38 protein-coding genes and 1 pseudogene (1 of these 39 only partly in view) are annotated in these 42341 nt (G+C 68.0%); 29 read left to right on the forward strand and 10 right to left on the reverse strand.

The window, feature by feature from the left end; genetic code table 11:
* Positions 1–642, forward strand: partial view of a transglutaminase family protein gene (locus BM140_RS11165; protein WP_091945627.1) — the 3' portion only. The gene continues 249 nt to the left of window position 1, outside the view; 642 of the gene's 891 nt are visible here — the last part of the coding sequence; its start codon lies beyond the left edge, outside the window; its stop codon occupies positions 640–642.
* A 24-nt stretch (positions 643–666) separates the two neighbouring features.
* Here the strand turns inward: BM140_RS11165 and BM140_RS11170 are convergent, their stop codons facing one another.
* Positions 667–1608, reverse strand: a complete 942-nt coding sequence (locus BM140_RS11170; protein ID WP_091945744.1) for an NAD(P)H-binding protein — start codon at positions 1606–1608, stop codon at positions 667–669.
* A gap of 196 nt (positions 1609–1804) precedes the next feature.
* Between BM140_RS11170 and BM140_RS11175 the strand changes: the two genes are divergently transcribed.
* From BM140_RS11175 to BM140_RS11230, 12 genes are all read left to right on the forward strand, one after another.
* A complete protein-coding gene (locus tag BM140_RS11175; RefSeq protein ID WP_091945630.1) occupies positions 1805–2053 on the forward strand; it encodes an acyl carrier protein in 249 nt (82 codons plus the stop codon).
* Positions 2054–2061: 8 nt separating this feature from the next.
* On the forward strand, positions 2062–3594 hold the full coding sequence (locus BM140_RS11180) for an AMP-binding protein (protein WP_091945633.1): 1533 nt from the start codon (positions 2062–2064) through the stop codon (positions 3592–3594).
* Complete coding sequence (locus BM140_RS11185; RefSeq protein WP_091945636.1) at positions 3587–4885, forward strand: type III PLP-dependent enzyme; 1299 nt, start codon at positions 3587–3589, stop codon at positions 4883–4885. Before BM140_RS11180 ends, BM140_RS11185 begins: the two co-directional genes overlap by 8 nt.
* 339 nt (positions 4886–5224) lie before the next feature.
* Positions 5225–5791: an FMN reductase gene (gene msuE / locus BM140_RS11190; protein WP_091945639.1), complete on the forward strand. Its 567-nt coding sequence runs from the start codon at positions 5225–5227 to the stop codon at positions 5789–5791.
* A gap of 7 nt (positions 5792–5798) precedes the next feature.
* Positions 5799–6752 (forward strand): aliphatic sulfonate ABC transporter substrate-binding protein, encoded by a 954-nt coding sequence (locus tag BM140_RS11195; protein WP_091945746.1) that lies wholly within the window; start codon positions 5799–5801, stop codon positions 6750–6752.
* Positions 6753–6760: 8 nt separating this feature from the next.
* Positions 6761–7600 carry an aliphatic sulfonate ABC transporter permease SsuC gene (gene ssuC, locus BM140_RS11200; RefSeq protein WP_091945749.1) on the forward strand — a complete coding sequence of 280 codons (840 nt, stop codon included), beginning with the start codon at positions 6761–6763 and terminating at the stop codon, positions 7598–7600.
* Positions 7601–7690: 90 nt separating this feature from the next.
* Positions 7691–8461: an ATP-binding cassette domain-containing protein gene (locus BM140_RS11205; protein WP_091945642.1), complete on the forward strand. Its 771-nt coding sequence runs from the start codon at positions 7691–7693 to the stop codon at positions 8459–8461.
* Between the two features lie 31 nt (positions 8462–8492).
* Positions 8493–9680: an FMNH2-dependent alkanesulfonate monooxygenase gene (ssuD, locus tag BM140_RS11210; protein ID WP_091945645.1), complete on the forward strand. Its 1188-nt coding sequence runs from the start codon at positions 8493–8495 to the stop codon at positions 9678–9680.
* A gap of 11 nt (positions 9681–9691) precedes the next feature.
* Complete coding sequence (locus tag BM140_RS11215; RefSeq protein WP_091945648.1) at positions 9692–10681, forward strand: sulfonate ABC transporter substrate-binding protein; 990 nt, start codon at positions 9692–9694, stop codon at positions 10679–10681.
* A gap of 147 nt (positions 10682–10828) precedes the next feature.
* Positions 10829–11779: an aliphatic sulfonate ABC transporter substrate-binding protein gene (locus BM140_RS11220; protein WP_091945651.1), complete on the forward strand. Its 951-nt coding sequence runs from the start codon at positions 10829–10831 to the stop codon at positions 11777–11779.
* Between the two features lie 49 nt (positions 11780–11828).
* The gene (locus BM140_RS11225) at positions 11829–13205 is read left to right on the forward strand and encodes an FAD/NAD(P)-binding protein (protein ID WP_091945654.1); all 1377 of its coding nucleotides are present in this window, start codon (positions 11829–11831) and stop codon (positions 13203–13205) included.
* 357 nt (positions 13206–13562) lie between these two features.
* Positions 13563–15449 carry a hypothetical protein gene (locus BM140_RS11230; RefSeq protein WP_091945658.1) on the forward strand — a complete coding sequence of 629 codons (1887 nt, stop codon included), beginning with the start codon at positions 13563–13565 and terminating at the stop codon, positions 15447–15449.
* A gap of 3 nt (positions 15450–15452) precedes the next feature.
* Here the strand turns inward: BM140_RS11230 and BM140_RS11235 are convergent, their stop codons facing one another.
* Both BM140_RS11235 and BM140_RS11240 read right to left on the reverse strand, forming a co-directional pair.
* The gene (locus tag BM140_RS11235; protein ID WP_091945661.1) at positions 15453–15773 is read right to left on the reverse strand and encodes a HigA family addiction module antitoxin; all 321 of its coding nucleotides are present in this window, start codon (positions 15771–15773) and stop codon (positions 15453–15455) included.
* A gap of 23 nt (positions 15774–15796) precedes the next feature.
* Complete coding sequence (locus tag BM140_RS11240) at positions 15797–16075, reverse strand: type II toxin-antitoxin system RelE/ParE family toxin (protein WP_091945664.1); 279 nt, start codon at positions 16073–16075, stop codon at positions 15797–15799.
* A 247-nt stretch (positions 16076–16322) separates the two neighbouring features.
* On the opposite strand from BM140_RS11240, the gene BM140_RS11245 reads away from it, so the two are divergent.
* The 4 genes from BM140_RS11245 to BM140_RS11260 all read left to right on the forward strand — a co-directional run bounded on the left by BM140_RS11245 (position 16323) and on the right by BM140_RS11260 (position 18848).
* On the forward strand, positions 16323–16616 hold the full coding sequence (locus BM140_RS11245) for a twin-arginine translocase TatA/TatE family subunit (RefSeq protein WP_091945667.1): 294 nt from the start codon (positions 16323–16325) through the stop codon (positions 16614–16616).
* Positions 16617–16719: 103 nt separating this feature from the next.
* Entirely contained in the window at positions 16720–17145 is a 426-nt protein-coding gene (tatB, locus tag BM140_RS11250) for a Sec-independent protein translocase protein TatB (protein ID WP_091945670.1), read from the forward strand.
* Complete coding sequence (gene tatC, locus BM140_RS11255; protein ID WP_091945673.1) at positions 17142–17942, forward strand: twin-arginine translocase subunit TatC; 801 nt, start codon at positions 17142–17144, stop codon at positions 17940–17942. The genes tatB and tatC overlap by 4 nt, the downstream gene beginning before the upstream one ends.
* Before the next feature lie 207 nt (positions 17943–18149).
* Complete coding sequence (locus BM140_RS11260) at positions 18150–18848, forward strand: metal ABC transporter permease (protein ID WP_091945676.1); 699 nt, start codon at positions 18150–18152, stop codon at positions 18846–18848.
* 51 nt (positions 18849–18899) lie between these two features.
* On the opposite strand, the gene BM140_RS11265 is transcribed toward BM140_RS11260, so the two are convergent.
* Entirely contained in the window at positions 18900–20078 is a 1179-nt protein-coding gene (locus BM140_RS11265; protein ID WP_091945679.1) for an MFS transporter, read from the reverse strand.
* Positions 20079–20275: 197 nt separating this feature from the next.
* Between BM140_RS11265 and BM140_RS11270 the strand changes: the two genes are divergently transcribed.
* A complete protein-coding gene (locus BM140_RS11270) occupies positions 20276–21898 on the forward strand; it encodes an ABC-F family ATP-binding cassette domain-containing protein (protein WP_091945682.1) in 1623 nt (540 codons plus the stop codon).
* A 44-nt stretch (positions 21899–21942) separates the two neighbouring features.
* Here BM140_RS11270 and BM140_RS11275 read toward each other — a convergent pair whose 3' ends face one another.
* From BM140_RS11275 to BM140_RS11285, 3 genes are all read right to left on the reverse strand, one after another.
* The gene (locus BM140_RS11275) at positions 21943–22326 is read right to left on the reverse strand and encodes a hypothetical protein (RefSeq protein ID WP_091945684.1); all 384 of its coding nucleotides are present in this window, start codon (positions 22324–22326) and stop codon (positions 21943–21945) included.
* A 288-nt stretch (positions 22327–22614) separates the two neighbouring features.
* Positions 22615–24138, reverse strand: a complete 1524-nt coding sequence (gene adh / locus BM140_RS11280) for an aldehyde dehydrogenase (protein WP_091945687.1) — start codon at positions 24136–24138, stop codon at positions 22615–22617.
* 195 nt (positions 24139–24333) lie between these two features.
* Positions 24334–26115 carry a serine hydrolase gene (locus BM140_RS11285; RefSeq protein ID WP_091945690.1) on the reverse strand — a complete coding sequence of 594 codons (1782 nt, stop codon included), beginning with the start codon at positions 26113–26115 and terminating at the stop codon, positions 24334–24336.
* Positions 26116–26314: 199 nt separating this feature from the next.
* On the opposite strand from BM140_RS11285, the gene BM140_RS11290 reads away from it, so the two are divergent.
* The 3 genes from BM140_RS11290 (at position 26315) to BM140_RS11300 (ending at position 29033) form a co-directional block, all read left to right on the forward strand.
* Positions 26315–26992 (forward strand): hypothetical protein, encoded by a 678-nt coding sequence (locus BM140_RS11290; protein WP_244535389.1) that lies wholly within the window; start codon positions 26315–26317, stop codon positions 26990–26992.
* Between the two features lie 282 nt (positions 26993–27274).
* Positions 27275–28441, forward strand: a complete 1167-nt coding sequence (locus BM140_RS11295; RefSeq protein WP_091945751.1) for a multidrug effflux MFS transporter — start codon at positions 27275–27277, stop codon at positions 28439–28441.
* Positions 28442–28520: 79 nt separating this feature from the next.
* Complete coding sequence (locus tag BM140_RS11300; RefSeq protein ID WP_091945693.1) at positions 28521–29033, forward strand: DoxX family protein; 513 nt, start codon at positions 28521–28523, stop codon at positions 29031–29033.
* Here the strand turns inward: BM140_RS11300 and BM140_RS11305 are convergent.
* Positions 28990–30489, reverse strand: coding sequence for an MFS transporter (locus BM140_RS11305; RefSeq protein ID WP_091945695.1), 1500 nt, complete (start codon positions 30487–30489; stop codon positions 28990–28992). The two genes, BM140_RS11300 and BM140_RS11305, sit on opposite strands and share 44 nt — an antisense overlap.
* Before the next feature lie 392 nt (positions 30490–30881).
* Here BM140_RS11305 and BM140_RS11310 point away from each other — a divergent pair, with 392 nt between their 5' ends.
* The 4 genes and pseudogenes from BM140_RS11310 (at position 30882) to BM140_RS25380 (ending at position 34465) form a co-directional block, all read left to right on the forward strand.
* Positions 30882–31787, forward strand: a complete 906-nt coding sequence (locus BM140_RS11310) for a DUF3313 domain-containing protein (protein WP_091945698.1) — start codon at positions 30882–30884, stop codon at positions 31785–31787.
* A 231-nt stretch (positions 31788–32018) separates the two neighbouring features.
* Positions 32019–32711, forward strand: coding sequence for a DUF1796 family putative cysteine peptidase (locus tag BM140_RS26255; RefSeq protein ID WP_244535390.1), 693 nt, complete (start codon positions 32019–32021; stop codon positions 32709–32711).
* A 2-nt stretch (positions 32712–32713) separates the two neighbouring features.
* Positions 32714–33006 (forward strand): annotated as a pseudogene (locus BM140_RS11320) (DUF3313 domain-containing protein); the annotation flags it as partial.
* Positions 33007–33589: 583 nt separating this feature from the next.
* Positions 33590–34465, forward strand: coding sequence for a hypothetical protein (locus BM140_RS25380; RefSeq protein WP_131803792.1), 876 nt, complete (start codon positions 33590–33592; stop codon positions 34463–34465).
* 477 nt (positions 34466–34942) lie between these two features.
* Here BM140_RS25380 and BM140_RS25385 read toward each other — a convergent pair whose 3' ends face one another.
* Together BM140_RS25385 and BM140_RS11325 are read right to left on the reverse strand one after the other, a co-directional pair.
* Entirely contained in the window at positions 34943–36844 is a 1902-nt protein-coding gene (locus tag BM140_RS25385) for a GT-D fold domain-containing protein (RefSeq protein WP_131803794.1), read from the reverse strand.
* A gap of 220 nt (positions 36845–37064) precedes the next feature.
* Positions 37065–38930, reverse strand: coding sequence for a cation:proton antiporter domain-containing protein (locus BM140_RS11325; RefSeq protein ID WP_091945701.1), 1866 nt, complete (start codon positions 38928–38930; stop codon positions 37065–37067).
* Between the two features lie 268 nt (positions 38931–39198).
* Here BM140_RS11325 and BM140_RS11330 point away from each other — a divergent pair, with 268 nt between their 5' ends.
* The 4 genes from BM140_RS11330 to BM140_RS11345 all read left to right on the forward strand — a co-directional run.
* Entirely contained in the window at positions 39199–40392 is a 1194-nt protein-coding gene (locus tag BM140_RS11330) for an ATPase (RefSeq protein ID WP_091945703.1), read from the forward strand.
* Between the two features lie 21 nt (positions 40393–40413).
* Positions 40414–41082 (forward strand): hypothetical protein, encoded by a 669-nt coding sequence (locus BM140_RS11335; RefSeq protein WP_091945706.1) that lies wholly within the window; start codon positions 40414–40416, stop codon positions 41080–41082.
* Between the two features lie 214 nt (positions 41083–41296).
* A complete protein-coding gene (locus BM140_RS11340) occupies positions 41297–41998 on the forward strand; it encodes a class I SAM-dependent methyltransferase (RefSeq protein ID WP_091945709.1) in 702 nt (233 codons plus the stop codon).
* A 49-nt stretch (positions 41999–42047) separates the two neighbouring features.
* The coding region (locus BM140_RS11345) for a transposase (protein WP_131803795.1) at positions 42048–42341 on the forward strand (294 nt) is incomplete at its 3' end.

Below are 42341 nucleotides of genomic sequence, written 5' to 3' on the forward strand. Positions count from 1 at the left end.
GAGCGTCCGCCGCCGCCGCCGCCGGAATCCGGCCCCGGCTGGGAGGCGGTGCGCGAGGCCGCCCTGGCGCTGCCGAGCCTCGGCCCCGACGGACCGGCCCATTTCCAGTTCCGCAGCCAGCGGGTGCCCCTCGTGCCCGCCGTCACCGACTACGCCCGCGGCAGCTTTTCGCCCGGCCGCAGCGCCTACGGGGCCGCCGTCGAGCTGATGCGGCGGATGCGCAACGACTTCAAATTCGACGCCAAGGCCACCACCGTCTCGACGCCGCTCGCCGAAGCCTTCGCGCTCAGGGCCGGCGTCTGCCAGGACTTCGCCCACGTGATGATCGCGGGGTTGCGCGGCCTCGGCCTGCCCGCTTCCTATGTCAGCGGCTACCTCCGCACGCGGCCACCGCCGGGCCGCCCGCGCCTGCGCGGGGCCGACGCCAGCCACGCCTGGGTCGCCCTGTGGTGCGGGCAGGAGCTCGGCTGGATCGGCCTCGACCCCACCAACGACTGCGTCGTGCAGGACGACCACATCGTCGTGGCCCGCGGGCGCGACTACGGCGACGTCGCCCCGATCGACGGCATCGTCTCGTCGGCCGGCGCGCAGAAGCTGACGGTGGAGGTGGATGTGATCCCGGAGGATGAAGAGGGGGTCTGAGGGGCGAAGCAAAATCCCAAAAGATCAAAACACCGCATGCTCCCCGCGCTCGGCCACGGCCTCGCCGCGCACAAGTTGCGCGTAATAATCGAACAGGGTCTGCGCGCCCGTCGAAGGGGTGGCGTCGGCGTCGTAGCGGCCCGTCGCGGGATCGAGGACCAGCATCGATTCGGTGGCGTAGTAGCGGCCGATCCGCGCGAGTTCGGCCTTGGCGGCGAGGGGCGGCACGAAGCGCCCGAGCCCGCCCAAAACAGCGATGATCGCATCCAAAAGCCCCACCGGAACGTGCCGGAAGCGCGGCGCGCGCCCGAGCAGGGCGAACAGGGCCTCGCCCTGCGCCCGCGGCGTGAGCGCGGGGCCCGGCCCACCGATCGGCAGCACCCGGTTGCGGCGGGACGAATCGTCGAGGCAGTCGGCAAGGTAGACGGCCAGATCCGCGTCGGAGATCGGCTTGCAGGCGGTCAGTTCGCCGTCGCCGAACACGAGGAACGGCTGTCCGCGCCGCACCCGCTCGACCTGCCCCGAGAGCGATTTGAAGAAGGCGGTGGGCCGGACGATGGTGTAGTCGATCCCGGACGCCATCAGCGCCGCCTCGAAAGCGAGCTTGGCGTGCTGGAAGGCGAGCAGCGGCTTCTGCACGCAGATCGCCGAGAGCAGGACGACGTGGCCGACACCCGCCGCCCGGCTCGCCTGCAACGCGTTCACGTGGGCGTCGTGGTCGATCGCCCAGGCGTCGCGGGGCACGCCGCTGCGCGAGGCGAGGCACGAGACCAGCGCGTCGAACGCCGCGCCGCGAAAGCCGTCGCGGGCGAGCGCGACCGGATCGGTCACGTCGGCGAACCGCACGTCCACCCCCGCGGGCAGCCCAGGATCGGAACCGGGCCGCACGAGGCAGACCACGTCGTGGCCGCGGGCCGCCAGCGCCCGCACGGCGGCCCGCCCGATCGTGCCGGTGCCGCCGAGCACAAGGACGCGGCGCGGCCTCGGGGCGGTGCTCAAATCGCGGGTCCGGTCGCTCGACGTCATGCGGACCACGGCACCGGTCGGCGGCCCCCAAGTCAAGCCGGAGCGCGCGCGATGGACTTGCCCCCCCGTTTGGGCGTAAGCCGCGAGCCTCATCCGCCGCGAGGTTTTGGGGAAGGCGACAGCCGTGGTTCAGTCGATGGCCGACGTGAAAGCGGCGATCTTCGCCTTCATCGCGGCCCGCAATCCGGGCCTGCCCCCTGGCTCGGTCACGGGCTCGACCTCGCTGGTGACCAGCGACGCCCTCGACTCGATCGGCATCCTCGACCTGATGATGCATCTGGGCGACCGCTTCGGCGTCGAGATCGACGAGGACAGCTTCGACCTCTCGAATTTCGAGAGCGTCGACACGCTGGCCCACTTCATCGACGACCGGCGCCCCGCCTGACCCCAACGATGGCCCCGAGCCTGCTGCATCACCTGCTCGCGCGCGCGGGCGCCGACGAGGCGGTCGCCGTCGTGGACGGCGCCGAGAACCTCACTTACGGCGCCTTCCGGGCCCGCGTCGCCGCCTTGAGCGCACGGCTGACCGCACTCGGCCTGAACCGGGGCGACCGGGTGGCGATCCTGCTGCCGAAATCGATCCGCGAATGCGTGGCCCTCTTCGCAGTCGCTGCCGCCGGCGGCGTGTTAGTGCCGATCCATCCGAGCCTTCGCCCGCGCCAGGTCCGCCACATCGTCGGTGACAGCGGCGCCCGCGCGCTCCTGACCGATCCGGGCCATGCCGACGGGCTCGACGGCGCCCTCGACGATCTTTTGGGCGTTCGCATCCTCACCGAGGAAGCGGCGGCGGTCGGCGAGCCTCCGCTCGTCCCCGGAGAGCCGGCGCCCGAAGGGTTGGCCGCGATCCTCTACACTTCGGGCTCGACCGGCCTGCCCAAGGGGGTGATGCTCTCCCACGCCAACCTGATCGCCGGCACCCGCATCGTGCGGACCTATCTCGGGATCGGCCCGCAAGACCGCATCCTCTCGGTGCTGCCGTTCTCGTTCGATTACGGGCTCAACCAACTGCTCACGAGCGTCGAGCAGGGCGCCCGCATCGTCCTCCTGACGCCGCGGCTCGGCGACGACGTAGTGCGCGCGTTGGAGACCCACCGCATCACCGGCTTGGCCGGCGTGCCGACCCTGTGGACGCTGCTGACGCGGGCCGCACCGCATCTCGCCAAGGCCGACCTCTCGGCCCTGCGCTATGTCACGAATTCCGGCGGAAGCCTCGCGGTGCCGACCATCGCGCGGCTGCGCCAGCGCCTGCCGCACACGGCGGTCGTGCTGATGTACGGCCTGACGGAAGCCTTCCGCTCGACCTACCTGCCGCCGGACGAGATCGATAAGCGCCCCGACTCGATCGGCCGCGCCATCCCGGAGACCGAGATTTTTCTGGTGACCCCGGATGGGCGGCGGGCGCGGCCGGGCGAGCCCGGCATCCTGCATCACCGCGGCCCCACCGTCTCGATGGGCTACTGGAAGCGCCCCGAGGACACCGCCCGCGTGCTGGTGCCCGATCCGTTTCCGCCCGACGGCGCGGCGCCCGCCCTCGTCTGCCGCTCCGGCGATCTCGCGGTGGAGGATGCGGACGGCTTCTTCCGCTTCATCGGCCGCGAGGACGCGATGATCAAGACGCAGGGGTTTCGGGTGAGCCCCACCGAGGTCGAGGCGGCCCTGATGGAGACCGGCGCCTTCCGCGCGGCCGCCGTGATCGGCCTGCCCGATCCCAGCCTCGGCCAGCGCATCCACGCCGTCACCGTACCCGCCGAGGAAGCGCCCGCCACGGCCGAGGTGATGCAGGCCCTGCGCAAGGCGCTCGCCCCCCACCTCGTGCCGCGCAGCATCGAGGCGGTCCCGGCGCTGCCCACCACGCCCAACGGCAAGGTCGATTACAAGCGCCTCACCGCCGAGCGCGCGGCGGCGGAGATCCGGGCCGATGGCTGAGGCCACCGCCGCGGCGCCCGATCTCGCCAGCGCGCTGATCGCCGAGAATTTTTCCCGCGATCCCGCGGGTCTCCTGCAGATCGGCGGTCTGTCGCTGACGGCGTTGGCCGAACGGCACGGCACGCCGCTCTTCGTCTACGACGCGGATCTGCTGCGCCGGGCCTACCGCGCGCTTCGGGCGGCGGTCGCGGGCTTCGCCGAGGTCGATTACTCGGTCAAGGCCAACCCCAACCCGGCGGTGATCCGCGTTTTTCACGAGGAAGGGGCCGGGGCCGAGATCGCCTCGGGCGCGGAGTTCGATGCGGCCGTGAGGGCCGGCGTCCCTCCCCAAAGAATCCTGTTCGCCGGGCCGGGCAAGTCGGCGGCCGATCTCGACCGGGTGATCGGGGGCGGCATCGGCGAAATCCACCTCGAGAACCGCGAGGAGCTGTTGCGCGTCGCCACTGCGGCCGAGCGGCACGGCACGACCGTGCGGGTGGCCCTGCGGATCAATCCGGGGGCGACGGCGCAGGGCGGCGCGATGCGGATGGGCGGCAAGCCCTCGCCGTTCGGCTTCGACGAGGAAGAGCTGTCCGAGGCGGTGGCCGCCGTGGAGGGGCAACCGCGCCTGCACCTCGTCGGGCTCCATCTCTTCGCCGGCACGCAGGGGCTGAAGGCCGAGACGCTTATCGGCCAATGGGCCTACGGACTCGCTCTCGCGGCGCAGATCGCACGACAAACCGGGCGGCCGCTGGAGACGATCGATCTGGGCGGCGGTCTCGGCATCCCGTACTTTTCCGGCGACGCGACGCTCGACCTCGACGCCTTGCGCGCCGGGCTGCCGCCGCTGGTCGAGACCGTCCGAAACGATCCGCGGCTGGCGGGCGCCCGCGTGGTGCTGGAGCCCGGCCGCTACCTCGCCGGGCCGGCGGGGATCTACCTGGCCCGCGTGCTGGCGGTGAAGCATTCGCGCGGGAGCCGCTTCGTCATCACCGACGGCGGCATGCACCACCATCTCGCGGCGAGCGGCAATCTCGGCCAGATCGTCAAGCGCGACTTCCCGGTGGTGGCGGTCCGGCAAGGGGAGGGGGCGTCGCCCTGCACCGTCTCCGGCCCGCTCTGCACGCCCCTCGACGTGCTGGCCCGCGCCGCTCCCCTGCCGGAGCTGGCCGAGGGCGATCTCGTGGCCGTACTCCAATCGGGTGCCTACGGACTCACCGCGAGCCCGACCGGCTTCCTGAGCCACCCGACGCCGGCCGAGGTATTGGTGGACGGCGACGGCGCCGTCGTGATCCGGGCGCGCGGGGCCTGAGCCGTACGAAGCCGAGCATCCCCTCGCGGGACCGGCTGGGCACCGGCCGGGGCGAAACAAGCCCGCAATACCCGTCCAGACTGTCCCGGAAGGTTACGGCGAAAAACCTTCCCCTCATCCTGTCGAGCGCAGGCGATCCTTTTCCGGCCCGGACCAACAACGCAAGATCGATCCGTTGATCCTGGGCCCCCGCGTTCATTACATTTCCCCTCAACGATAGACCCTCATCCCGCACAACGAACGGCCCTTTTCCCGCCGGACGGCGCGCTTGCGCGCCGGCTGACGGGGAAGGCGTGCCCCTCGGCGTCCGGAGATGAGCCAGCAGGACGAAAGACCCGCATGCCCACCCGGATCGTCGCCTTCTCGGGCAACACGCATCGCCCCTCGCGCACCCGCACCCTGGTCGAAGCGGTCGCCGCCGAGGTCGCGCGCTTACGCCCGGTCGAGCTGAAGCTGTTCGATCTGGTCGATGCCGGCACCGGCATCGCGGTGGCGAGCCGCTCGGCCCTGCCGCTGCCGGCGGCGCGGATCGTCGAGGCGATCGAGGGAGCGGACGCGCTGATCGTCGGCTCGCCGGTCTACAAGGGCAGCTATGCCGGCCTGTTCAAGCACCTGATCGATTTCGTCGGCCCCGATACGCTCGTGGGCAAGCCGGTGGTGCTGACGGCGACCGGCGGCGGGCCGCGCCATGCGCTGGTGGTCGAGCACGCCCTGCGCCCGCTCTTCGGTTTCTTCTCGGCTCAGACGGCGCCGACCTCGGTCTATGCCGGCGACGCCGAGATCGCCGACGGCAAGATCGCCGACGCGGTGGTGCAGGCCCGCGTCGCCCAAGCCGCCGCCGAGCTGGTGCGGCTGATCGATGCCGCCGCGCCCGGTGAGGCGCTGCTGCGCGCCGCCGCACGCTGAGGCGACGATGCTCCACCGCCGCCATCTCCTCGCCGCCGGTCTCGCGACCGCTCTGGTGCCGCGGGCGAGCCGCGCCGCCGAACCCGGCGTGCTGCGCATCGGCTACCAGAAGAACGGCATCCTGGCGGTGGCCCGGGAGCAGGCCGCCATCGAGGCGCGGCTGAAGGGGCAGGGTGCGACCGTGCGCTGGGTCGAGTTCTCGTTCGGCCCGCCGCTGCTCGAGGCGCTCAATCTCGGCGCGATCGATTTCGGCCAGACCGGCGACGCGCCGCCGATCTTCGCCCAGGCGGCCGGAGCGAACCTCGTCTACGCCGCCGCCCAGCCGAAGGGCGGTTCGGGCGCGGCGATCCTGCTGCCGAAGGGCTCGACCATCGGCTCGCTCAAGGAACTGAAGGGCAAGCGCGTCGTCTTCGCCAAGGGCTCCTCCTCGCACAACCTGATCGTCGCGGCGCTGGAGAAGGCGGGGCTCACCTACCGCGACATCACCCCCGTCCTGCTCGCGCCCGCCGACGGCGCCGCGGCGTTTGCCGGCGGCACCATCGACGCCTGGACGGTGTGGGATCCCTACTTCGCCATCGCCGAGCAGGGCGAGGGCGTGCGCGTGCTGGCCCAGGCCAGCGAGATCACGCCGACCAACAACTTCTTCCTGGCCAACAAGACCTTCGCCGAGGAACAGCCGGCCCTCCTCGACGGCGCGCTGGCCGCCCTCGGCGAGGTCGCGCTCTGGTGCGAGGCCAACCGCGGCTCGGTCGCCGCCAGCCTGTCGCGCATCACCGGCGTGCCGCTCGCCGCCACGCGCCGCACGGTCGACCGCATCCGCTACGTCATCGCCCCGATGGACGCGGCCGTGACCGCCGAGCAGCAGCGCATCGCCGACCGGTTCCACGGCCTCGGCATCATCCCCCGCCCCATCCGCGTCGCCGACATCGTCCGGCCGCCGCGCAACACCGACAACGGATGAGCCCGACCATGGCCGACTCCGCCGCCATCCGATCGCTTCCGGGCCGCGCCCGCACCCTTGAGGCCGCGCCCAAGCCCGCCCCGCGTTTCGATGCCGGGCGCCTGCTGCCCTGGCTGCTGCCGACCCTCGTCATCGTCGGCTGGCAGGCGGCGGCCTCGCTGGGCCTCGTCTCAACCCGCTTCATGCCCACGCCCCTCGACGTCGCCGCCGCGGGCTGGCGTCTCGCCCAGACCGGCGAGCTGTTCGAGAACCTGTGGGTCAGCTTTGCGCGTGCGGCCTCCGGCTTCCTGATCGGCGGCGGCATCGGCCTGTTCTTCGGGCTCGCCAACGGCCTGTCGCGGCTCTCCGAGCGGCTCACCGACACCAGCCTGCAGATGGTGCGCAACGTGCCCCACCTGTCGCTGATCCCGCTGGTGATCCTGTGGTTCGGCATCGACGAGGAGGCCAAGCTCTTTCTCGTGGCGCTCGGGGTGTTCTTCCCGATCTACGCCAACACCCTGCACGGCATCCGCTCGGTCGATCCGCAACTGATCGAGATGGGCCGGGTCTACGGCATGAACCGGCGCGAACTCTTCTGGCGCGTGGTGCTGCCCGGCGCGCTGCCCTCGATCTTCGTCGGCGTGCGCTACGCGCTGGGCATCATGTGGCTGACGCTCATCGTGGCCGAGACGATCTCGGCCAATTCCGGCCTCGGCTACATGGCGATGCAGGCCCGCGAGTTCATGCTGGTCGATGTCGTGGTGCTGGCGATCCTGATCTACGCCGCCCTCGGCAAGCTCGCCGACAGCCTGACCCGCACCCTGGAGCGCGCCTGCCTGAGCTGGAACCCGGCCTACCGGAACACCTGAGCGGCCCGACGCGCCGCCCTCTCGTCCTCCGCCTGCCCGCGAACGGCCGGCGGGAGGGACCGCCCCGAACCCGACGCCCGGATCCGAGACATGACCGCCGCCCTCCGCCTCGCCGACACGCCCGAGCACCGCGCGAACCGCGGCCTCGCCATCCATGTGCGCGGCCTGTCGAAGTCGTTCGAGAACGGCCCCTCCGTCATCCGCGGTCTCGACCTCACGATCCCCGCCGGCCAGTTCGTCGCCGTGGTCGGGCGCTCGGGCTGCGGCAAGAGCACCCTGCTGCGGCTGATCCTCGGCCTCGAAGAGCCGAGCGCCGGTCGCATCGCGCTGAACGGCAGCGAACAGACCAAACGCATCATGTTCCAGGAGCCGCGGCTGCTGCCCTGGGCGCGGGTCGCCGACAACGTCGCGGTCGGGCTCTCGCGGGATATCGGCAAGGCGGACCGCAAGGCTCGGGCGCTCGACGTGCTGCGCGAGGTCGGCTTGGCGGAAAAGGCCGGGCAATGGCCCGCCACCCTCTCGGGCGGCCAGCGCCAGCGCGTGGCGCTGGCCCGCGCGTTGGTCAGCCGCCCGGCGCTCTTGGCCCTCGACGAGCCCCTCGGAGCGCTCGACGCGCTCACCCGCATCGAGATGCAGGCGATGATCGAGCGCATCTGGGAGGCGCAAGGCTTCACGGCGATCCTCGTCACCCACGATGTCGCCGAGGCGGTGGCGATGGCCGACCGCATCCTCGTGATCGAGGAGGGCGCCATCGCCCTCGATGTCGATGTGGACGTGCCGCGCCCGCGCCGCCGCGGCGACCCGGCGCTGGCCGAGTTGGAGGGCCGCATCCTCGACCGGCTGCTGCGCAACGGCGCCTGATTCCTTTTCGTACTTTTTCGAAGCGTATCCCATGAGCCTGCCCGGCAACCCGCCCACCGACGGCAAGACCGACGTCCTGTGGTTCCTGCCCACCCACGGCGACGGCCGCTATCTCGGCGCCTCGGAAGGCGCCCGCGACGTGTCGCTGCCGTATCTGCGCCAGATCGCGCAGGCCGCCGACGAACTCGGCTATTTCGGCGTGCTGCTGCCGACCGGGCGCTCCTGCGAGGATTCCTGGGTGGTGGCCTCGGCGCTGGCACCCCTGACCCAGCGCCTGCGCTTCCTCGTCGCCGTGCGGCCGGGCCTTCAAGAACCGTCGGTCGCCGCCCGCATGGCCGCGACGCTCGACCGGATCTCCGACGGACGCCTCCTCATCAACGTCGTCACCGGCGGCGACCCGGTCGAACTGAGAGGCGACGGCGTCTTCCTCGATCATGACGCGCGCTACGAGGTCACGGACGAGTTCCTGCACATCTGGCGCGGGCTTATGGCCGGCGAGACCGTGAACTTCGAGGGCCGGCACCTGCGCAGCGAGGGCGGCCGGGTGATCTTCCGCCCCGTCCAGGCGCCGTATCCGCCGCTCTATTTCGGCGGCTCCTCGCCCGCCGGCATCGAGGTCGCGGCCGAGCATTGCGAGGTCTACCTCACCTGGGGCGAACCGCCCGCGGGCGTCGCGGAAAAGCTGGCGCGCGCCCGCGAAGCCGCGGAGAAAAAAGGAAAAAAATTCTCCTACGGCATCCGGCTCCACGTCATCGTGCGCGAGACCGAATCCGAGGCCTGGGCGGAAGCCGAAAAGCTGATCTCGCGGCTCGACGACGCCACCATCGCCCAGGCGCAGGCCACCCTGAAGCGCCAGGATTCGGAAGGCCAGAAGCGGATGATGGCGCTGCACGGCGGCGACCGGAACAAGCTCGTGGTCTCGCCCAACCTCTGGGCCGGCGTCGGCCTCGTGCGCGGCGGCGCGGGCACGGCGCTGGTCGGCTCGGCCGATCAGGTGGCCGACCGGATGAAGGAGTACATCGATCTCGGCATCGACCGCTTCATCCTCTCCGGCTACCCGCATCTGGAAGAGGCCTACCGCTTCGCCGAGCTGGTCTTCCCCAAGCTTCCCCTGCGGTCCACGACCGGCCGGGCCCCGAGCACGGCGCGCAACAACGGCCCGTTTGGCGAGGTCATCGCCAACGACATCGTGCCCACCCGCCGCATCAGCGCGCATTGAGGAGGCGAGGCATGCCCGCCCGCATTCGCGCGCACTCTCAAGCTCACTCGGCGGTGAATTCTCTCCTGCCGCGCCTCTGGCTCGCGCTCGCCGCCCTGATCTTCGTCAGCCTGACGCTCGCCGCCCATGCGGACGAGAAGGTCGTGCGGATCGGCTACCAGAAATACGGCACGCTGGTGCTGCTGAAGGGCCGCGGCAATCTCGAGCCGAAGCTCAAGGCGCTCGGCTACCGGGTGCAGTGGTCGGAGTTTCCCTCCGGCCCGCCGCTCCTGGAGGCGCTGAACGCGGGGGCGATCGATTTCGGCTCGGCGGGGGAGACCCCGCCGATCTTCGCCCAGGCCGCGTCCGACGCGCTCGCTTACGTCGCCCACGAGCCGGCCGCCCCCAAGGGCGAGGCGATCCTCGTCCCGAAGGCGAGCCCGATCCAGTCGGTCGCCGACCTACGCGGCAAGAAGGTCGCCCTCAACAAGGGTTCGAACGTCCATTACCTGCTGGTGCGGGCGCTCGAATCCGCCGGGCTGACGCTCGCCGACATCACCCCGGTCTACCTCGCGCCGGCCGATGGGCGGGCGGCGTTCGAGCGCGGCGCGGTCGATGCCTGGGTGATCTGGGACCCGTTCTTCGCGGCGGCCGAGGCCGGCGGCAACACCCGCGTGCTCGCCGACGGCACCGGCCTCGTGCCGAACCACCAGTTCTACCTGTCCTCGCGCGACTTCACGGCCAAGAACGGCGCGGCCCTCGACGCCGTCGTGGCGGCGGTCGCCGAGGTCGATGCCTGGGCCAAGGAGAACACCGACGCCGCGGCCAAGGAGCTCTCGCCCACTGTCGGCATCCCGGCGCCGATCCTCGCCGCCGCGCTCCGGCGCCAGACCTACGGCATCCGCCCCCTCGACGCCGCCGTCACCGCCGAGCAGCAGCGCATCGCCGACACCTTCCACGGGCTCGGGCTGGTGCCGAAGGCGATCGACGTCGCCGGGGCCGTGCGCAAGCCGGGGAGCTGAACGCATCTCTCCTCCCCTTGCGGGGGAGCCCGAGTCGGGGGTCGGGCAGAAGGCACCGCTCCCGCCCAATCCTGCCTGCCCCCACCCCCAACCCCTCCCCGCAAGGGGGAGGGGATGCCCGTTTGAACGCCCCCACAAGAAGCGACCATGCACCGCCGCGCCCTCCTCGCCGCCTTCGCGCTCCTCACCGCCGGCCTCGCCCCGGCCGCAGCGCAGGACCCCGCCACCCTGCGCATCGGCTACCAGCGCTCCTCCACCCTGATCGCGCTGCTGCGGGAGGACCGCACCCTGGAGGCCGCGCTCAAGCCCCTCAACGTCGAGGTGTCCTGGCACGAATTCACGAGCGGCCTGCCGATCATGGAGGCGCTCAATGTCGGGCGCATCGACGTCTCGGCCGATGTCGCCGACACCGTCCCGGTCTTCGCGCAGGGGGCGAATGCCAGGATCACCTATTTCGCGCAGGAAGCCGCCTCGCCGACGGCGCAGGCGATCCTCGTGCCGGGCGATTCGCCGCTGAGATCCGTGGCAGAATTGAAGGGCCGCAAGGTCGCCGTCACCAAGGGCGCGGGCAGCCATTACCTCTTGCTCGCCGCGCTGAAGGCCGAGGGGCTGCCGTTCAAGAGCATCACCCCCGCCTACCTGACGCCCGCCGACGGGCGCAGCGCGCTGGCCGGCGGCAGCGTCGATGCCTGGGTGGCCTGGGATCCGTTCCTGTCGGCGGCCGAGGTCCAGGCCGGCGCCCGCGTCCTCAAGGACGGAACCGGCCTCTCGGACTACAAGCGCTACTACCTCGCCTCCGACGACTATGCCGCCAAGCGCCCCGACGTGCTGGCGTTGCTGTTCGGCAAGCTCAGGGAGACGGGTGCCTGGGTGAAGGCCAACCCCGAAGCGGCGGCCGAGCGGCTCGCCGCCCAGTGGAAGATCGAGGCGCCCATCGTCCTCAAGGCCAATGCGCGCCGCAGCTACCGGGTCGAGCCGGTGACCCGTGACGCTCTCGGCGAGCAGCAGACCATCGCCGACGCCTTCCGGGCCGAGGGGCTGCTGCCCCGCGCCGTCGACACGGCGGCGCTCCCGGTCTGGGCGCCGCCGACCCGCTGAACGGCCCGAGGGAAACGGACCAACGGAATCGAGGAAGGATCGTTTCGCCATGACCCGGGCAAGCCTGCCGCCCGTCGCCGTGATCGGCGCCGGGTTCAGCGGCACGATGGCCGCGCTGCAACTGCTTTCCGCCCTGCCCCCGGAGCGGCCGGTGCTGCTGTGCGAGCGCGCCGGGATCTTCGGGCGGGGACTGGCCTACGGCACCGGCAATCCGGCGCATCTTCTCAACGTCCGCACCGCCAACATGAGCGCCTTTCCCGACCGGCCGGGCGATTTCGAGAGCTGGCTCGGCCATCTCGGGCCGGAGGACATGGAGGGCATCCGCTCCACCCCGGCGGGCACCTTCGCGTCCCGCGGCCTTTACGGGCGCTATCTCACCGAACTCCTGTCCAAGGCCGTGACCGGCTCGGCGGCGGGCCGCCTGCGGCTCCTGCCCGATGCCGTGACCGACCTGGAGCCCCATGGCGGGGCCTTCCGCCTCCGCACCGAGGGCGGCCAGAGCTTCGCGGTGGCCGGGGCCGTGCTCGCCATGGGCAACCTCGCCGCCGCCCCGGCGCGCAGCCGCCACAGCCTCGATCCGTGGGACGCGGACCATTTCGGCCGCCTGCATCCGCACGCCCCCGTCCTGATCCTCGGCACCGGGCTGACCATGCTCGACGCGGTGGCGAGCCTGCGGGCCCACGGCTTCGAGGGGGCGATCCTCGCGCTTTCCCGGCGCGGCCTCCTGCCGAACGCCCACGCCCCGGCCGCCCCCTGGCCGACGCCGAACCTCACCCCGGCCGAGTTCGCCTCGCTGCCGCGGCTCCTCGCCCGCATCCGGGCGGAGGTGGCGCGGGCGAACGCGCAAGGGATCGGCTGGCACGGCGTCATCGACGCCCTGCGCCCGCTCACCGACACGATCTGGCGCAGCCTGCCGCCGCCGGAGCGCCGCCGCTTCCTGCGCCATCTGCGCCCGTTCTGGGACGTGCACCGCCACCGCACCGCCCCGCCCGCCGCCGAGACAATCCGCGCGGAACTGGCCCGCGGCGCCCTCACGGTGCGGGCCGGGCGCCTCCTCGACGTGGCCGACGAATCCGCCCAGGCCGTGGTGACCCTGCGCCTGCGCGGGGCCGCGGCGCCGGAGCGGCTCGGCGTGCAGGCGATGATCGACGCCACCGGCTTCGGCCATCTGGGACAGAGCCGCGACCCGCTCGTGCGCCGCCTGTTGGAGCGCGGCCTCGTGCGCCCCGAACCCTTCGGCCTCGGCCTCGACGCCGGGCCGGATTACCGCGCGCGCGGCACGGGTCCGGCGCGGCCGCTCTGGCTCCTCGGCCCGCTCCTGCGCGGCGTCCTGTGGGAATGCACGGCGGTGCCCGACATCCGCAACGAGGCGGCGGAGCTGGCCGGCCTGATCGCGACGGATCTGGAGCGGGCGGTCGCGGCGTGAGAGGGTCATACGGTCCCGCATCGTCGCCGGCCTCCCGAATCGAAACGGGACCTTCGTGAGCGGGGCCGGGCCGCCTATCCGAACCGACTTCGCTGGGCCGACGGCACGCGCGGGCGGGTTTGCCGCATCGTCTCGCGACCCACCGGCTTCCGCGCCGTCGGAACGGGCCGGCGCCCTCCGCCGTCGGCGTCGGCAGGGGGTTGCTTCGACCGCCGACGGACCGATCGGACGGAGCCGCGACCGTCGAGAACCCGCCGCCGTGTCCCCGGCGCAATTGCTTCGCCTGTGGAAAACCGGCAGGGATGAAGCCTGCACTCGGCTCCCTTCCCCTCGACAGCCTTCGATCCGAATCGAACCATGACGCTCCCGACGCGCCGTCCCGTCCTCACGCGGGCGCTGCTCGCCCCGGCCTGCGCCGCGGTCCTGCTGGCCACCCCGGCCCCGGCCCCCCTCGTCGCGCCCGCTGCGGCGCAGGAGGCGGCCTCCGCCGTCCAGGATCTCGTCCTCGACAACGTCACGCTCAGCTTCGGCGAGACCGGCGTGAGCGCGCCGCGGGTGTCGGTCAGCGGCACGCGGCTGTCGAAGGAGGAGCTGCTGGCGATCTTCCAGGGCGACGCCAAGGAGAGCTGGGGCACCCGCCTGCAGCGGCTCGACGCGGGCAGCCTGACCATGCCGGAACTGCGGGTCGAGCGCCGCAGCGGCGAGAGGCGCCAGGTCGTGACCTACCGCGACGTGACGGCGCGCAACGTCCATGGCGGACGCATCAGCGAGCTGACGGCGGCCGGCGCCACCCTCTCGGTCGAAGGGGTGCCCGGGCAGCCGGCCAAGGCCAGCGGCAGCTACGGCAAGATCCGGGCGGAGGAGGTCGATCTCACCGCGCTCGCCCGCCTCTACGCCGAGGCCGGCACCGCCCGCAGCGGGTTCCAGCGGCTCTACGCCTCGCTGGCGGTGGAGAGCATCGCCTTCATCGACGAGCGCGGCACCACCGTCTCGATCGCGCGGCTCAGCGGCCGCGACCTCGCCGGGCGCCAGACCCCGGCGACGTGGTCGGGCGCCGTCGAGTCGCTGGCGGGCGCCGACCTGTCGCAGCCCGACCCGGGCAAGCGCGCCCGCGCCGCCGGGCTCATCGCGGATCTAGCCGAATCGGTCTCGGTCGGGAGCCTGGAGGCGAGCGACATCGCCGTGAAGGAGGTGAAGGGGCCCGATCCGCTCAATTTCGGCATCGGCAAGTTCGCCTATACCGGCAACGGCGCCGAGGCCGGGGTCAGCCTGTCCGACGTGTCCTTCGGCTCGGACGAGGCCAGCGGCAAGATCGCGCGACTGGCGCTCGCCGGCTTCTCCCTGGAGCCGACCATCGCCACCCTGCGCCGCCTCGCCAAATCCGCCCCGGACAAGCCCGCCGCAGCGGAGAAGCCGGGCGAGAAGGCCGCACCGGTGCCGCCGCCGGCCGATCCGGCGGCGCAGGAGGCGGAACTGCGCCGGCTGACGCCGGTCATCGGCACCCTGACCCTGTCCGATCTCACCTTCGACGTCGCCGGGAAGCCGACCGACCCGGCGGCGAAGACCGGGCCGATGCATGTCGGCCTGCGCGGCGGCACCATGACGTTCGGGCCGCCCAAGGACGGCGTTCCGACCGCGAGCCGCCTGTCCCTCACCGGGCTGACGCTTCCGGCGAGGGCGGTCGAAAGCGTGCCGGGCCTCGGCTCGCTCGGCCTCTACGGCTACCGCGACCTCGACCTCGACGTGATCGCCGACACCGCCTGGAACGAGAGCACGAAGGAGCTGTCCTTCAACGAGCTGTCGCTCACCGGCAAGGACATGGGCAAACTCCGCCTCAACGCGACGCTCGGCGGCATCGGCCCCGACGTGTTCGATCCCGATGCGGCGGTCTCGGGCTTCGCCATGCTCTCGGCCACCGCCAAGGCCCTCGACCTGACCCTGGAGAATGGCGGCCTGTTCGACCGCTTCATCACCGCCCAGGCCAAGACGCTGAGCCTCAAGCCCGACGAGCTGCGCAAGGAATACGTGACGGCGAGCGTGATCGGCGTGCCGGTCATCCTCGGCAACTCGGCCGCCGCCAAGGCGATCGGCGCGGCGATGGGCAAGTTCGTGTCGAAGCCCGGCACCCTCTCGATCAGCGCCAAGGCCAAGAACGGCGAGGGCCTCGGCATGGTCGATGTCAGCACCGCGCCGACCCCGGCCGCCGTGCTCGACAAGCTCGAGGTCAACGCCAAGGCGGAGTGAAGCTCAGGCGCGCTGCGCGACCTCCACCGTCGCGATGGCGCTGACGTCGACGGTGCGCTCGGCCTGCCACAGGTCGTGCGCCATCTGCATCCGCAGCAGCAGCGCGCCGCCGCGTCCGGTCAGCTTGCCGATCCGGACGGCCATCTCCGGCGTCAGCGCCGCCGTCCCTGCGGTCACGCGATGCAGGGCCTGACGGCTGACGCCGAGCCGGCCCGCGGCATCCTGCACCGATAGGCCGAGGGCCGGCAGGATGTCGTCGCGAAGAAGCTCGCCCGGGTGGGTCGGGGGGCGGCTCGGGTCGCGGCGGACGACGATCTCGGTCATGGCGTGAAAGGCTCCCGGCCTCGTCAGTGGTACTGCTCGAAATCGACCTGAAAGGCGTCACCGTCCTCGAACGTGAAGGTGATGCACCAGGGGCCGTTGACGTGGAGGGTGTAGCGGGTGGGGTCGACCCCCCGCAGCGCGTGGAAGTCGAAGCCGGGCTGGTTCAATTCGCCGACTTCCTTCGCGGCATCCAGCGCATCGAGGCGCACGAGGATGCGCCGATGCATTCGGGCGTCGATCCGCTTGGTCCCCGAACTCGACCAGAGTTCCGCCAGCCCCTTGCTCCTGAACGTCCGGATCATGCCTGTAACGTATCGCGTTACAGACTGCCGTCAAGATCGTCGTGTCGCGTCCGAGCCGGCATCTGCGGACTGGATCGGAAGGGAAGGCTGCGTCGCCACGCGCGCCGATCGGCCGTCAAACCGCCCTTTGTCCCGCCCGCGGCGTCCTGTGCTGCTTGTGTTCGCGTGAGCCGATCCCTAGGTTCGCCCCAATTCAAAGGTTCAGGAGAGGCGCCGCCGCCATGGGGCCGCGGTGCAGGAGGTTGCCATGGGCAGCATGAGTGTCTGGCACTGGGTCATCGTGGCGGTCGTCGTCATGCTGCTGTTCGGCCGCGGCAAGGTGTCCGAGCTGATGGGCGACGTCGCCAAGGGCATCAAGGCCTTCAAGAAGGGCATGGCCGACGACGAGACCACGCCCAACGCCGCCGTGCCGCCGCCCTCCGCCGGCGAGCCGATGCGCACCCTGCCGCCGAACCCGACTCCGGGTGCCACGACGCATGCAGCGCCCCATGCCGGGCCGCAGCAGACCCACGTGCCGGCCGGCGACCACAAGGCGCTCTGACGGACGCAACGCGACGCGACGCCGTCGAGACCGGCGTCGGGCGGGATGGCGCGGACGGCGCGACCGTCCTAATCAGGCGCGGACCCGCGGGACGGACGCTGCAATGCTGGACATGAGCTGGGGCGAGGTGATGCTGATCGGCGGCGTCGCCCTGATCGTCATCGGACCCAAGGATCTGCCGAAGGCTCTGCGCACGCTCGGGCAGATCACCACCAAGGTCCGCCGCATGGCCGGCGAGTTCCAGCACCAGTTCAACGAGGCGATCCGCGAGGCGGAACTCGACGAGGTGCGCCGCGACGTCGAAGGCGTGAAGCGCACGGTCGACGCCGCCAAGCCCGGCTTCAACCCGGTCGACACCATCCGCAACGAAATCCGCAGCGCCGTCGAGGGCCGGACGCCCACCTCGGCCGCTCCTGCCGCTCCGCCCAGGGAGACCGGTAGCTTCGACGTGCCGCGCCCGAGCGCCGAACAGCAGGCCAGTGCGGCTTCCTCCACGGCCAGCAAGACCGAGACAGGCCCGACTCCATGACCGACGAGCGTGACGAGGCCGAGATCGAGGCCTCGCGGGCGCCCCTCCTAGAGCACCTGATCGAGCTGCGCTCGCGACTGATCAAGTCGCTGATCGCCTTCATCGTGATGTTCTTCGGCTGCTTCTTCTTCTCGAAGAACATCTACAACATCCTCGTCCACCCCTATGTGTCGGTGGTCGGGGCCCCGAATGCCGAGCTGATCGCGACGCACTTTCTCGAACAGGTCTTCACCAACATCAAGCTCAGCGTCTTCGGCGCCGGCTTCCTGTCGTTTCCGGTGATCGCGACGCAGATCTACGCCTTCGTGGCGCCGGGCCTCTATCGCAACGAGCGGCAGGCGTTCCTGCCCTATCTCGTGGCGACGCCGATCTTCTTCATCCTCGGCGCGCTGGTCGTCTACTTCCTGGCGATGCCGCTGCTGATCCAGTTCTCGGTCTCGCTGCAGCAGATCGGGCAGCCGGGCGAGGCGACGATCAAGCTGTTGCCGAAGGTCGACGAGTACCTCTCGCTGATCATGACGCTGATCTTCGCTTTCGGTCTCGCCTTCCAGATGCCGGTGATCCTGACGCTGCTCGGCCAGATCGGCGTGATCGACGCCGCCTTCCTGCGGGAGAAGCGGCGCTACGCCATCGTTCTCGTGTTCGTCGCCGCCGCGATCCTGACCCCGCCGGACGTGATCTCGCAGCTCTCCCTCGCGATCCCGATGATCCTCCTTTACGAGGCCAGCGTGTTCTCGGTCGCCCGCATGGACAAGCTCCGTGCCGCGCGCCGCCGGGCGGACGGCATCGAGGACTGAAGCACGCGAAACCCGCTCGGCGAGACATCGCCGAGCGCTCCCGCGAATGCGGGGCGGCGGACATCCGCCGGGCGCGGTGACCTCGGCCACCGCTACTCAGCGTAAGCGAAAAATAAACTCGTTTGCGCATCACTGTCTCGTGCGCAAGCTGGATGCTCCGAACGTCCGACCCATAACCTCCTCCGAGGTCAATCCGGAGGAGACGACATGAGACGGACGATGTGGACGGCGCTCGCGGTCGCGGCGATGACGACCGTCGCCGGCAGCGCCTATGCGGCGCCGGAGCTGCAGCGCGTGCGCGGCACGGTCGAGAAGAGCGACGGCGGCACGCTCACGATCAAGACCAACGAGGGTGGCACGCAGAATGTGCAGATCGAGGGCGCGACCTTCGCCTGGGTGGTGAAGTCGAGCCTCGACCAGATCAAGGACGGCGTCTTCATCGGCACCGCCACCAAGGGCGACAACCCGCCGACCGCGCTGGAAGTCGTGCTGTTCCCCGAAGAGATGCGCGGCACGGCGGAAGGCCACTACGCCTGGGACGCGATCCCCGACCACACCGGCGGCGGCTCGGTGGTGAAGAGTTCGATGACCAACGGCACCGTCAAGGCCGGCGGTGCCGGCGCGGGCGGCGCCCCGAAGGTGAAGAGCTCGATGACCAACGCCACGGTCACCGGCAACACCGCGAGCGGCGCCGCGGGCGAGCGCACGCTCACCGTCACCTACGACAAGGACGGCTCGAAGACGATCGTGGTGCCGCCGAAGGCCCCGATCGTCGCCTTCGAGAAGTCCGACAAGGCGGTGTTGACCCCCGGCGGCAAGGTGTTCGTGGTCGCGGCCAAGGACGGCGACACGCTGAAGGCCAAGCTCGTGGCGGTCGGCAAGGACGGCCTCACCCCGCCCATGTGATTTTTTTGGATTTCGCGCCCGCCCCGATTCGGGCGGGCGCGGCCGAAGTTGTCAGGACCGTCCTTGAGCGAGGCTCAGGGACGGTTTTTCTTTGGCCCGCATCACGGCGGTGGCAGCCAATCCCAAACCAATCAGCGACACCACCGCCGCCAACACCGGCAACTCGCGATAGCCGGCCCCCAGCGTCAGCGCCGTGCCGCCGATCCAGGCCCCGGTGGCATTGCCGAGGTTGAACGCGCCCTGGTTCAGGGTCGAGGCGAGGTTCGGGGCGTCGCTGGCCGCCTCCACCACCCAGACCTGAAGCGGCGAGACCAGCGCGAAGGCGAGCGCGCTCCACACCACCAGCACGGCGAGCGCCGGCACCGCGTGGGGGGCGACGAAGGCCAGCACCAGCAGCACCCCGACGATGCCGGCAAAACTGCCGAGCACGGTGCTCATCAGGCTGCGGTCGGCGAGCCAGCCGCCCGCGAGGTTGCCGACGGTCAGCCCGACGCCGGCGGCGAACAGCGCCCCCGTGACGCCGCCCGGCGTCAGCCCGGTCACGCCGGTGAGGAAGGGCGCGATGTAGGTGAACACGGTGAAGAAGCTCACCGAGGAAAGCGTCGAGACCAGCATCGGCCGCAGCACCAGCCAGCGCCCGAGCGCGCGGAATTCCTTTGCGAGGCCGCCGCGCGTACCGGGCATCCCGCCAGGCAGCGCGAAGGCGATGGCCGCGCCCGCCGCGAGCCCGATCCCGACCACGGCCCAGAAGGTCGCGCGCCAGCCGAGGGCCTGTCCGAGCGCCGTGCCCAGCGGCACGCCGAGCACGTTGGCGAGCGTGAGCCCGGCGAACATCAGCGCCACGGCCTGCGTCCGCTTTTCCTTGGGCACGAGGTCGCGGGCGACGATGGCGCCGATGCCGAAGAAGGCGCCGTGGGCGAACGCCGTCGCGACCCGGGCCGCCATCAGCGGCCAATAGGCCGGCGCCAGCGCGCAGGCGAGGTTGCCCAGCGTGAACACCGCCATCAGGGCCAACAGCGCCGCCTTGCGCGGCAGCGGCGCGGTGGCCATCGCGACGATCGGCGCGCCGATTACCACGCCCATGGCGTAGCCCGAGACCAGATGCCCGGCCTGGGGGATCGTGACGGAGAAGTCGCGCGCCACCTCGGGCAGCAGCCCCATGATGACGAACTCGGTGGTGCCGATGCCGAACGAGGCGACGGCGAGCGCGAGGATAGGAAGCGGGAGCATGGGGCTCCTGTGCGGCTGCGAGGGGAGAGCGCTCTTGTGCGCTGCGGCAAGACCGGTAGATGGCCGCTTCCGCCAGCGCGTGGACCGCGAAGGGGCGGGAGGCTGGCCTGCGCATGGGGCAGGGCTGCGGCTTCCCGCCAAGGCGGCGATGCCGTAAATCCGCGGCGAGTCACTCCCCAAAATTTTCCGCGGACGCCATGATACGCCTCGACAAGATCGGCAAGCAGAACGGCCGGCAGCTCGTCTTCGTCGAAGCCTCCGCTGCGCTGCAGAAGGGCGAGAAGGCCGGGCTCGTCGGCCCCAACGGGGCCGGCAAGACCACCCTGTTCCGGATGATGACCGGGCAGGAGCCGCCGGACGAGGGTCAGGTCTCGACCGATCGCGGCATCACCATCGGCTATTTCAGCCAGGATGTCGGCGAGATGTCCGGCCGCACGGTGGTCGCCGAGACCATGGCCGGCGCCGGCCCGGTCAGCGAGATCGCGGCCGAACTCAAGGAGATCGAGGCGGGGCTGGCCGATCCCGACCGCGCCGAAGAGATGGAGGCGCTGATCGAGCGCTACGGCGAGGTCCAGGGCCGGTTCGAGGAACTCGACGGCTACGCGCTCGAAGGCCGGGCCTACGAGGTGCTGGCGGGCCTCGGTTTCAGCCAGGAGATGATGGACGGCGATGTCGGCAAGCTGTCCGGCGGCTGGAAGATGCGGGTCGCGCTCGCCCGCATCCTCTTGATGCGCCCCGACGTGATGCTGCTCGACGAGCCGTCGAACCACCTCGACCTCGAGAGCCTGATCTGGCTCGAAGATTTTTTGAAGAACTACGACGGCGCGCTGATGATGACCTCGCACGACCGCGAGTTCATGAACCGCATCGTCACCAAGATCATCGAGATCGACGGCGGCAGCCTCACGACCTATTCCGGCGATTACGGCTTCTACGAGCAGCAGCGGGCGATGGCCGACACCCAGGCCCAGGCGCAGTTCGAGCGCCAGCAGGCGATGCTGGCCAAGGAGATCAAGTTCATCGAGCGCTTCAAGGCCCGCGCGTCCCATGCCGCGCAGGTGCAGAGCCGGGTGAAGAAGCTCGACAAGATCGAGCGGGTCGAGCCCCCGAAGCGCCGTCAGACGGTCGCCTTCGAGTTCCAGCCCGCGCCCCGCTCCGGCGACGACGTCGCCATGCTCAAGGGCATCCACAAGAAGTACGGCAGCCGCATCGTCTACGAGGGGCTCGACTTCTCGATCCGGCGGCGTGAACGCTGGTGCATCATGGGCGTCAACGGCGCCGGCAAATCGACGCTGCTGAAGCTCATCACCGGCAGCACCCCGCCGGATGCCGGCACGGTGACGGTCGGGGGCAGCGTCAAGCTCGGCTACTTCGCCCAGCACGCCATGGACCTGCTCGACGGCGACGCCACCGTGTTCGGCGATCTTGAGGCGAGCTTTCCGCAGGCCGGGCAGGGTTCGCTCAGGGCGCTCGCCGGCTGCTTCGGCTTCTCGGGCGACGACGTCGAAAAGCCGTGCCGGGTGCTCTCGGGCGGCGAGAAGGCCCGCCTCGTGATGGCCAAGATGCTGTTCGACCCGCCGAACTTCCTCGTGCTCGACGAGCCGACCAACCACCTCGACATCGGCACGAAGGAGATGCTGATCGAGGCTTTGGCGCAGTTCGAGGGGACGATGCTGTTCGTCTCGCACGACCGCCACTTCCTCGCCGCCCTCTCGAACCGCGTGCTGGAGCTGACGCCCGACGGGGTGCAGCAATACGGCGGCGGGTACCTCGAATACGTGGCCCGCACCGGACAGGAAGCGCCAGGCTTGCGGGGGTAGGGGGTTCGAGGGCAGAGCGATCGAACCGCCGCGGGTTCGCCCGCTCAGCCCTGCCGCCGCTCGAAGCGGTACGGCCGGTGCCCGTCCGCGGCGGCGTGCATGTCGACCGTCCAGAGGCCGCCGTCGTCACCGTGCAGGGTGAAGAGGAACGCGTAGCCGGTCGCCGCCTCCCCGGGTCGCGCGCGAAAGTCGATCTCGTCGAGCCACCACGGCTCCTCCGCATCGCCGCAGGCCTTCCGCCGGTCCACGAATAGGTCGAGATAGGCCGAGGCCGCCGCGCGCCGGGCGTCGAGCGATCCGGCTACCGCCTCGGCGAGCGCCGCTTGGCCTCGACTCACCGCGCCGCTCTCGTCGCTCAGATACAGGCGGACGGGGCCGATCTGCGCGACCCATCCGTCCGATCCCATGCGTTCGTAGGGCAACGGCATCGTTTCACCCTCGAATCAATCCCTCCGCACCATTCCCTCCCCCTCCGCGGGGGAGGGTGGCCCCTGCGTCAGCAGGGGTCGGGAGAGGGGAACCCCGCTTCCGGAGAATTCGCCTTCGACCGCGGCCAAGCGGAACTGTCGCCCCCCTCTCCCGCCCGCTCCGCGGGCACCCTCCCCCGCGGAGGGGGGAGGGTTCTTTCCGCAGCACCCGCTCGCAAAAAGCAAAAGAACAAAAAACCCCGGCCTTGCGGCCGGGGCTGGAGGGAGGTCTCGAGAGGTTGGACGCCCTTAGAAGAAGCCGAGCTTCTTGGCCGAGTAGCTGACCAGCATGTTCTTGGTCTGCTGGTAGTGGTCGAGCATCATCTTGTGGGTCTCACGGCCGATGCCGGACTGCTTGTAGCCGCCGAAGGCCGCGTGCGCCGGGTAGGCGTGGTAGCAGTTCGTCCAGACGCGGCCGGCCTGGATGGCGCGGCCGAAGCGGTAGGCGCGGGTGCCGTCGCGGGTCCACACGCCGGCGCCGAGGCCGTAGAGCGTGTCGTTGGCGATGGAGAGCGCCTCCTCGTCGTCCTTGAAGGTGGTCACCGACAGGACGGGCCCAAAGATCTCCTCCTGGAAGATCCGCATCTTGTTGTGGCCCTTGAACACCGTCGGCTGCATGTAGAAGCCGTCGGCGAGCTCGCCGTCGCGGTTGCCGCGGGCGCCGCCGGTGAGGCACTCCGCGCCCTCCTGCTTGCCGATGTCGACGTAGCTGAGGATCTTTTCGAGCTGCTCGGAGGAAGCCTGGGCGCCGATCATGGTCGCCGGGTCCAGCGGCGAGCCCTGCGTGATCGCCTCGACGCGCTTGATGGCGCGCTCGATGAAGCGGTCGTAGATCGACTCGTGCACGAGCGCGCGGCTCGGGCAGGTGCAGACCTCGCCCTGGTTGAGGGCGAACATGGTGAAGCCTTCGAGGGCCTTGTCGAAGAAGTCGTCGTCCTCGTTGGCGACGTCGCCGAAGAAGATGTTCGGCGACTTGCCGCCCAGCTCCAGCGTGACCGGGATCAGGTTCTGCGAGGCGTACTGCATGATGAGGCGACCCGTGGTCGTCTCACCGGTGAAGGCGATCTTGGCGATGCGCGGGTTGGACGCCAGCGGCTTGCCGGCCTCCAGGCCGAAGCCGTTGACGACGTTGATGACGCCCGGCGGCAGCAGGTCGCCGATCAGCTCCATCACCACGAGGATCGAGGCCGGGGTCTGCTCGGCGGGCTTGAGCACGACGCAGTTGCCGGCGGCGAGGGCGGGGGCGAGCTTCCACACCGCCATCAGGATGGGGAAGTTCCACGGGATGATCTGGCCGACGACGCCGAGCGGCTCGTGGAAATGGTAGGCCACCGTGTCGTGGTCGATCTCGGAGATCGCGCCTTCCTGCGCCCGCACGCAGCTGGCGAAGTAGCGCCAGTGGTCGATGGCCAGCGGGATGTCGGCGGCGGTGGTCTCGCGGATCGGCTTGCCGTTGTCCCAGGTCTCGGCCAGCGCGATCAGATCGAGGTTGTCCTCCATCCGGTCGGCGATCTTGTTGAGGATGCGGGCGCGCTCGGCGGGCGAGGTGCGGCCCCAGGCGTCCTTGGCGGCGTGCGCGGCGTCCAGCGCCTTCTCGATGTCCTGCGCGTCCGAGCGGGCGACTTCGCAGATCACCTTGCCGGTGATCGGCGAGGTGTTCTCGAAGTAGCGGCCGCTGGCCGGGGCGACCCACTGGCCGCCGATGAAGTTGTCGTAGCGCGCCGAGAAGGGCGACTTCGTCTTGGCGTCGGCCAGGAATTCCGGCTTGTTCATCGCGTTTCCTCCATAGCGTTGTTGGTTGGCCGTGTTCGGCGTTCCGCGGGAGAGAAAGCCGATCGGCCCGGCGGATCAAGGTGGACTTTAGGCCAAATGGCGTTTGCAGCGCAGCAAGACACGGAAGATCTTGAGCTTTCCGTCACGAGAACGGAACCGTTCCAGACTTGCCCGGCCGCGGGCCTGACGCGAGTGTTACTCCCGATCGCCCCGTCTGGCGACCCCGGGGGACGGGGCCGACCGTCCGGCCTCCGAGCGCCCCCGCCCGGCCTCGCGCCCCGATGGCGGGCGGCTGTCGGGGATGCGGGGGCAGGGGGTGTCGAGGCCGCCGCGGTGGAGGACGAGGCCGGTGGTGCGGCCCGCGCCGTCGCCCTCGAAGGTGACCTGCGCGTCGAGGCTCTTCATGAAGAAGGAGCGTTCGTCCTCCGCGAAGAGGGCGTGGCGCGGCTCGCCGGTCGCCTGCGCCCAGAGCCGGCCGTTCTCCAGCCCGACAGTCAGGACGAGGCCGGGCGCAAGGCTGTAGCGGCCGACATGCGGGCTCAGGCGGGCCGGATCGAGCGGCACCTCCACCGGCGGACGGCGCGGCTCGGCCAGGATGCGGGCGGCCTCCGCCGGATCGAGGCGCGGGGCGATCCGGTCGCGGCCGTTCTGGTGCAGCACCAGCCCGTTCGGGCGCCCGTCGGGCTCGGTGTCGATCGTGATGCGGGCGTCCGCCACGCGGGAGAAGAAGGTGCGGTCGCTTTCCGGCAGGAAGGCATTGGCCGGCTGGCCCGTGCCCTGGACCATCAGCCGCCCGCCGTCGCGGCGGACTTCGAGGAAGAAGCGCGGGCCCAGCCGATAGGTGCCGGCGTAGCGATCGAGGATCATGTCTTCGAGTACGATCGGGTCCGGCGTCTCGATCAACCCGAACCAGAGCGCCCCCAACTCGCGGGCCATCTTCTGCGCCGGGGCGTTCTCGTTGTTGGCCAGCACGATCACCGCCAGCCGCTCGCCGGGATAGTAGTCGGTCATGGCGAGGAAGCCCGAGACGGCGCCGCCATGCGACCAGAGCGTGCGCCCATGCGCGGTGCCGACATACCAGCCGAAGCCGTAGCCGCGCCCGCCGTCGTCGAACATCTTTTGGCGTGACGCCTCGGAGATCACCTTCCCCGAAAAAAGCGCTTCGTCCCAGGCCAGCAGGTCGTCGACGGTGGAATAGAGCCCGCCCGCCGCATAGGCGACCGAGGAGGCCATCGGCGCCGCGTTGCGCCACTGGCCTTGCCCGAAGCGGTAGCCCGCGGCGCGCCGCGGCAGGAGCGCGGTGGCGTCGTCGTAGCCGGTGTCCTTGAGGCCGAGCGGCGAGAAAACGTGCTCGGCGAGGTAGCGGGCATAAGGCTGGCCAGAAGCGAACTCGATGGCCAGCCCCAGCAGCAAGTAATTGGTGTTGCTGTATTCCACCCGCTCGCCGGGGGGAAACAGCAGCGCCTCACCGCTGACGAGTTCCACCAGCGCCCTGGCCGGTCGCTCGATCCGCGAGATCGCGGGCAGGTAATCGGGCAGGGCGGTGTAGTTGATGATGCCCGAGGTGTGGTTGAGGAGGTGGCGCACCCGCACGGCCTCCCACGCCTTCGGCGCCTCCGGGTAGAAGCGCGAAACGGGATCGTCGAGCGAGAGTTTGCCCGCCTCCACGAGTTGCAGGATCGCGGCGGCCGTGAACTGCTTGGTCAGCGAGCCGATGCGGAAATGCGTGTCGAGGGTGTTCTTCGCGTTCCACTCGCGGTTGGCCAGCCCATAGGCCTGCCGGAACACCGGCTTTCCGTCCTTGGCGACGAGGATCGTGCCGCTCATCAGCCCGGACTCGCGGTAGGGCTCGATCAGGGCCGCCGCGCGCTTGGCATAGTCCTTGGCATAATCCTTGGCGTCATCGGCCGGGGCCGCCCGCGCCGGGGCCAGCAGGATCGCGAAAACGAGAACGGAGACGAGGGGGCCGGCGTGCAACGGTTCCGGGCTCCGGACGTTTCGGGGGTCTCAACGAGGGCCGCCTCGAACGGGCGATCACGGTTTCGCCGCGACCCTCCGAGATGATTCCACGGCTTTCCCGGAGCCGCAACCGGGACCGGCTGCCGGCGACCGCGCCGCGATGGCCGCAGGCGGCCCTCGGTTCTCGGAAAAGCCCCCACAGCTGAAGGCAGACGATATGACGACATCCGCGCGCATCTGGCTGGCCGCCTCCCTCGTCGGAGCGGGCCTCGCCGCCGCCCCCCTCGCGTGCGCCCCCGCGCTCGCCCAGAAGGCGGATGCGGGCAAGAAGGCCGCGCCCGCCCCCGCGGAAAAGGCTGCGGAGGCTCCCAAGCCCGTGGCGCTGACGCAGGCCCAGATCGACGGCGTGCTCGCGGCCCAGCCGGAACTCGCCAAGATCAACGCCGGCTCTCCCGACAAGCCCGACCCGAAGGCCGAAGCCAAGGCGCAGGAGGAGGCGGAGGCCATCGTGAAGCGCAACGGCTTCGCCAGCCTCGACGCGTTCCAGGATGCGAGCGAGAGCATCGACGCGGTGCTGGAGGGGATCGACCCGCAGACCAAGACCTATGTCGGCGTGACGCCGCTTCTGAAGAAGCAGCTCGCCGCGCTCGAGGCCAACAAGACCATGCCGGCCAAGGACAAGGCCGAGGCGGTCAAGGAATTGAAGGGCGCCATCGCCGCGGGCGAGCCCGGCGGCAAGCCGCCGGAGGGCAACATCGCCCTGGTGACGCAGAACTACGACAAGCTGAGCGCCGCGATGGGGCCGGACGAGGCCGGCGACGACAAGGATGCGTCCGGGAAAGACGCACCAGCGCCCGCGACGGATGGCGCGGGCAAGGCCGCCGGGAAGAAGTAGGAGGGAGGGTCCCCCCACTCCCCGCACGCGGGGAGTGGGGATGCGCGGGCGCCGGATCGGTCACTCGGCACCTGCCCAAGGCGGGAACGAACGCGGCGCGCCGTGTCTTTCCGCACCGACCTCGCCCGGCTCCGGTCCGCACAAGCGGCCCGGCTCCAGCGCCTCAAGGCATCCGACGTGACCTCATCCCCCCGGCCCGCTCCCGGCAGCGCGACGCCCGCCGCCGGGCCGCCCTGGGCGGGGCCGGGATTTGCCGAGTTCGTCGGCATCGTCGCGCTGATGATGGCGGTCACCGCCATGTCGATCGACAACCTGCTGCCGGCCTTCCCGCTGATCCAGCAGCGGTTTGCGGTTCAGGACGCCAACAGCCTCCAGCTCCTCGTCTACGTCTACATGATCGGCTTCGGGCTGGCGCAGATCGTATACGGACCCGTCTCGGACGCGCTCGGGCGGCGCAAGGTGCTGCTCGTGAGTCTGGCGATCTACGCCGCGGGATGCGGGCTCGCGATGGTGGCGCCGAGCTTCGAGTGGCTCCTGGCCTCCCGCGTCATCCAGGGCATCGGCGCGGCCGGCGGCCGGGTGCTCTCGACCGCCATCGTGCGCGACCGCTTCTCGGGCCGCGAGATGGCGAGCGTGATGTCGCTCATCATGATGGTTTTTCTGATTGTCCCGATGCTGGGCCCCGCCATCGGCGCGACCATGCTGCTGCTTGGCTCGTGGATCTACGTGTTCGTCTCGATGCTGGCCTTGGGCGGCATCCTCGCCCTGTGGTTCGCCGCGCGCATGCCGGAGACGCTGCACCCCGAGTTCCGCCGCCCGCTGTCGGTTTCGGCGACGATGCAGGCGCTCGGCACCGTTCTGCGCACCCGCGTCGCCATCGGCTACGCCACGGCGCTCGGGCTGATGACCGGCTGCATCATGGGCTATGTCGGCTCGGCCCAGCAGGTGTTCGACACCGGGCTCTACCACCTCGGGAGCCTGTTCCCGGTGGCCTTCGGGCTGGTGGCGGGCTCCATGGGCGCGGCGACCTTGGTCAATTCCCGCATCGTGCGGCGGCTCGGCATGCGCAGCCTGTCGCATGCGGGCGTCACCGCCTTCACCGCGGTCGGGCTGGTGCAGGTCGGGATCGGGCTGCACTACCAGGGGCAGCCGCCGATCGCCCTGTTCCTGGCGGTGCTGGCGCTCAACCAGTTCCTGATCAGCTTCGTCATGCCGAACTTCAATGCGCTGGCGCTCCAGCCGCTCGGCGCCATCGCCGGCACGGCCTCGTCCTTCCTCGGCTTCTACACGACGATGCTGGGCGCCTTCTGCGGCTGGCTGATCGGGCGCGCCTTCGACGGCACGGTGATGCCGGTGACGATCGGCTATGCGGGTTTGGGCGCGCTCGCGCTCGCCGTCGTGGCCTGGACCGAGCGCGGACGCCTGTATCGGGCAGGGATTTCCGGTTGATGGGCGGATCCGCTTAACCGGCGATTCAGCCTGACGGGACACCGTTCCGGGACGGCTTCTCCCACCTCGGAGCGTTCCCTTGTTCGGTTCTGCCCAGAACGGCGTCCTCCTCGCCGCCCGCCTCTTCATGGCCGCGGCCCTTCTGCCGACGGGGATCGCGCGGGCGCTCAACGTCTCGGGCTTCGCGCTCACGCTGGCGGGCGCCGGCTGCCCGGCCCCGAACGCGGTCGCGACGGCGGCGGTGATCGTGCAGGTGTTCGGGCCGCTGGCCCTGATCCTCGGGGTGATGCCGCGGATCACCGGGCTCGCCATGGCCGGCTTCGTGGCCGCCGTGGCCGCCGTGCTGCATCCCTTCTGGCAATATGTCGGCGGCAGCGCCGTGACCGAGCGGACCTTCTTCCTGGCCGATCTCGGGCTCGCCGGTGCCTTCCTGATGTACGCCGTGACCGGCCCCGGCGCCTGGAGCTGGCAGGGCTATTTTGCCCACTCGGGGGGTGGAACGGAGCCGGTGCGGGCCCCGGCGCGGGCGCCCGCGAAGAAGGCCCCGGCTAAGCGCGCGGGCGGCCGGGCCCCGGCCCGGGCGGCGGCGTAAGCGGCTGCAGCGTCGAGACCGAGCCGTCGCCGGGCCGCGCAACCGCGCCCGGCCCGGCCTCCTCGCCGCGGATGCGGCGCTGACCGGAGACCTCGGCCCCCGCATCCGGCGCGAGGCGACGGAACACGAAGAACGCGCCCGTCGAGATCAGCGCGACGGCGAGGAATGCGAGGCGGAAGTCGCCCGCCTCGATCCCCGAATGGCCGTGCCAGGCGGCGGCGCCTTCGAGCGCCAGCGCGCCGATGGAGACGCCGAGGCTGAGCGAGAGCTGCTGGGCGACGCTGGCGAGGCTGGTGGCCGCGCTCATCTCCCGCTGTTCGAGATCGGCATAGGCGATGGCGTTGACGCAGGTGAATTGCAGCGAGCGCACGCAGCCGCCGAGCAGCAGCACCGACACGATGATCCAATGCGGCGTCTGCGCGGTGAACAGCCCGTTGACCGCCAGGAAGGCCGCGGCGACAAGCGCGTTGGTCACCATCACCCGGCGGAAGCCGTAGGTCCGCAGGATGCGCGGGCCGATGATCTTGATCAGGAGCGCTCCCGCGGCGGCGGCAAAGGTGATGAGCCCCGAATGCAGCGGATCGAGCCCGAAGCCGATCTGCAGCATCAGGGGCAGCAGGAAGGGGATCGCCCCGGTGCCAATGCGAAACAGGCTGCCGCCCGTGACCGCGGCGCGGAAGGTCGGATAGCGCAGGAGATCGAGGCGGATCAGCGGATGGTCCGTGCGCCTCGCATGGCGCAGATAGAGTGCCATCAGCACCGCGCCCGCACCCATGCAGCCCCAGGACACGCCGTCGGGCAGGAGATGGCGCCCGGTCGCTGCGAAGCCGAGCATCATCAGGGCGAGGCCCGCCCCCGAGAGCAGGAAGCCCGGCAGGTCCAGCGGCGGGCGCTCGGCCTCGCGGATGTCGCCGATGTAGAGCGTCGCCAGAACGATGCCGGCCAAGCCGATCGGGATGTTGATGAAGAAGATCCAGCGCCAGTCGGCATAGGTGGTGATGAAGCCGCCCAGCGGCGGCCCGAGGATTGGGCCGATCAGGGCGGGGATCGTCAGGTAGGCCAGCGCCCCGACCAGCTCGGATTTCGGCACGGAGCGCAGGATCACGAGCCGCCCGACCGGCACCATCATGGCCCCGCCCATGCCTTGCACGAAGCGGGCGGCGACGAAGCCGAGGAGCGAGTTGGAGGCCGCGCAGGCGAGCGAGCCCGCCATGAACACGCAGAGGGCTGCACGAAAGACGTTGCGGGCCCCGTAGCGGTCGGCGGCCCAGCCCGACACGGGAATGAAGATCGCCAGGCTCACGAGATAGGCGGTGAGCGCGAGCTTGAGCGCGATCGGGTCCTCGTTCAGGCTCGCCGCGATGGCCGGCAGCGCCGTGGCGATCACCGTGGAATCGGTGTTCTCCATGAACAGGGCGGTGGCGACGACGAGGGGGACGATCTGGGCAGGACGCATCGGCGGAGACAAGCGCGGGACGGGCGTTTCGGTTGCACCGCTCAAGGGATGGCGCCAAGGGCCAAGCCATAGGGCCGGGCCAAAGCGCGCCCCGTGATCGTAGGGACCACCGGCGATGCGTCATGATCATCACCGGGGGGATCAGCGGCCTCGCTGCGAGCCGGGGTCTGAAGGCGAGGCGAGGGCGGCCGATCCAAACGATCGCCCGGAAACATCGTTGCCCAACGGTCACAGAGCGGCGGATACGCCCCGGCAGAGCCCACGGGCGATCACCTCGTCCTTCCGGCTTAACCTCTCTATGGCTAGGCTTGGCGTACGAGACGAAACAACCCTTTCCGCTTCTGGCGGGACGGCGCTCCCGCGCCGGCCCCGTTCCTCCGCGAAAGAGACTGATGCTGCTGCGGTCGCAATTCTCCCGCTCCTCGCTCCGGGCGGCGCGCCTCGGGCTGGCCACCGCCACGGTGGCCGGCGCGCTCGGCCTGCTCACCGGCTGCGGCGACGTGGTGCTCACCGACGGGCGCACGCTGACGCGCGCCGACCAGTTCGTGACGAGCGACGCCGTCGCCTCCGAATCCAAGCTGTTCATCGACCCGACCCTGCCACAGACGGTCCGCACCGTGCGGATCGTGCCGACGGTGTTCACCGAAGCCGTATCGGGCCCCGGCCTCAACGCGGTGGAGCGGCGCCTCGTCGCCAACGCCGCCGACCGGGCGCTCTGCTACGATCTCTCGCTGCGCTACGACATCGTCTCCTCCGGCCCCGCCGACCTGACGGTGCGCTCGGCGATCACCCGCATCGACCTCACCAACGTGCCGGCCTCGGGTGCCACCATCGCGGCCTCGACGGCGATCTCGGTGGCCGGTCAGGTGGGGGTCGGCTTCGCCAACTCGATCGGCAAGATTCCGGTGCCCCGGGTGCCGATCGGGCTCGGCAGCCTGACGATCGAAGCGGAGGCGATCGACGCACGCAAGCGCCAGCGCGCCGCGATGATCTGGGGTGGGGCGTCCAACGCCTTCACCAACCAGGCCCGGTTCTCCGCGGCCTCCGACGCCTACGACCTCGCGGGCGAGTTCGGCCAGGATTTCGGCTCCTACCTCGCCACCACCAAGGACCCGTTCCGGGGCGAGATGCAGATTCCGACCTACGACCGCATCCGCGTGACCACGCTGGGCGAAGCCCCCCTCGATCCCGATTGCAACGCCTTCGGCCGCGCGCCGGGCATCGACGGCATCCTCGCCGACATGATCGGCCTGCCACCCGAGTGGACGGACAAGGGGCCGGCCACAGTAAGGCCGTAACGAAACTCACCCTCAGGGACTCGTGCGATCGGCTCCCTCGCATTGAGACAGAGGCGCCAGCGGTTGACACGAATCCTTGTTGATCCGCCCGTCTCTTTCAGGCCATGACTCGGTGCCGAACATATCATCAAGCTCTGACCGAGCCCGCGCGCCCGAACGGAAGCCAGGAGAGGCCGGGAGTTTTATGCAATGCTCGCGGTATATGTACAATATCACAGTTAGGCGAGTATCATGATGTCGTATCACATTGTCAGCATCGGAGGAAACTGTCAGCCCGCCCATCAAATCCGGAGACATACCGGCAAGACGGAAGCGAACGTGTTCGACTGGCTGATGATCGAGCTGCGTGACGTTGCGCGTTTGATCGACAATGATTTCGTCGAATTTCTCGAACTGTCAAATCTTCAATATGTTAGAACCCCCTTTCGCCACGTCTTAGATCAGGCATCTTTAGCAAAATTCGTTCACGATTTCAAATTCAGCCTAGAGCCGCGCGATCAGTACGAAAATGTCCGTTCAAAGTATGACTATCTGATCAAAAGGTGGCGCGAGACCATGGAGCGCGACGAGACGATCGTCTTCGTTTGGCTCGGTGCGGCGACCGATCGAGATCTTCACCTTCTTGAACAATCGATCTCGATACGCCGGAAGAGCAAGCCCTTCCTGATCGCTGCGCTCACCACCGGCCTGCCGCCCGGGCGCAAGTCCGCGCGGATTGTCTGCTTCGATATCGCCCAACCAGATCCCTACGTCTGGAAAGGTGACGACATGGAGTGGGAGGCTGTATTACAAACCCTTCCGGCGGAGTTGCAGGCTGCAGCGGCGGCCACAACCAACCACGGGCCGATCGGTACGGAAACTCTCGGTAGACCCAAAGTCTTCGACCCGCTTGAGGATGCGATTCGGGAACGCGCGTCGCGGTGACCTTGGGCGGAGCGGCCAACGCCTTCATCAATCAGGTCCGCTTTTCCGCGGCCTACGACCTCACCGGCGAGTTCGGCCAGGGTTTTGGCTCCTACCTCGCCACCACCGAGGACCGCTTCCGGGGCGAGATACAGATTTCGACCTGCGACCGTATCCAGGTGACCACGCTCGGCGAAGCCCCCTCGATTCCGATCGTGCCGCCTTCGGCCGCGCGCTGGGCATCGACGGCATCCTCGGTTACATGATCGGGCTGCCGCCGGATTGGACGGACAAGGGACCGGCGCCGACTCGATGAACGCGCCCTCGTTGGAGGCTCGCGCGAGAAGAATCGGGCCGACGGCTGAGGTGAAACAGCTCGATTGCGGCACGATCGCTCTGCAAGACCTCGACAAGTCGGTCAGCGGCTCGTCCGGAAGCATTGAGCTAAGACAGCGACAGCCCATGGCGTTCTCGAACTTGGCCCGGAATGTGGCCCCAACGCCCTACCGCGGGTGGCTCATGAACAGAAAGCGCATCCCAAGAGATCCCCAAGCAAGCGAACCCCGAGGCCAGGCCGCTCATCATCTTGGATATTCGCTTTTCAAATCCACCGGCAAATCATTTGGCACCTGGGATTTGGAAGGCCATATCGCCATAATCAGCACCCGCTTCGGTTTCCGGTGCGATCGAAACGGAGGCCATTGCCTCCCTCAAACTGGACCCGTGAGCCGATGTTGTAGTACGAATGACGCCCTATGGTTGATAGGTCTTTAATCCTAATTTCTGAAATGATCAGTTCCCTAAGCCGAAGCTGATGTAACAAGCAAGTCGAAGCCCCACTTCGCCATCGCCGCTCACTCACCATCTCAATACAACTTTCACGGCAAGGATCGACTGCCATGAGTCACGCAAGTAAGGATATGACAGAAGGATATCTTACCTTAGCGGTGGGGCGTGAAAATTATCTGCGGATGTGCATCAACTTAGCCATCTCAATAAAGATCAACGATCCGAAACGCCGCACGTGCTTGGCCGTTGGGAAAAGTCTCCTCAATGAGGCGATATTAACTGAGATAGACAGCGTTTTTGACGATCGCATTGAAATCGAAGAAACCAATTTAGAAGGCGTTGAATATAAGATGAATTCGTACAAATATAGTCCATATACAAGAACGATGTTTGTGGACGGAGACGTTCTTCTCGCCAAGAAAGACATCGATGCGATCTGGGACAAACTGAGAGGTTCACCGTTCAGCTTCGTAGGTAAGAAAACGACCTCGGGCTTTTGGCGTGTAAATATAGATAACATCATATCGACACTAGGCATTGAATTCGTCGCCGAGGGCAATTGCGGAGTTTACTATTTTGAAAAGAGTGAAATGTCACAGAAGGTTTTTATTTCGATGCGCGAACTCTTTTCCAATCATAAGGAAATCATTACAACCATCCATCATGGCAAAGGCTATTCCATTGAGCCGATATTCGGCTCTGCGTGTGGAATTCACAATATCGAGCCATTTCCGCAGAAAACACGCAAAGGCCTACAATGGCATTTTACGACAATAAAAGGGTCCGATTTCAATCTAGACGTCCGGCGCGGTGTATGCTCATTCTTGAAGGGGGGCGTTGAAGTGAGCCCCACCTTCATACATTTTCCTGGATTGAATCTCAGCGGAAAATCTCATGTGGATCACGTTTATGCCAAAGCTGTCGCAGACATGATTGGCAGAGATACCGTCCCAGATATTTCCGACCGAGTCGAACCGAAATTATGATTCTGGACTGCTCGTTCATGAAGTTCATGCAATAAGATCGAGACTCCGCGTAAAGGAAGGACCAGGCTAAGAGCCGACCAGCGTCGGATTGCCCCTTCCCAGCAGTTCACATCATGCTTCGATCTCGCCCGTGACGAGGAGCCAGACGGGGATTTTGATCGTGGAGGAGCCCGTCGCTATCGGGGCCAACTGCACGTGGACGCGAAGCATGATCGCTTCTTCGACATCGCTGGCTCTCGTCAGGCAACCGGAGACCAGCAGCGCCCGTTGGGGCCGCAAGACACATTCCAAAGGAAGCCGGCCACGGCATGCCGCGGCCGAAGGTATCGTAGGCTGGATATAAGAACGACGCCGCACTCACCTTGACCGGCTCCGCGACGTCGGTCTGTGCGTCGGCGGCCGAGCGCTTCTCCGGCAAGTCGGTCTCCTTCTGATCGCCAATCCCGTGCTCCGATCGAGCGCCATTTAGCAATAAAATCATTCTGGATTGATTTTTGACTTTATCTTTTTGAGTGCGCCGGCAACTCTTTTGTGCCCAGCCCAAATGTCAAAAACGCCGCCGATATCAATCGCAATGCCACCTTTTTTCTTGATTGTATCACAGTACAACTTTCCGAGAACACCAGCTCCGACAAGAAAAATTGCACCTTGATATGGAACGGAGATTTCTTTGCTAATCTTCGCAAAAACGTCTGGATAATGTGCGTCCACTTTCTCTTTATCTTCCGCGTACCTGACCTCTTCTGGCACGAAATAAGTAATGACACGGCCGACATTGAACCGCTCCCGAACAAAAGGCTCCACCGCTCGCGGAGTAATAAGGCCAACGAAATCTTGATTGGAAAGGATTTCGTCAAATCGATCTTCATATAAAGTATTATGATGGACATTCGCGCTACAGAACTTCGCATATCCATTCCATAATAAATATTCGCTTACATGACGGCGAGGCATTCCGAATTTGTTTCCAATGTTTGACTGGAAATGCATACCAATCACGTCCGCACTGCGGATTGCTGAGACGAGCCCTGCTCGAATATTCCGCACATCAGTGGGCGAGATCTTGTTATGACCGAACCAGAATCGGGTTATTTTTTCGATTTCATCCGTCGTCGTCGTATCGTCGAAACCCAGGACGTAACCCTCTCCGTCACCAATACGCAAAAGACTGAACGGCTTCTTCGCCTCAATCGCTTGCTTAACTTCTGCTACAGCCTCGTCATCACTGATGTAAGAGTCTTTGTCTATAGGCAGTGGATACCTAGCTTCATGCTGAATGCTTTCACCTAGCAATTTGTCCTGTCTGGAATTTATTGCAATAATATGATCATCAAATTTTCTATAGTCGATTTCCAGCTTCTGCAGCGAATCGATAGCAGCAACTCTTTGCTCTAAGTTTGCGGTGCGAACGTTCATCAAGATCCAATTTGACCATCGCAGCAAATCATACAACGCAGGCAGGTCTGATGGCGCCACTTGGTTGAGCGATACCTCAACAAATCTTTGCTTAGAAGCGATACCCGCTGAAAGGATGGACTTATGAGCATCACTGATCGATTGAGGATACGAAAATTTAATTTTACGTACCGCTCTCAAACTATCGATTGTATCTCTCAAAGGCGACGCAATATCACCTGGGATAGAGATAAAATCCGCATGCATCGGCAGTTGCTGAAGCATAAGCTGAGGCGTAAGCTGAGCCAACGCGGCAGAACCCCGATTTTGTTGAGTTGCTAGCCAGTATCTCGGCCAAAGCCCAGAAGATTTTACCGACAGCATCCCCAGCATGTCCGCAAAATCGACTGACAAACTTCTTTCGACAGCTTCAAATTTTTTGAAATTCCTCGAATTAAGATCTGCATACGCCTGATAGGCGTACTGACTACTTTCTGAAAAGCTTCCAAGCTTAAGCGCTACTGCCGCTGCCAATAGATTTAGTGGGGGCCGATCGTCAACTGCAGCTAATCCGTCGCGCAGGATCATCAAAGCCGCTGCAAAAGCCTCCTTCTCGATCAAAATTTGTGCTAAAAGAATGTACGCTTCTACTTTGTTGGGAAACAATTTTATAGATTCTTTAGCACAATCAACGGCCTGAACGTCATTCCCAATTTTCTTGTAATTACTTGCGAGCATCAACCGCATCCTGAGAGAATGGGGGTCATCGCGCAACGATTCGATGATATAACGGTTTGCATCTTCAAAACGTCCGACATTGATCAGAGCCCCGATCAATTGCCTGCGCGGCTCGGCATTGCCTCTATCAAGTAACAACCAGTTTTCAAGATGAATTATAGCAAGGTGATAATGCTTTTTCTCAATAGCTTCCAAGGATTTACGCTCCACCTCGGAGCTTCGAAGCACGTCTTCAGCATGATTCATTTACATATCCCTTTCCGACAACCTCAACCGCGCAAGCAGTGCCTTGATTTTGGTGCTCGAGTTCGGATTCAGAACGATGTTTCTGATCCTTGTGCTGCCTTTGCATTTTCTGAAAGTCGCCAGCTAGGTTCCAAGCCGGTGCTATAGCAGAGCATGACGAACTTGCCGAAAACGGCATTCTCCCGCGCATAGTCAGCGGCACCGAGATTGAGTCTCAGCGTTAAGCGGTTCGGCTCACATGCCCAACGGGCTTGACGGGTTCAGTTTCCTTACCAACCGTACGGCGGGCGCGGAAGGCCGGGCGCTGGTCCGTCTCCTTGCGCTTGAGCATGGTGCGGAATTCGTCGCGGCGCTCGTGGATCGAGGCGATGACGTGGCCCATCGGCACGCCGACATCGACGAGCACCGCCTCCGAGAGCTGAAGCGAGGCCTCGATCGTCTCCGGCACCGCGTCGGTCACGCCCATCTCGTAGAGCTGGGTGGCGTGGCGCGCGTCGCGGGCGCGGGCCACGACGGTCAGGTCCGGCCGCTCGGCGCGGGCAGCCTGCACCACCGCCTCGACCGCGCTCGGATTGTCGAGGGTGACGACCAGCGCGCGGGCCGTGGCGATGTCGCAGCGGCGCAACATCTCGGTGTTGGCGGAATCTCCGAAATAGACCGGGCTGCCGAGCCGCCGCTGTTCGGCGACGCGGGCCGGGTCGGCGTCGAGGGCGAGATAGGGGATGTCGTGGCGCTTGAGCATCTCGCCGACGAGCCGCCCGACCCGGCCGTAGCCCGCGACGATCACCCGGTTCTGCACCGCCTCCGGCACCGGTTCGGCCCGGGCCCGGCCGAGCTGCGCGCTCGACACGCGCCGCCCGACGCGGCGGCCCAGCACCGCGAGCGCGGGGATGGCGATCATGGTGACGGTGGTGACGATCAGCGCCGCCCCGCCGACCGGCTCCGGCACCAGTCCGGCGATCATCGCGCCGCCGATGAGCACGAAGGCGAACTCGCCGCCGGGTCCGATCAGCAGCGCCGTCTCCAGGGCGACCGGCCGGGGTATCTTCATGAATCGGGCGCCGGCCCACAAAACCGCGCCCTTGATGACGAGGAGGCCGAGCGCCAGGCCGAGGATCGCGCCGGGCGCGGCCAACAGCTGCGCCGGATCGAGGCTCATCCCGACCGAGACGAAGAACACCCCGAGCAGGAGCCCCTTGAACGGATCGATCGTCGCCTCGATGGCGCGGCGATACTCGGTCTCGGCGAGCAGCAGACCGGCCACGAAGGCGCCGAGCGTCATCGACAGCCCGCTGGCGGCGGCCACCAGCGCCGTCGCCACGATGACGAGGAGGCAGGCCGCCATGAACAATTCGGGCGAGCGGGTCAGCGCCACGAGGTGGAACAGCGGGCGCAGGGCCACGCGGCCCGCCACCACGATGAGGGCGAGGGCGATGGCCGCCTGACCGAGCGCCACGGCGAGCGCCGCGCCGAGATTGCCGCCGTCGTTGCGGCCGAGCACGGCGATGGCGAACAGGATCGGCGCCACCGCCAGATCCTGAAACAGCAGCACCGCGAAGCTGGTGCGGCCCGCGGGCGTGCCGAGCCGCTTCTGCTCGGCCAGAACGGGCAGCACCACCGCGGTCGAGGACAGGGCGAGGCCGAGCCCGACCAGCACCGCGCCCGCCACCGGCTGATCGAGGGCCACGAGGATCGCGGCGATGATGGCGGCCGAGGCGATCACCTGGATCGAGCCGAGGCCGAACACGAGCCGCCGCAGCACCCGCAGGCGCTCCCAGGACAGCTCGACCCCTATCATGAACATCAGGAAGATCACGCCGAATTCGGCCAGATGCGCGATCTCCGAGCGGCTGCCGATGGTGACGAGGCCGAGCCAGGGATGGGTCTCGGAAAAGCGCCCGAGGCCGAACGGCCCCAGCAGCGCGCCCGCGCCGATGAAGCCGAGCACCGGGCTCACCCGCAGGCGGTGGAACAGCGGCACCACCACGCCCGCGGTGACGAGGAAAAGGATCGCCTCCTTGTAGCCGCCGGCATGCGCGCCGGCTTCGGCGGCGATCTGGGTGGCAGCCTGCACGGGAGCGGTCATCGGGAGGTGCGTATGCCTGTCGGTGAGGATCGGGGGCTTGTCGGAAGGTTCGCTCGCATCATGGGCGGCGGGTCCACGCGGGGGCAACCGCTTTCATCCCGCCCACGCCGACCGGGACGAAGAATTTCGCGCTGCGGCAATCGGTACGCCGTCGTCCACCGATGATCGGGGCAGCCGGCACAACTTCGGCACAATGCAAGCTTACGCTTGAGTAACGCGATGTTAGGAAATGGCCGGTTCGCCGCCCCGCAGAGGCCCGTCGAGATCCATGTTCAGGAAGTCGCCGAACCGGGAATTCCAGCGCGAGCGGCGCGAATGGGCCCTCGACCAGAGCCGCTGGAAGCACGAGCGCGACGTCGAGCGCGGCTACCGGATCAAGTGGGGCTATGTCGGGATCGCCTATCTCGTCGAGTTCATGGTGATCGGCGCCTCGCTGGCGGGCGCGTGGCTGTTCGCGGACTATTACAGCGACGGCGACGCCCGCGCCTTCTACTTCATGCTGCTGGCCCCGCTGGTCTACGCCGCGGTCGAGCTGTGCCGCGTGCCGCTCGGCATCCTGGCCCGGACCCAGCGCTCGTGGTTCGTGAAGGGGCTCGCGATCATCGGCATCGTCTTCGCCGCGGGCGTGACGACGAAGTCGGTGTCGCAGCTCGGCGAGATGATGTTCCATCCCCGCCTGATGGACGCGGCCAAGGCCAAGACCGCCCTCAAGGACGCCCAGGCCGACCGCGACAGCATCGACACCCGGATCAGCGCCGCCAATGCCCGCGTCGAGCAATACGCGGGTGAGCTGGAGCAGATCGAGAAGCGCTCGGCGGAGAACGCCTCGCAGCTTGCGGGGCTTCCGGCGCAGCGCTGCGAGCGCGTCTACGGCACCAACAGCCGGGGCGTGCGCTACTCGAACCTGAAATGCGTCACCGACCCGCGCACCGCGACGCTCAACGCGGCGGTGGCCAAGGCCGGTACCGACCGGGGCGCCGTCGTCAAGGAGCTGGAGGAGGCGCGCAAGGCCCGCGGCCTGCTCGACCGGGGCGCCGCCGACCGCAAGGTGGCCGATGCCGAGCAGGCCTACCGCAACGCGGTCAACCGCTCGCAGCTCCACTCCTTCACCGCCATGGTCTACGGCGTCGATCCGATCGAGGTGAGCGACGCGCAGGTGCACGCCTTCCTGCGCATCTTCGTGTTCGTGCCCGCGCTCTGCGCCGCCTTCGCCTCGACGATCCTGGCGCTCTCGGCGGTCTCGGTGCGCAAGACCTTCATGGACGAGGACGATCTCGGCGCCGCCGTCAGCGCGGAGGCCGCCCCCTATCTCCTGTCCACGGTCGCCGAGACCGTGCGCCAGGAGATCGCGAACAATCCGCTGCGGCCGGCTTCGCGGGAGGGCTCGGTGATCCCGCTGGATCGACGCACCGCCCCGACCGTGCCGCCGGCCCCGCCCGCCCCCGTGCCGGCTTCCGCGTAACCGTCCGACGAGTCTCCTGTCATGAGCATCCTCACCGACGGCACGCACGAGAACATCGTCCTGGCCCAGAACGTGAACGGCCGGCTGCGCGCCGAGGCGCGCATGCTCTCCGCCCGCGCCTTCCTGCTGCGGGCGACCGGGGCGGGCGTCTTCCTGGCGCTCGCCGGGGCCGGCTTGGGCGCCGCCTCCTACGGCTACGCGTATATGAACCAGTTCGACACGGCCGCGGAGAAGATCGCGGGCGCGATGCAGGCAGCGCTTGCGAACGTGACGCTCAAGACCCAGGGCGAGGTGACGCTGACCGACAACGTGCTGAAGCTGGAGCAGCCCCCCGCGCCGCAATCGGCCGTGGCGGAGGTGGCGGCTCAGGCCAAGGAGAAGGAAGGCGGATTCGACACCACGACGACCTACACGCTGTTTAAAAGCGTTGCATACCTGAATGGTGACGTCATCACCGGATGGAACTACCTGAAGAACAGCAAGGTACCAGAGAGCCAGTACTGCTATTATCGTGCGGAAAACAGCATCTTCAGCACCGAGGTGAAGCAGATCAACATCGCACTCAACGGCCAACTCGCCAAGCAGGTCGGCAACGAGTACAATCTCGAAGAGATGAGCAAGCGCTGCATCTGGTTCAACGGCGGCAAGCCGACCGGAAGCGGCAAGTCGGCCGACGCTGCCAAGCGCTGAGAGCCGGTGCGCCTCCGCGCCCCGACGTCCCGCCGGTTCCGAGCCGCGGCTCATCCGATCTTGCGATCGGCCGGTGCCGGTCCGGCGCAAGCCACGCCCGGCAGTCCGTCGCCGTTCGCACGCGACGGGGCGTGACCGGCGCCTTGAAATCGGTTGGGTCCGGGCGATACTCCCGTCGTCGCGGGTGGCAGCGCCCGCCGGACCGGGGCACAGCATGCGCGAGAAGGACACCGACGGCACGGCAGCGGAGCCCGCCTTCCGGTTCATCGACCCGCCGTTCCAGTTCAACTCGCCGAAGGTCGCCGTCTACCCGACCGAGGTGACCGGCCACTACATCCTGCGCAAGATGGCCCACCGCCTCGGCTGGTCCTCCCTCGCGGGCAAGCGCGTGCTGGATTTCGGATGCGGCGTCCGTTCGGTCCGGACGATCGTCAACCTCGGCCTGCCGATCGGGCGCTATGTCGGCGTCGACGTGAACAAGGCCTCGATCGCGTGGTTGTCCGAGCACGTGGAGGACAAGCGCTTCGGGTTCCTGCACATCAACGACGCCAACACGATGTACAATCCGAAAGGCACGGCCGGCGACGGCCACGACGCCCTCGAAACCCTGACGGACGAGCGGTTCGATGTCGTCCTGGCCTATTCGGTCATGACGCATCAGCAACCGGATGGCTTCGAGCGCATCGCCTCCGTCCTGCGGCGCGTGCAAGCCCATGGCGGCGCGTTCTACTTCACAGGCCTCCTGTCCGACGAGCCGCAGGACTTCGCCGAGCAGGCCGCCAACCCGGGCGGGTTCTGCGTGTACAATCGGGTCTATCTCCGCTCGCTGCTCGACAAGGCCGGATGGCGGGTCGAGGCGATGTGGGACGGCGAGGATCATTATCAGCAGCCCGCCGTGCTCTGCCGGCCGGTCTAAGAGCGCCTAACAGAACGGCACGAAGCGGTGGATGGTGCGTTGGTGGGGCATGGCTCGCGCTCTGCTTCCCGACGATCTCTGGACGGAGATTGCCCCGCTCCTGCCGCCGCCTCGGCCGCGCCCGAAGGGCGGACGGCCTCCGATCGACAATCGGGCGGCGCTGACCGGCATCCTGTTCGTGCTGCGCTCCGGCCTACCCTGGGAGATGCTACCGGCCGAGATGGGCTGCGGGAGCGGCATGAGTTGCTGGCGGCGTCTGCGCGACTGGCAGGCAGCCGGCGTGTGGGCGCGGCTGCATCAGGTCCTGTTGGAGCGCCTGCACGCGGCCGGTGAGATCGACTGG

Source organism: Methylorubrum salsuginis, from assembly GCF_900114375.1.
GTDB classification, from domain to species: Bacteria; Pseudomonadota; Alphaproteobacteria; order Rhizobiales; family Beijerinckiaceae; genus Methylobacterium; species Methylobacterium salsuginis.

Excerpts from the sequence above, each read along its gene's own strand:
- BM140_RS11290 (WP_244535389.1), top strand. The coding sequence starts at position 26,315 with ATGACGACATCCGCGCGCATCTGGCTGGCCGCCTCCCTCGTCGGAGCG.
- tatB (WP_091945670.1), top strand. The coding sequence starts at position 16,720 with ATGCTGGACATGAGCTGGGGCGAGGTGATGCTGATCGGCGGCGTCGCC.
- BM140_RS11230 (WP_091945658.1), top strand. The coding sequence starts at position 13,563 with ATGACGCTCCCGACGCGCCGTCCCGTCCTCACGCGGGCGCTGCTCGCC.
- tatC (WP_091945673.1), top strand. The coding sequence starts at position 17,142 with ATGACCGACGAGCGTGACGAGGCCGAGATCGAGGCCTCGCGGGCGCCC.
- BM140_RS11240 (WP_091945664.1), bottom strand. The coding sequence starts at position 16,075 with ATGATCCGGACGTTCAGGAGCAAGGGGCTGGCGGAACTCTGGTCGAGT.
- BM140_RS11175 (WP_091945630.1), top strand. The coding sequence starts at position 1,805 with ATGGCCGACGTGAAAGCGGCGATCTTCGCCTTCATCGCGGCCCGCAAT.
- BM140_RS11260 (WP_091945676.1), top strand. The coding sequence starts at position 18,150 with ATGAGACGGACGATGTGGACGGCGCTCGCGGTCGCGGCGATGACGACC.
- BM140_RS11220 (WP_091945651.1), top strand. The coding sequence starts at position 10,829 with ATGCACCGCCGCGCCCTCCTCGCCGCCTTCGCGCTCCTCACCGCCGGC.
- BM140_RS25385 (WP_131803794.1), bottom strand. The coding sequence starts at position 36,844 with ATGAATCATGCTGAAGACGTGCTTCGAAGCTCCGAGGTGGAGCGTAAA.
- BM140_RS11310 (WP_091945698.1), top strand. The coding sequence starts at position 30,882 with ATGCTGCTGCGGTCGCAATTCTCCCGCTCCTCGCTCCGGGCGGCGCGC.
- ssuD (WP_091945645.1), top strand. The coding sequence starts at position 8,493 with ATGAGCCTGCCCGGCAACCCGCCCACCGACGGCAAGACCGACGTCCTG.
- BM140_RS11340 (WP_091945709.1), top strand. The coding sequence starts at position 41,297 with ATGCGCGAGAAGGACACCGACGGCACGGCAGCGGAGCCCGCCTTCCGG.
- BM140_RS11245 (WP_091945667.1), top strand. The coding sequence starts at position 16,323 with ATGGGCAGCATGAGTGTCTGGCACTGGGTCATCGTGGCGGTCGTCGTC.
- BM140_RS11325 (WP_091945701.1), bottom strand. The coding sequence starts at position 38,930 with ATGACCGCTCCCGTGCAGGCTGCCACCCAGATCGCCGCCGAAGCCGGC.
- BM140_RS11225 (WP_091945654.1), top strand. The coding sequence starts at position 11,829 with ATGACCCGGGCAAGCCTGCCGCCCGTCGCCGTGATCGGCGCCGGGTTC.
- BM140_RS11270 (WP_091945682.1), top strand. The coding sequence starts at position 20,276 with ATGATACGCCTCGACAAGATCGGCAAGCAGAACGGCCGGCAGCTCGTC.
- ssuC (WP_091945749.1), top strand. The coding sequence starts at position 6,761 with ATGGCCGACTCCGCCGCCATCCGATCGCTTCCGGGCCGCGCCCGCACC.
- BM140_RS11235 (WP_091945661.1), bottom strand. The coding sequence starts at position 15,773 with ATGACCGAGATCGTCGTCCGCCGCGACCCGAGCCGCCCCCCGACCCAC.
- adh (WP_091945687.1), bottom strand. The coding sequence starts at position 24,138 with ATGAACAAGCCGGAATTCCTGGCCGACGCCAAGACGAAGTCGCCCTTC.
- BM140_RS26255 (WP_244535390.1), top strand. The coding sequence starts at position 32,019 with ATGATGTCGTATCACATTGTCAGCATCGGAGGAAACTGTCAGCCCGCC.
- BM140_RS11305 (WP_091945695.1), bottom strand. The coding sequence starts at position 30,489 with ATGCGTCCTGCCCAGATCGTCCCCCTCGTCGTCGCCACCGCCCTGTTC.
- BM140_RS11180 (WP_091945633.1), top strand. The coding sequence starts at position 2,062 with ATGGCCCCGAGCCTGCTGCATCACCTGCTCGCGCGCGCGGGCGCCGAC.
- BM140_RS11195 (WP_091945746.1), top strand. The coding sequence starts at position 5,799 with ATGCTCCACCGCCGCCATCTCCTCGCCGCCGGTCTCGCGACCGCTCTG.
- msuE (WP_091945639.1), top strand. The coding sequence starts at position 5,225 with ATGCCCACCCGGATCGTCGCCTTCTCGGGCAACACGCATCGCCCCTCG.
- BM140_RS25380 (WP_131803792.1), top strand. The coding sequence starts at position 33,590 with ATGAGTCACGCAAGTAAGGATATGACAGAAGGATATCTTACCTTAGCG.
- BM140_RS11295 (WP_091945751.1), top strand. The coding sequence starts at position 27,275 with ATGGCGGTCACCGCCATGTCGATCGACAACCTGCTGCCGGCCTTCCCG.
- BM140_RS11330 (WP_091945703.1), top strand. The coding sequence starts at position 39,199 with ATGTTCAGGAAGTCGCCGAACCGGGAATTCCAGCGCGAGCGGCGCGAA.
- BM140_RS11265 (WP_091945679.1), bottom strand. The coding sequence starts at position 20,078 with ATGCTCCCGCTTCCTATCCTCGCGCTCGCCGTCGCCTCGTTCGGCATC.
- BM140_RS11215 (WP_091945648.1), top strand. The coding sequence starts at position 9,692 with ATGCCCGCCCGCATTCGCGCGCACTCTCAAGCTCACTCGGCGGTGAAT.
- BM140_RS11275 (WP_091945684.1), bottom strand. The coding sequence starts at position 22,326 with ATGCCGTTGCCCTACGAACGCATGGGATCGGACGGATGGGTCGCGCAG.
- BM140_RS11205 (WP_091945642.1), top strand. The coding sequence starts at position 7,691 with ATGACCGCCGCCCTCCGCCTCGCCGACACGCCCGAGCACCGCGCGAAC.
- BM140_RS11335 (WP_091945706.1), top strand. The coding sequence starts at position 40,414 with ATGAGCATCCTCACCGACGGCACGCACGAGAACATCGTCCTGGCCCAG.
- BM140_RS11185 (WP_091945636.1), top strand. The coding sequence starts at position 3,587 with ATGGCTGAGGCCACCGCCGCGGCGCCCGATCTCGCCAGCGCGCTGATC.